Raw genomic sequence first — 56,510 nt, forward strand, 5'->3', positions numbered from 1 at the left:
CGTCGATCTGGTGGTGATTGCGCAAGCGGATTTCCGCCGCATCCTGCAAGAGAACTTCGAGCTCTCGCTGCGCATCATGGGCAGCCTGGCCAAGCGTCTGCGCGACGCCGACCGCAAGATCGAAAGTCTGGCTTTGATGGACGTCTACGGCCGCGTGGCACGCCTGCTGCTGGACATGGCCGAAAAGGTGGGCGAAGAGACCATCGTGCGTAAGAAGATCTCCAAGCAGGACATCGCCAAGATGATCGGCGCATCGCGCGAAATGGTCTCCCGTGTCATGAAGGATCTGCAGACTCGTGGCCTCATCAACGAGACCGACTCCGGCGTGGTGCTCTACGAGCAGATCCACTCTGTCTGAGCTCTCTGCATATCGGTGCGCGGGCCGCGAGAGTTCTCTCTGCGGCCCTTTGTTTTTCAATGGGTTCACGCCCTGACGCCTTCTGCCCGGTGTTCGCCCGGTGGTCCGGTCGGCTGAGTGGCATGGCGCTATAATCCGCCAACTTTCCGCCGCCCCGTCGCCCATGCTTTTCAGATTTGCCAACTCGCAGGCTTCGGTCCCCCTTCCCGAGAAGATCGGTGCCTTGCTGCGCGAGGCCCGCTGGCTCGTGCTCGCCGTTGTCGGGGCTTACGTGGCCATGATCCTGTTCGGGTACGACAAGGGCGATCCGGGCTGGTCGAATGCCGTCGGGCCTGGTGTCATCCACAACCCCGGCGGTCGTTTCGGTGCCTGGCTGGCAGATCTCCTCCTGTTGTTGCTGGGCAGCTCGGCCTGGTGGGTGGTGCTGTTCCTGTTCTGGGGCCTGTTCTTCGGTGGTCGTCTACGCAGTGAGCTGGCGGGGGATCGACGTTCCTTCCTGATCGTGATCGCTGGATTCGCTGTCGTGCTGTTGTCGAGCTGCGGCATTGAAGCCCTGCGCTTCCATTCCAGCAAAGCGATGTTGCCCGATCTGCCGGGTGGCGTTATCGGTGTCGAAATCAGTCGCCTCTCGATGCAATACCTTGGTTTCACGGGCAGCACGATGATTCTGCTGAGCCTGTTTGCCGGTGGCTTGTCGGTTTTCGGTGGTTTTTCCTGGTTGTCGGCGCTAGAGAAGCTGGGGCTTGCGCTGGAGACGTCCGCGTTGTGGGTCCGTGCCCAGTACCAGGCCTGGCAGGATCGTCGCGCGGGTCAGGAAGTCGCGGAAGTGCGCGAAGAGAAGGTGCAGAAGGCGCGCAAGAAGCGCGAAGAGAAGCCCAAGGTCAATATCCACATCGAGCCGGTGATCATCGAGCCCGCCAAGGGCAAGGACAAGCCTGAAAAACTGGTGCAGCAATCCCTGTTCGGCGAGCTGCCGGTGGGTGGCTTGCCGACGCTGTCTTTGCTCGACCCGGCCTCCAGCGATGTGGAGCCGCCTTCGGTCGAATCCCTTGAATACACTTCGCGTCTCATCGAAACCAAGCTTGCCGACTTTGGTGTCGAAGTGAAGGTGCTGGCCGCCTATCCGGGCCCGGTCATCACGCGCTTCGAGATCGAGCCCGCCACGGGCGTGAAGGGCAGCCAGATCGTCAACCTTGTCAAGGATCTGGCGCGTGCGTTGTCCGTGATGAGCATCCGCGTGGTTGAAACCATCCCCGGCAAGGCCTGCATGGGTATGGAGATTCCCAACCCCAAACGGCAGACCGTGCGCCTGTCCGAGATCGTCGGCTCGCGCGTCTATGCGGATAATCCTTCGCCGCTGACCGTGGCACTGGGCAAGGATATCGGTGGCAATCCCATGGTGGCCGACCTTGCCAAGATGCCTCACCTGCTGGTCGCCGGTACGACGGGTTCGGGCAAGTCGGTGGGCATCAACGCGATGATCCTGTCGCTGCTCTACAAGTCCGAACCCGACAAGGTGCGGCTGATCCTCATCGACCCGAAAATGCTGGAGCTGTCGATCTACGAGGGCATTCCGCACCTGTTGGCACCCGTCGTGACCGACATGCGCCACGCCGGCCATGCGCTCAACTGGTGTGTGGGCGAGATGGAGCGTCGTTACAAGCTGATGTCGGCCATGGGCGTGCGTAACCTCGCGGGCTACAACAAGCAGATTGTGGAAGCGCAGAAGGCCGGCAAGCCGCTGGCGAATCCTTTCTCGCTGACGCCAGAGAATCCCGAGCCGTTGAACCAGATGCCGATGATCGTCGTTGTCATCGACGAGCTGGCGGATCTCATGATGGTGGTCGGCAAGAAAATCGAAGAGCTTATCGCCCGCCTTGCCCAGAAAGCACGTGCCGCCGGCATACATCTCGTGCTCGCCACGCAGCGCCCTTCGGTCGACGTGATCACGGGTCTCATCAAGGCCAATATCCCGACGCGCATGGCCTTCCAGGTTTCGAGCAAGATCGACTCGCGCACCATCCTTGACCAGATGGGGGCGGAGTCCCTGTTGGGCATGGGCGACATGCTCTACCTCGCACCGGGCACCGGCATGCCGACACGCGTGCACGGCGCCTTTGTCGATGACAAGGAAGTGCACAAGGTCGTCGAGTATCTCAAGACTACCGGCCAGCCGGACTACATCGAAGGCATTCTCAGTGGTGCGGAAGAGGGCGGCGGCGAAATGTCTATGGAGACGGCGGGTGGTGAAGCCGGTGATGGCGAATCCGACCCGCTTTACGACCAGGCCGTCGAAATTGTCGTCAAGACGCGGCGGCCTTCGATATCGCTGGTCCAGCGTCATCTGCGCATCGGTTACAACCGCGCTGCGCGATTGATTGAACAGATGGAAAAGTCCGGTGTCGTATCGGCCATGAGCGCCAACGGCAACCGCGAAGTGATCGCGCCTGCGCCGCGCGAGGAATGAACCCCGGAATGACGATGAAAAAAACGCTTGTTGCCGCACTCTGCATGTTCGCAGCCACGCATGCCCTTGCAGGTGGTATCGAACAACTCCACCAGTTCCTCAACGGCACCAGGACAGCCCGGGCGACCTTCACGCAGAACGTCATCAGCAAGAGCGGCAAGGCTGGCCAGAAGGCCAGCGGCAGCATGTTGTTCCAGCGCCCCGGCAAGTTCCGCTGGACCTACGAGAAGCCCTACAGCCAGCTCATCGTGGGTGATGGCAGCAAGCTGTGGACCTGGGACAAGGATCTCAACCAGGTTGTCGTGAAGCCCATGGGGAGCGCGCTCGGCGCCAGCCCGGCCGCGCTGCTGGCAGGGGACGACGACCTCGACAAGAACTTCACACTGAAAGACGCTGGCGAACAGGATGGCCTCGCCTGGCTGGACGCTACGCCAAAGACCACGGAAGCCGGCTTCGAGCGCGTGCGCATCGGCTTCAAGGGCGGCCTGCCGCAAGCCATGGAAGTGCGCGACAACTTCGGCCAGACGACCATGCTGACGTTCGCATCTTTCGAGCGAAATCCCTCGCTGGGTGCGGACAACTTCCGCTTCACGCCGCCCAAGGGGGCGGACGTGGTGGGTGAGTGAGTCCCCTGTTTATGGCGCGCTTTGCGTCGCAAGCGACGCTCTGTGGATTCCCGCGTCCGCGGGAATGACAGACATGCGCCGTGGCGACGCTCCCGTCATTCCCGCGGACGCGGGAATCCACAGGCGAGCCGCAGGCGAGTGATCGTCAATGCGACAACCAGCCGTCTACATCCTCTCCAGCGGCAAAGAAGGGACTCTGTACATCGGCGTGACCAGTGATCTCGTCAAACGAGTCTGGGAGCACAAGCAGGACGTGGTCGAAGGTTTTACAAAGCGATACCGGGTGCATCAGCTTGTTTACTTTGAGCAGTACGCTGACATGCTGTCCGCCATCACGCGCGAAAAGCAGCTCAAGAAATGGAACCGACTCTGGAAATTGCAACTCATTGCCGAGCACAATCCAGCATGGCGGGACTTGTGGCCCGATATCTGCGGCTGATTGCGTCGCAAGCGACGCGCTGTGGATTCCCGCCTGCGCGGGAATGACGTCTTAACAACCGGTTTCCCCTTTTCATGGACGACCTCTTCGCCGATCAGCAGCCCGCCGGCAATGTCCCACTTGCCGAGCAGTTGCGTCCCAAAACGCTCAGCGAGGTTGTCGGCCAGTCGCACCTGCTCGGGGTGGGCAAGCCGCTGCGTCTCGCCATCGAGTCGGGCAAGCCGCACTCGATGATCCTGTGGGGGCCGCCCGGGGTGGGCAAGACCACCCTGGCGCGGCTCATGGCGACGCATTTCGACGCCGAGTTCCTGGCTTTGTCCGCCGTGTTTTCCGGCGTCAAGGACATTCGCGAGGCCATGACGCAGGCCGAGGCGAGCAAGGCGCGTAGCGGACGGCACACCATCCTGTTTGTCGATGAAGTGCATCGCTTCAACAAGGCGCAGCAGGATGCCTTCCTGCCTTATGTTGAATCCGGGCTCGTCACTTTCATTGGCGCGACGACCGAGAATCCCTCGTTCGAGGTGAACTCCGCGCTGCTGTCACGCGCCTCGGTATATGTGCTCGACAGTCTCAAGCCGGCCGAAATGCAGCAGCTGTTCAGCCGCGCACTCAGCGAAGCGCTGAATGGGTTGCGCTTCACGGATGAAGCGCGTGATCGCCTGATCGGTTGGGCCGATGGCGATGCACGGCGCTTCCTCAACGTGCTTGAAACCCTGCGTACCGCTGCGGGCGCGGCCAAGGTCAGCGAACTGGACGGCGCATTCGTCGAGAGCACGCTGGCGCAGAACCTGCGGCGCTTCGACAAGGGTGGCGAGGCTTTCTACGACCAGATCTCTGCGCTCCACAAATCGGTGCGCGGCTCCAATCCTGATGCCGCGCTGTACTGGTTCGTACGCATGCTCGACGGCGGCGCTGATCCGCTCTACCTGGGTCGTCGCATCGTGCGCATGGCCAGTGAAGACATCGGCCTTGCCGATCCGCGCGCGTTGCGCATCGCGCTGGATGCCTGCGAGACCTATGAGCGCCTGGGCTCACCCGAAGGCGAGCTGACGCTGGCGCAGGCGGTGATCTACCTTGCCTGTGCAGCCAAGTCGAACGCTGCCTACATGGCGTACAACGAAGCGCGCCGCTTCGTGCAGCAGGACGGCAGCCGCCCGGTGCCCTTGCACTTGCGCAACGCGCCGACAAAGCTCATGAAGGAATTAGGCTACGGCAAGCAATATCGCTACGCGCACGACGAACCCGGTGCGTATGCGGCGGGGGAAGATTACTTTCCGGAAGGGATGCCCGCAGTCGATTGGTATTCACCAACCGACCGCGGACTGGAGGCGAAGATCGCCGAGAAACTCGCTTACCTGAGGAGGCTCGATCGACACGCGAGAGGTGAAGATCAATGAGCGAGCGGGTGCGCAGATCGGAACTGCGCGTACACGTGTAGCACGTGTTCTGCTTTGGCAAGCTGGCCATCGCGAATCGCGGTCTGGACCATCTCGGCCAGGCATAGGTCCATCTGACCTACACCATCTTCGGTTTGCACGAGGCTGCATGCGACTGTCGCAGCGACTTCGTGCGGCAAATGTTCGTGCAGGGCGAACAGCTCGACCTCTTCTTCCGTGAGATCGCAGTAATCCAGACAGTCGCGAAGAGAGAGCATCTGGGGCCTCCTTCCTGCATCAAATGTCGTCTTTTGTTAACTCAAGCTAGGCAGCCAGCGGGTGGAACGCCAGTAGCGCTTTGCAATGACGCGAGAGGCTGCCGATAGCTCCGCCCCAAAACCCTGATTTTTGAGACAATCCACCGCTCGAATGACATCAGAACGCGCCCAGCACGCACAAAAGCCATGCTAGACATTCAGCTACTCCGCACCCAGCTCGACACCGTTGCCCAGGCGCTCGCGACACGCAAGTTCCAGCTCGACACCGCCGCTTTCCAGGCGTTTGAAGACGAACGCAAGACCCTGCAGGTGCGTACGCAAGAGTTACAAGCGAAGCGCAACAGCCTCTCCAAGCAGATCGGCATGCTCAAGGGCAAGGGCGAAGACGCCTCGGCTGTCATGGCCGAAGTGGCGGGGCTTGGCGACGAGCTGAAAGCGGGAGAAGAAGCCCTTGCCGCGCTGCAGGGCAAACTCAACGACTTCCTGCAACGCATTCCCAACCTGCCACACGCCTCCGTGCCCGTCGGGACCGACGAAACCGGCAACGTGGAGGTGCGCAAGTGGGGCGCGATTCCCCAATTCGCGTTTGAAGTGAAAGACCATGTCGACGTCGGCACGCCGCTGGGTCTGGATTTCGACACGGGAGCCAAGCTATCCGGCGCGCGCTTCACCTTCATGAAGGGTGGCATCGCCAGGCTGCACCGTGCGCTCGCCCAGTTCATGCTCGACGTGCAGACCACTGAGCACGGCTACACCGAGTGCTATACGCCGTACATGGTCAATGCAGAATCCCTGCTTGGCACCGGCCAGTTGCCCAAGTTCGAAGCCGACCTGTTTGCGGCGAAGAAGGGCGGGCAGGAGGGCGAGGGCGAAGCGCTGTACCTGATCCCGACTTCCGAAGTCACGTTGACCAACACCGTGCGCGGCGAAATCGTCGCCGCCGCCGACCTCCCCATCAAGCTCACCGGCCACACGCCGTGCTTCCGCTCAGAGGCAGGCAGCTACGGTCGCGACACCCGCGGCATGATCCGCCAGCACCAGTTCGACAAGGTCGAAATGGTCCAGATTGTTCATCCCGAGAAGTCTTACGAAGCGCTGGAAGAGATGGTCGGCCACGCCGAGGCCATTCTGCAGAAGCTCGGATTGCCGTACCGCGTCATGGCGCTGTGCACCGGCGACATGGGTTTCGGCGCGACCAGGACCTTCGACCTTGAAGTGTGGCTGCCTGCGCAGAACGCCTACCGCGAGATTTCGTCCGTCTCCAACTGCGAGGCCTTCCAGGCCCGCCGCATGCAGGCTCGCTTCAAGAACGAGCAGGGCAAGAACGAGTTTGTGCACACCCTCAACGGCTCTGGTCTCGCTGTGGGTCGCACACTCGTCGCTGTCCTGGAGAACTACCAGCAGGCTGACGGCTCGGTGGTGATCCCCGAGGCGCTGCGTTCGTACATGGGCGGCCTCGAAAAACTCATCCCCTGAGCTAGTCAGACTGAAAGAGTGCCGCTATAATGCGCGGCTTCGCGGAGAGGTGGCAGAGTGGTCGAATGTACCTGACTCGAAATCAGGCGTAGGTGCAAGCCTACCGTGGGTTCGAATCCCACCCTCTCCGCCAAGATCACCTGAATGCCCCGCAAGGGGCATTTTTGTTTCTGGCCTTCAGGCTTTCTGCGAAAGGCTCCCCTCGCCCGCCGGCGGGAGAGGGGTTGGGGGAGAGGGCGGCTTTGCACTCTCCAGCATCGGAAAGCCGCCCGCATGAACGATCAGGAACTCCTCCGCTACTCCCGCCACATCCTGCTGCCCGAGCTTGACGTTGCAGGCCAGGAGGCCATCCGCAAGGCCCGTGTGCTCATCGTCGGAGCTGGCGGTCTGGGCTCCCCGGCTGCCATGTACCTCGCCTCTGCAGGTGTCGGCACGCTGATCCTCGCTGACGGCGACACGGTCGACCTCACCAACCTGCAGCGCCAGATCCTGCATCGTAATGACGCCGTCGGCCGCTTCAAGGCCGAATCGGGCCGTGACATGCTCGCCGCGCTCAATCCTGATGTCGTCACGATTGCCTTGCCACAACGTCTCGAAGGCACACTGCTGGATGCGCACATTGCCGAGGCCGACGTGGTGCTCGATTGCTGCGACAACTTCGCCACGCGGCACGCGATCAACCGCGCCTGCGTCAGGTACGCCAAACCCCTCGTTTCCGGCGCTGCAGTGCGCTTTGACGGTCAGCTCAGCACTTTCGACCTGCGCAACCGTGCAAATCCCTGTTATCACTGTCTGTTCCCGGATGGCGAAGACGTCGAAGAGACGCGTTGCGCGGTCATGGGCATCTTCGCGCCGCTGACGGGCATCGTCGGCAGCATGCAGGCGGCTGAGGCGCTCAAGCTCATAGCGGGCTGCGGCGAGTCCATGGTGGGTCGCCTGCTGGTCATTGACGCACTCGACATGAGCCTGCGTACGCTGCGTTACGGCAAGGATGCAGGCTGCCCGATTTGCTCGGGCTCCGCGGAATAGATCCGGCTTCTGGCAGCGTTCAGGAGCTCATCGACGGGAGTTCACGCACCGGATGATCTCCGCATTGCTCGGCAGATTCAGACAGTCGCGTTTGTCGCCTGGGGCACGTTGCGCTGGAGCCGCTGGCGCCGGTTGTGGCGCGGGAGCGGGAGGTGTCGGTGCTGCGGCCGGAGTGGGTGCCGGTGCTGCGACGGGCTTGGGCGCTTCGATGCGGGCTGGCGCTGGCTGTACGGGTGCTGGTTGCGGCACGGGTTGAACCGCCGCTGGCGCGGGTGGGGGCGGCTCAGCGACCGGCTTGGGCAGCGGGGCATCAACTGAGGGGGCTGTTGGCGCTCGTACGGGGTCAGGGATCCGCGTCTGCTGGGTAGCAGGTTGCGCACCGGACGGCGCCGGCGCTGTGGGCGGTTTGCGGAGGGGCTCTTCGACGACAGCAGGCTGCGGTCTGGTCGATGTCGCCGGGGCGGCAGTCGGACGCGGGCGCTGGATGAAGTCGTAGATGTAGTCCAGTGCCTGGCGGTACTCGGTGGTGTCGATCGCGTTGCTGAGAAGCGTGAAGCCGAGGGCGGCCTCGGGAGAGATGCGCACCATGCCGCGCGTCTGGTAGCGGAATTCGCCGGGGGCTCCTCGTAGCTCGGCAGCCGTGAGGACCGACAAGGAGCCGTAGCTGCCATGCACGCGGATCGGTGATAGCGTCACCTTGCGTTCGATGGATTGGCGCAGCGAGGGTTCGGCGTTGCGCGTCACGGTAGCCGCGATTTTATCGGGCGTGTTGAAACGGGCTTGCGTGAGCGGGTCTGCGAGGAAGTAGAGGGTGAGGCTGAGCGCTTGCCCTTGCTTGGGTCGCACGCGTACGTCAGCGAAGCGGTCGGTGGCTTCGGTGAGTACTTCGGGGCGCCACTCGTTCGTTTCCGGCAGCGTGTAGCGATCACTGGGACCCAGCACGATTTCGCGGAGGTTTGCCGACGTCTGCGCCTGCGCCGGCATCAACGTAGCCAGCAGGTACAGCAGGGTGGCGATGACGGATGTGTGTTTTTTTATCATTGGAAAGGCTCTTGTCTCCGCGGGGTGTCTCCGGGAACCGCGGACGGGCTGTGCCGGGGCGCCAGTCAACCACTGATAGCCCCCGACCGCAAGCCCTCGGGTCTGTTTCAGGCTTTGCTCAGGTGGGCCAGCACGCGCAGGTCATCACCGACCTTGCGGAAGTCATCAAAGACCCATTGCGATGCGTCGGCCAGACGCTCCAGGCCGGGCAAGTCGAGCATGCCGCGCGCGTCGCTGCCAAGGACTTTGGGTGCGAGGTAGAGCAGAAGTTCATCCACGCATCCGGCAGCAAGCAGAGCGCCATTGAGACGGCTACCCGCTTCGACGAGGACTTCGTTGTAGCCTCGCTGGCCGAGGGCTTCCATCAATGCATCGGGGGCAACGTGGCCGTCCCGGGCGGGTAGGGCGAGGATTTCAGCGCCTTTGGCTAGCAGTTCAGCATGACGGCCCGGGTCAGCAATACATGTAACGATCAGGGTGTTGCCATCCCGCAGGATGGCAGCCGTCGAAGGTGTACGAAGCTGGCTATCGACGACGATCCTGGCGGGCTGTCGGGGTGTTTGTACGGCGCGCACATTGAGCTGGGGGTCGTCTGCCAGTACGGTGCCGATGCCTGTGAGCACAGCGCAGCTGCGTGCGCGCCAATGGTGGCCGTCGGCACGTGCGGCATCTCCGGTAATCCACTGGCTCTCGCCATTGGCCATTGCCGTGCGGCCATCCAGGCTGGCGGCGATCTTGAGGCGTAGCAGGGGAGTGCCCAGGGTCATCCGTTTGACGAAGCCGCGATTGAGCGCGAGGGCTTCGTCGGCCAGCACATTCGGGGTAACGTGAATGCCTTCTGCGGCGATACGTGCGAGTCCCTGACCGGCTACCAGTGGATTTGGATCCTGCATGGCCGAGACGACGTGGCCAACGCGGGCGCGGATCAGGGCGTCGCAGCAGGGCGGTGTGCGGCCGTAGTGGGCGCAGGGCTCCAGCGTGACGTAGACCGTGGCGCCTTCGACCGAATGACCGCGTCGCGCAGCGTCTTCAAGTGCCTGGATTTCTGCGTGGTTCTGACCGGCGGGTTGCGTGAAGCCTTCACCGATGACCTTGCCTTCCGGGCTGACAATGACGCAGCCAACGCGGGGATTGGGCGTGGTTGTGTAGAGACCACGTTCAGCCAACTGCAGAGCACGGTGCATGAATTCCGGGTTGATCATGGCTTGGTGGTGCGGTCTGTCATGCGTGATCGAGTGCGTGATCGATTTGGTCTCACCCGGCCCTGACGGGCCACCCTCTCCCGCAGGCGGGCGAGGGAACGGCTGGGTTCAGGCCTTGCGCGTGCGCGGCTTGCTGGCAGCCTTGTGTGCAGGCTCCAGCTCGCGCAGCACTTCGGCGAATTCTTCGGTGTCTTCGAAGTTGCGATAGACCGAGGCGAAGCGGATGTAGGCGATCTTGTCGAGGCGCTTGAGTTCGCGCATGACCAGTTCGCCAACCTTGTCTGAAGGGATTTCGCGCTCGCCCAGTGAGAGCAGACGGCTTTCGATGCGTTCGATGGCGTTGTCGACGCTTTCGGCGGTGACAGGGCGCTTGCGCAGTGCGAGTTTCATGCTGCCGAGCACCTTGTCGCGCTCGTATTCGCTGCGGCTGCCGTTTTTCTTGACGATCTGGGGGAGCTTGAGCTCGATGCGCTCGTAGGTGGTGAAACGCTTGTCGCACTCACCGCAGCGACGACGGCGACGGATGAGGTCGCCTTCGTCGTTTTCGCGCGTGTCGGTGACTTGCGTGGAGGGGGCGTTACAGAAGGGGCATTTCATGGCGTGGCCGCCATGAAAGTGAGGAGTGAGGAGTGAGGAGTGAGGAGCAACGGCCCGGCCTCGCCGCTGCGCGGCATCGGATCGGGCTGGGGGGTACATACCGTGATGGTTTTACTCCTCACTCCTGACTCCTTTATCCTCACTCTACGGAGCTCAAGCTCCGTAGACCGGGAACTTCTTGCACAGTGCGCTGACTTCTTCGCGTACCTTGGCGAGCACGGCTTCATCTTCTGGCGCGTCGAGTACGTCAGCGATGAGGTGGGCCACTCGCTCAGCTTCAATCTCGGTGAAGCCACGTGTGGTCATCGCGGGGCTGCCGATGCGGATGCCAGAGGTCACGAAGGGCTTTTCCGGATCTTTCGGAATCGCGTTCTTGTTCACCGTGATGTGTGCCTTGCCCAGCGCGGCTTCGGCAGCCTTGCCGGTGATGTTCTTGGGACGCAGGTCGAGCAGGAACAGGTGGCTTTCAGTGCGGCTGGAAACGATGCGCAGGCCGCGTTGCTCGGACAGCACGCGGGCCATGACGCGAGCGTTGGCCACCACTTGCTCCTGGTACTTGCGGAACTCGGGCGTGGCCGCTTCCTTGAAGGCCACGGCCTTGGCTGCGATCACGTGCATCAGCGGGCCGCCTTGCAGGCCGGGGAAGATGGCCGAGTTGATGGCCTTCTCGTGCTCGGCACGCATCAGGATGACGCCGCCACGCGGGCCGCGCAGGGTCTTGTGTGTCGTGGAGGTCACCACATCAGCGTGCGGTACGGGGTTCGGATAGATGCCAGCGGCGATGAGGCCGGCGTAGTGAGCCATGTCCACCCAGAAAATCGCGCCGACTTCCTTGGCGATCTTTGCGAAGCGCTCGAAATCGATGCGCAGGGCGTAGGCCGAGGCACCGGCGACGATGATGCGCGGCTTGTGCTCACGAGCCAGGGCTTCCATGGCGTCGTAGTCGATCTCTTCCTTCTCGTTGAGACCGTAGGAGACGACGTTGAACCACTTGCCCGACAGGTTGAGGGGCATGCCGTGGGTGAGGTGACCACCTTCGGCGAGGCTCATGCCCATGATGGTGTCGCCGGGCTTGGCGAAGGCCATCAGCACAGCCTGGTTGGCTTGCGAGCCGGAGTTGGGCTGCACGTTGGCGCAATCGGCACCGAACAGCTTCTTCAGACGGTCGATGGCGATCTGTTCCACCACGTCCACGTGCTCGCAGCCGCCGTAGTAACGCTTGCCGGGGTAACCCTCGGCGTACTTGTTGGTCAGTTGCGAGCCCTGGGCTTCCATGACGGCGCAGCTGACGTAGTTTTCAGAGGCGATCAGCTCGATGTGGTCTTCCTGACGCTTGTTTTCGGCCGACACGGCGGCAAACAGTTCGGAATCAACCTTGGAGAGGACGTTTTGCTTGGAGAACATGGGTTTCTTTGCAGTGCACGAATAAAGGCGAATGATAGCAAGACGGGCTGCTTTGGGCCATTTGGCGGGCTCTGGCAGGCTGCTTGGTCGGAATGTAGCGGCAGTGTGGCGTGTTGTCTTGTGTGAAGAAAAGCGAATTGTTTTCATGACTTGCATGAATCCTGTTCATGCGTAGCCGGACTCAGACGGGCAGCTCGTCCAGACTGTTGCCAAGGTGGGCGGTGTCGTTCCAGCTGAGCATCTGCCAGCGTCCGGCTTCGTGGGCAATCCAGTTCAGTGCCGCATTACCCAGTTCGAAGTTACGTGGCAGGTCAAGCGCCATGCCGGTAACGTGGCGGCGGGCTGCATCCAGCACACCGCCATGCATGACCAGCAGGATTTGCTGGCCGGCATGGCGTTGGGCCAGGGTCTCCAGCGTGGCGGCGACGCGGGCGTAACACTGGCGCAGGCTTTCGCCCTCGGGCGGGACGAAATCCGGCTCGCGGCGCGTGACACGCGCCTGCATCTCGGGGAACAGCTGCTCCGCTTCCTGGCGTGTGTGGCCCTGAAAGATCCCGAAATTCCGCTCGCGCAGTGTGCTGTCGGGAATCACTTTTTGCCCGCGCGGTGCCGCTACGGCCGCTGCCGTGTGCAGGGCGCGTTGCAGGTCGGAACTGTAGATGGCGTGGAACGGAGTGTTCGTGAGCACCGCGGCAAGGGCGCGTGCCTGGCTGCGCCCGGTGGCGTTGAGGGGGATGTCCTCGTGGCCTTGCAGACGGCGCTCGACGTTCCAGTCGGTTTCACCGTGCCGGACGAGGCACATGCGGGTGTGAAGGGGAGACATGTGGAAAATACGGAGCAGGGCGAGCGGCGGAAAGGGCCAAAGTATATGTCGCCGGTCAGCAGAGGCTGTCGGGAATTTCCGCAGCCGGGTTAATGCCAGTATCCTTGGCGCCCTGAATCGTGGCCCGGAACCGCGATCTGTTAAACATGTGCGGGCACCTGCGCAGCCCGCCTGGAGACAACATGCAGGCTTTACTGAAGTGCTCGCGGGGCATCGATGCCCTCAATGAGTGGGTCGGACGACACATTGTCTGGCTGATCCTGATCATGGTGCTGATCAGCGCCGGCAACGCCATCGTGCGCAAGGTCTTCAATTCCAGCTCGAACAGCCTGCTGGAAATCCAGTGGTATCTGTTTTCCGCCGTGTTCCTGCTCGGTGCGGGGCACGCCCTGTTGCGCAACGCCCATGTGCGCATCGACGTGATTACCGGGCGTTTCAGCCAGCGCGTGCAAGCCTGGATCGACCTGTTAGGCACAGTGTTCTTCCTGCTGCCCGTAGTGGGCGTGATCTGTTGGCTGTCCTGGCCCTGGTTTGTCGATTCATGGCAGAGCGGTGAAGTGTCGGCCAGCGAAGGTGGTCTCGTCCTGTGGCCCGCGCGCCTGCTCATGCCGGTTGGCTTTGCGCTGCTGCTGTTGCAGGGGCTTTCCGAACTCGTCAAACGCGCGGCGTTCCTGATGGGCCTAGTCAGCTTGCCCGTCGCCGCAAATGAAGGCCCGAGTGACGAAGAAGCGCTCGCTGAAGACATCCGTCGCGCACGTGGTCTGTCGCAAGATGAAGCGGAGACCGGCAAATGATCGAGTTCCTCATCCACAACATGGCGCCGTTGATGTTCGGCGCAATGGTTCTGCTGCTGTTGCTGGGATATCCTGTCGCGTTTTCGCTGGCCGCATGCGGCGTGATCTTCGGCGTCATCGGCATCGAGCTGGGCATGCTGCCTGCCAGCCTGTTCCAGGCCATGCCTTCGCGCATCTGGGGGGTGATGAGCAATGACACCATGCTTGCCATTCCATTCTTCACCTTCATGGGGTTGATTCTCGAGCGCAGCGGCATGGCCGAGGATCTGCTCGACACCATCGGACAGCTGTTCGGGCCGGTGCGAGGCGGGCTGGCCTTCGCCGTCATCTTCGTGGGTGCCATGCTGGCAGCCACAACTGGCGTGGTGGCTGCGTCGGTCATCTCGATGGGCCTTATTTCGCTGCCCATCATGCTGCGTTATGGCTACGACCGGCGCCTCGCCAGCGGCGTCATTGCCGCCTCGGGCACGCTGGCGCAGATCATTCCCCCCTCGCTGGTGCTGATCGTCATGGCCGACCAGCTCGGCAAGTCGGTCGGCGACATGTACAAGGGCGCCTTCATTCCCGGATTCGTGCTGACCGGTCTCTACGTGCTGTACGTCATCGGCGTGGCGCTGTTCCGCCCGCAATGGGTGCCCGCCCTGCCGGCAGAGGCGCGCACCATCCGCGAGGCAGACGGCCGCAGCGGTCTGCGATCGCTGGGCGTACTGGTGCTGGTGGCGTCGACGCTGGCCGTCGGTTTCATGTTCACCGGCGGGCCCGAAGCGATCATGTCCTTCATGCGCAATGACGTCGTCGAGCATGTCGCAACCGATGAAGGCATCGTCATCGGCATGTGTGCCTGGGCGCTCGTGGCCTACGTCGTGGCGCGCGCCAACCGCAGCCTCAAGCTGGGCCTGCTATCGAACATGGCCGAGCGCTTCACCTTCGTGCTGATCCCGCCGCTGGCGCTGATCTTCCTGGTGCTGGGCACCATCTTCCTCGGCGTGGCCACGCCCACCGAAGGTGGCGCAATGGGCGCACTCGGCGCGCTCGTCATGGCGGTGGCGCGCAGGCGTCTCAATGTCGGCTTGTTGCGCCAGGCCATGGAGTCCACTGCACGGCTCTCGACCTTCGTATTGTTCATCCTGATCGGCGCGCGCGTGTTCAGCCTCACGTTCTATGGCATCGATGGTCACATCTGGGTCGAACATCTGCTGTCAGACATGCCCGGCGGCCAGCTCGGCTTCCTGGTCTTCGTGAACGTGCTGATCTTCGTGCTGGCGTTCTTCCTCGACTTCTTTGAACTCGCGTTCATCATCGTGCCGCTGCTCGCGCCCGTCGCGCAGAAACTGGGCATCGACCTGATCTGGTTCGGCGTGCTGCTGGGCATCAACATGCAGACCAGCTTCATGCACCCGCCGTTCGGCTTTGCCCTGTTCTACCTGCGCTCTGTCGCACCCAAGGCCATCAAGACGACCGACATCTACTGGGGGGCCGTGCCCTTCGTGGGTATCCAGATCATCATGGTGGCGCTGGTGATTGCCTTCCCGCAGCTGGTGACCTTCGGGCTGGACAAGGCGCAGGACGTCGATCTCGACAAGGTCGAGATAAACATCCCCGGTGACGAGGCGCCAGCAATGGAAGCCCCAGTGATCACTGGTGATGAGCCGAGCTCACCGGCCGGGGCGTCGGAGCCCGCAGCGGAAGATGCTGGAAATGACGACCTGATGAAGCAATTGGGCGGGAAGTAAAGCGCGTCGTCAGGACAACAAAAAACCGGCCATTGGCCGGTTTTTTTTGGGTGCGGGAACTCAGGCCACGGTGACCGGAATCTTGCCGATGCGGGCCTGCCACTCCTTCGGCCCGGTGTTGTGCACCGAAATGCCGGTCGAATCGACAGCGACAGTGACCGGCATGTCCTGCACTTCGAACTCGTAGATGGCTTCCATACCCAGGTCGGCGAACCCGACGACGCGGGCTGCCTTGATTGCCTTGGAAACGAGGTATGCAGCGCCGCCCACGGCCATGAGGTACACCGACTTGTGCTTCTTGATGGCCTCGATGGCTGCCGGGCCGCGCTCTGACTTGCCGATCATGCCCAGCAAACCGGTTTCAGCGAGGACCTGTTCGGTGAACTTGTCCATGCGCGTCGCCGTCGTCGGGCCTGCCGGGCCAACCACTTCGTCGCGCACCGGGTCGACCGGGCCGACGTAATAGATGAAGCGGCCACGGAAATCGACCGGCAGCGCTTCGCCCTTGTTGAGCATGTCGGTCATGCGTTTGTGCGCAGCGTCGCGGCCGGTGAGCATCTTGCCGTTGAGCAGCAGCACGTCACCCGGCTTCCAGGAAGCGACTTCTTCGCGCGTCACGGTGTCGAGGTTCACACGGCGACCCTTCGAGGTGTCGTAAGTCAGCTTCGGCCAGTCTTCCAGCGAAGGTGGGTCGAGGTAGACCGGGCCGGAACCGTCGAGCACGAAGTGCGCGTGGCGCGTGGCCGCACAGTTCGGGATCATCGCCACGGGCAGATTGGCCGCGTGTGTCGGGTAGTCGAGCACCTTCACATCGAGCACGGTCGTGAGGCCGCCGAGGCCTTGTGCGCCGATGCCCAGCGCGTTCACCTTCTCGTAGATTTCCAGGCGCAGCTCTTCGGCACGCGTTTTGGGGCCTCGCTTGATGAGATCGAGGATGTCGATCGGCTCCATCAGCGCTTCCTTGGCCAGCAGCATGGCCTTCTCGGCCGTGCCGCCAATGCCGATGCCCAGCATGCCCGGCGGACACCAGCCCGCGCCCATGGTCGGTACGGTCTTGACGACCCAATCGACGATCGAGTCCGAAGGGTTGAGCATGACGAACTTCGACTTGGCTTCCGAGCCGCCGCCCTTGGCCGCGACAATCACCTCTACCTCATCGCCCGGCACAATGCTCACGTTGATCACCGCAGGCGTGTTGTCCTTGGTGTTGGTGCGCTTGCCGGCCGGATCGGCGAGCACCGAGGCGCGCAGCTTGTTGTCCGGGTAGTTATAAGCCTGACGCACGCCTTCATTCACCGCATCTTCCAGCGAGCCCGTGAAGCCCTCCCAGCGCACATTCATCCCCACCTTCAGGAAGACGGTGACGATGCCCGTGTCCTGACACAGCGGGCGATGGCCTTCAGCCGCCATGCGCGAGTTGATGAGGATCTGCGCCATCGCGTCTTTGGCGGCAGGGCTCTCTTCCATCTCGTAGGCGCGGGCGAGGTTGGTGATGTAGTCCACCGGGTGGTAGTAGCTGATGTACTGCAGCGCGCCGGCAACGCTTTCGATGAGGTCGGCTTGCTTGATGGTGCTCATGGCTTGCTCCGGAATTACGGGGGGAATTGTTTGCCGTCATTCCCGCGAAGGCGGGAATGACGAAAGTGTCAGTGCTCCTGCTTGAGCGGCTGATGATGCGACATCAGACGGTCGCAATAAGCGATGGCCATCGCCGAGAGCAGGAAAGCGATATGGATGCCCGTCTGCGCAAGCAGCATCTTTTCACTGTAGTTCTCGGCGTTGATGAATGTCTTGAGAAGATGGATGGACGAAATGCCGATGATGGCTGTCGCCAGTTTTACCTTCAGCACCGAGGCATTCACGTGCGACAACCACTCCGGCTGGTCCGGATGCCCTTCGAGGTACATGCGCGACACGAAGGTTTCGTAACCACCAACGATCACCATGATCAGCAGGTTCGAGATCATCACCACATCGATCAGGCCCAGTACCACCAGCATGATGGTCGTCTCGGTCAGCTTGCCTGCGTTGCCACCATGGCCCACCGCAGCCACCACGTGTTCGAGTGCCGCCTTGTTGCCCATCGCCGCGCCGATCAGATCGATCAGCTCGACCCAGAAATGGAACACATAGACGCACTGCGCGAGGATCAGGCCGAGGTACAGCGGCAGCTGCAGCCAGCGGCTCATGAAGATGAGGTTGGGCAAGGGGCGCAGGGGCTTGTTGGGGTTGTTCATGGCGATTCTGAGGGGTTGGTGCAGCGCGCAAGTATAGCTGCCGGCGGCGGTGGTCGGGCTGAACTGCAGAGCCCAGAAAGCAAAACGCCCACCGCGGACGGTGGGCGTTTTGTAAAGCAGAAACGGATCAGACCGAACGGCGGCGAGCCATCAGGCCGATCATGCCGAGACCGGCGAGCAGCATGGCGTAGGTGCTGGCTTCGGGGACCGGAGTAATCAGGCCCGTAGCTGCATCCAGCCCAACAGAGTTGGACTCTTGTGCGGAAGCCCAGTTGGTCGTGTTGGCGATCGCGGCCTTCAGATCGGCTACTGACGCGTAGGTGCCGGTCGGGTTGAATTCAGCCCAACGACAAGCAGCGGCTGTGGTGCAGGCCGTAGCTGTCGACAACACGGCCGTCACTTCCGTCGACAAAGTGCTTACACCGCGAATGTTGGTGAGTGTGATGCCCGAGATACTTGCGGGGTCATCTGAGGAAGCGTAAGGAGTCGCGCGATTGCTGATAGCGGCCAAGGTGTTGGCTGCAGAAGGAACGGTGTTAAACGTGGACGACGTCGCCAGATAAGCATAAAGCGTGTCGCCGCTCGAGCTCACGTTAAAAGCAGTAGCGGCTCCGCCCGTACCCGCGCCCAGGTTCACAACAGAACCCGTGCTCGCAACCTGTGCAGTCGACGAGCCATTATTTGTAACAGTGATGATGGTGCCTGCATCAACTTGGCTCGTGGCAGTCCACGACCAGAAAGTCTCTGGCGTAGTAACGAACGTGCCGTTGGTCTGGATGCTGGTGTCCGTGAAATAGATCGTCGTACCGAGCGCGATATCTGCGAAGGTAGCGAACGACCAACCGCCCACGGTGGTGTTGGTGCTCAGGCCGGTGAAGGCGATATCGCCTTGAACCAGGGCATGCGCGCCGCCAATCGATGCAGCAGCCAGCGCAACCGCTGCAGCCATCTTCTTCATATGAATCATGTCAACCTCTCCACAAAAGTGTTTTATTGGTAGCAATGCGTCTACAACCCGAGCATCGCCCCCGCAGCGTACCCCAATGACCTGACGGCTGCCAGAGGGGAGGTCGTATCCGGATTGCTGAAATTTGCCTTGCTTATCAATGTTCTGATTTGCAAAACGGGTTTCGTGGTCCGGGCGCCTGGAATTTTGGCACCGGTTCCAAGTAAGCAATCGGCATGCCGGCCTACTAAATCACTGATTTTTATGCTGTGATGAATTTCACGAATTTCACTTTTGTCAAATTCGCCGACAAATATCCGGGGAAAAGCGTGGCCGGCAGTCTTCCGGCATCCGTATGCCCTTGATCGGAAGGCGAAAATGCTGCGGTGCCGCGTACGCCAGAAGTCCTCAGCGCGGGTGGATGAGGGCCTTGCCTGCTTCGACTTCGAAGCGGGCGAGTGTTTCGATCCCTGAGTCCGCCCTGGTGGGGTCGACAACGGCGCGCAGGGTGGTTGTGAGCCTGTCGGGCTCAAGTTCGACAACGCCATAGCCACGTTTGAAGCCATCGCCGAAGACGAAGTGCGGGTTTTGTTTGATGTGGTTGGGGATGTTGTCGCCACCGTTGCTGTTCGAGCTGATGCTGGTGCCGGTGAATTCGACGCCGATGCTGGGGCTATCGGGCTTGTTGTAGTCGGCTTTGATGTGGCCGACCCAGTTGGCGTGCACGTCGCCGCCGAGCAGGACCGGGTTGGGGCTCCTGTTCTGGATGAGGGCGTTGATGAGCCGCTGGCGCGTGGCAGGGTAGCCGTCCCAGGTGTCGTTGCTGACGCCGGGGTTCTTCGTGCTGCCATAAAGGGTCTGGCCGAAGCGGGTGGTCTGCACGATCAGCGTCCAGCGTGGTTTGGTGCCGGCGGCCTTGAGGCCGTCGGCGAGCCAGCGCTCCTGTTCCATGCCCAGAAAGGTTCTGGCGGGATCGGCGAGTTCGCTGCAGGCGTCGCGGCGGATGGTGTGTGCGCCGCGCTTGTCGGGGTCAAGGCAGGCCTGCGGGCTGCGGTACTGGCGACAATCAAGGATGTGGAAATCGGCGAGCGTGCCGAAGCTGCCACGGTCGTAGATGCGCATTTCGGCACCGTCCGCGAGGCCGGTCAGGGCGCGGGTGAGGGTGCGGGCGCGCATGGGCTGGTTTTCATAGAAAGCCTGGTAGGCGGCGGCGCGGCGCGCGGCGAAGTCGGTCTCGGCGACAGGGTTGCTTAGGCCGGCATAGTCGTTGATGACTTCGTGGTCGTCCCAGGTCATCAGCCAGGGGCAGGCGGCATGCGCGCCCTGCAGGTCGGGATCGCTCTTGTAAAGCGCGTAGCGGTCGCGGTAGCTGGCCAGATCGGTGGGCTTGGGCAGGTCGTGCGAGCGGATGTCGTTCTTGCCTCGGCTGTATTCATAGATGTAATCACCGACGAAGAACACCGCATCGACGGCCTCGGCCTGCAGGTGCCGCCAGGCGGCGTAGTAGCCATGCTCCCAGCGCTGGCAGGAGGCGTAGGCGAGGCGCATGCCGGTGACTGCCGCGCCCGGCGCGGGCAGGGTGCGTGTGCGGCCGACGCGGCTGGTGTACTGCCCGCTGCGGAAGCGGTAGAAGTACCAGCGGTCGGGCGCGAGCTCCGGTACTTCGACATGCACGGAATGCCCCAGCTCGGCATGTGCATGCGTGCTGCCTTTCTGCACGATGCGGCGAAACTGCTCGTCGTCGGCGACTTCCCAGCTGACGGGGATGGGCTTGCTGCCCAGTGCGCCGGTTTCATCTGCCATCAGGCGCGTCCAGATCACCACGCTGTCGTGACGCGGCGAGCCACTCGCAACGCCGAGTGAGAAGAGATTGCCGATGGCGTTGCCGGGCAAGGTGAGGCCGAAGGCGCTGCGCGGCAGGGATTGCGCAAGGGCGCTGAAGGCGGCGAGTTTGAGGAGGTCGCGACGGTTCACAATTGGGTGCTGGGTAGAGGGCAGGCTTGCAGTATGAATGGATTCGCATGGGGCTGAGCCAGGGTGTGCGCCGAGCTTTCAAACCCCTCCCCTCCCTCCCCTTGTCAGGGGAGGGAGACCGCGCTGGCCTGAACGGGTGCCTCCCCTGACAAGGGGAGGTTGGGAGGGGTTTGACGTTGTCCCCTACAATGCCGCCTCCCGAATTTGATGATTCCCCCAGTGTCCCTGCTCGAACTTGTCCTCGCCAAAGACCGACCCGCATTGCGGCGCCAGCTGCGTGCCTTGCCGCAGCGCGCCGATACGCTGACGGCCTTGCCTGAGGCATTGCGGGCGAAATTCGAGGCGAGTATCGCTGCCCGCGCACTGCGGCGGGAGCGCTTGCCCAGGCCGGTGTTTGCCGATGACCTGCCGGTCAACCAGCGGCGCGCCGAGATTGCGGAGCTGATCGCGGCGAACCAGGTGGTGATCGTCTGCGGCGAGACGGGCTCGGGCAAGACGACGCAGCTGCCCAAGATCTGCCTGGCGCTGGGGCGTGGCGAGGCGGGGCTGATCGGGCACACGCAGCCACGTCGCATTGCGGCGCGGGCGACGGCCGAGCGCATCGCCGAGGAGCTGCAGAGCGAACCGGGCACCCTGGTGGGCTACAAGATCCGCTTCACCGATCACACCAAGCCCGAGAGCTACGTGAAGCTGATGACCGACGGCATCCTGCTGGCGGAGACGCAGGGTGATCCATTGTTGAGCGCCTACGACACGATCATCATCGACGAGGCACACGAGCGCAGCCTCAACATCGACTTCCTGCTCGGCTACCTGCGCACGCTGTTGCCGAAGCGGCGCGACCTCAAGGTGATCGTGACCTCGGCGACGCTGGATGCAGAGCGCTTCGCCAATCACTTCGCCATCGATGGCAAAGCGGCGCCGGTGATCGAGGTGTCGGGGCGCCTGTATCCCATCGAGGTGCGTTACCGACCGATTGAGGCGGAGTCCGTCGTTCCCGCGAAGGCGGGAACCCAGCGACTCTCTGGATCGTCGCAAACGTCACTGGATTCCCGCCTTCGCGGGAATGACGGCAAAAAGGCAGACCGGGATCTGTACGAAGCCATCGTCGACGCGGTCGACGAGTTGCAGCGCATCGGGCTCGGCGACGTGCTGGTGTTCCTGCCGGGCGAGCGCGAGATCCGCGAAGCGGCGGAAGCCTTGCGCAAGCACCATGCGCCGGGCACCGAGATCCTGACGCTGTTCGCGCGCCAGTCGGCGGCCGAGCAGCAGCGCGTGTTCGGTCGATCTTCGGGGCGGCGCGTGGTGTTGTCGACCAATGTGGCCGAGACCTCACTGACGGTGCCGGGCATCCGCTATGTGGTCGACACGGGCTTGGCGCGACTCAACCGTTATTCGATCCGCAACAAGGTGGAGCTGCTGCAGATCGAGAAGATCGCGCAGAGCGCGGCGAAACAGCGGGCAGGGCGTTGCGGGCGTGTGCAGGACGGTGTGTGCATTCGCCTTTACGCCGAAGAAGACTTCGCACGACGCCCCGGGCATACCGATCCGGAAATCCTGCGCTCGTCACTGGCCGGCGTGATCCTGCGCATGAAGTCGTTGAAGCTGGGTGCGGTGGAGGACTTCCCCTTCATCGATGCGCCGCCTGCGCGGGCGATCGCGGATGGGTATCAGTTGTTGCTTGAGCTGGGCGCAGTGGATGAGGTGGCGTCCCCTCTCCCGAAATCGGGAGAGGGTGGCCCGAAGGGCCGGGAGAGGGAGGCAACGTTGGCTGCTGTCGGCGCCGCTTTGGAAAAAGCCCTCTCCCCCAACCCCTCTCCCGCAAGCGGGAGAGGGGAGCGCAGTGCGGACTCGCGTCCGGAAAATCGGCTGGAACTCACCGCCATCGGCCGCGAACTCGCCAAGTTGCCGCTGGACCCCAAGATCGGCCGTATGCTCATCGCGGCGCGCGACCGCCACTGTCTGCGCGAAGTGCTGGTGATTGCCTCGGCCCTGTCGGTGCAGGACCCGCGTGAGCGGCCGCCCGAGCAGACCGGCACGGCGGATCAGGCGCATGCGCGCTTCCGCAGCGCGCCGGACGACAGGAACGAACCGCGCTCGGAGTTCATGTGGTTCGTTAACCTCTGGCGGCAGTTTGATGAAGTGTGGAAGCACGAGTCGTCGAGCAAGCAGAAGGCCTGGTGCAAGCAGCACTTCCTGTCATGGTTGCGCATGCGTGAATGGCGCGATGTGCATGGACAGTTGCATGCGCTGTGCGCGGAGCATGGTTGGGTCAGGCGAGAGAGCCCCGATACCGTCATTCCCGCGGAAGCGGGAATCCAGCGACGTTCAGATGGCGGGTCAAAGACACTGGATTCCCGCCTTCGCGGGAATGACGGAGAGTCATACGAGTCCATCCACAAGGCCTTGCTGACCGGCCTGCTGGGCCACATCGGCCTCAAGCAGGAAGAGACGGTGGGGCAGAACGCCGGGGCGTATCTGGGCGCACGCGCCATCCGATTCTGGCCGCATCCGGGGTCATTCCTCGCGAAGAAGGCCGGCAAGTGGATCATGGCGGCCGAGCTCATCGACACCTCGCGGCTTTACGCGCGCTGCATTGCGAGAATCGAGCCGGAATGGATCGAGGAAGTCGGCGCGCATCTGATCAAGCGCCAGACCTATGAGCCGCACTGGGAGAAGCGCCACGGCGCCGTGCGCGCTTACGAGCGCGGGGTGTTGCACGGCATCACGCTTTACGCCAGGCGCCCGGTGGCGTTCTCGCACATTGACCCGGTGGCCTGTCGCGAGGTGTTCATTCGCGAAGCCCTTGTCGAAGGCGATCTGGACGAAGGGCAGGCCAGGGCCATGCCGTTCTTCCAGCACAACCAGCGCCTCATTGCGGACATAGAGCGGCTCGAGCAGAAGATGCGCCGGCCCGATCTGCTGGTCGACAAGGCGCTCATCGAGGCCTTCTACGACGCGCAGATTCCGGCCGACGTGTGCGACGTGCGCAGCTTCGAGGCCTGGCGCAAGCAGGCGGAACGCAAGAACCCGCGCTGTCTGCACCTTGAACGCGAGCAGCTCATGCGTCACGAGGCGGCCGGCATCAACAGCGAAAACTTCCCCGGCACCATGCCCGTGCTGGGGCAGAAGCTCAAGCTGAGCTACGTGCACGAACCGCGTGACCCTGAAGACGGTGTGACGCTGACCGTGCCGCTGGCCATGCTCAACCAGGTGCCGGCGAACCGTTGCGAATGGCTGGTGCCCGGCATGCTCGAAGAGAAGGTGACGGCGCTGCTCAAGACCGTGCCGCAGAAGCATCGCCATCGCCTGCAACCGATTGGCGAGAGCACGCTGGATTTTCTGGCGGCAGTGGAAGAAGGCAAGTACGACCGCGAGCAGCCGCTTCTGCGGGCACTGCAGGGCTTTGTGGAAGACCGCGTGTCGTTGCAACTGCCGCTGGAGAGCTTCCGCAGCGAGAACCTCAACCCGCATTGCTTCATGAACTTTCGCGTCATCGACGAACACGGCCGCGTGCTGGGCCAGTCGCGCAACCTGATGGAGCTGCGCACGCGGCTCAAGGATCAGGTGGCAGCGGCGTTTCGCGCGGGGCTGGTGGAAGGCTCGATGGGCGCGCAGTTGGCGGGCTTGAAGGTGCAGGGGAAGGAAAGTGCTGAAGAGCCAGCCCTCTCCCGGCCCTCCGGGCCACCCTCTCCCGCAGGCGGGAGAGGGGAGAAAAACACACCTCTCCCGCCTGCGGGAGAGGGGCAGGGGGAGAGGGCCGCTGTGGCGCTCAGCAACCTCACCACCTGGAGCTTCGGCGTCCTGCCCGAACTGCTGGAAGTGAAGATAGCCGGTCGCACCGTGATCGGTTTTCCGGCGCTGCATGATGACGGCGATTCGGTCAGCATCCGCCCCTTCGACACCGAAGAAGAGGCGGCCAAGGCGCACTTCAAGGGCCTGGGCCGATTGTTCGCGCTGACGCTCAAGGACCAGGTAAAGGCCATCGAAAAGCTGCCGGGGCTGCGCGAGTTGTCGCTGCAGTTCATGCCTTTTGGCAGCGAAGCGGATCTGAAAGCGCTGCTGGTGCAGGCCACGCTGGCACGCACCTGCCTGTTGTCGCCATTGCCCACCGACGCGGACAGCTTCACGAAGCGTGCGCAGGAGGCCAAGCCGCGCATTACGCTGGTGGCGCAGGAGCTGATGCGTCTGGTCAGCAGCCTGGTCACAGAGCACGCTGCCATCACGAAGAAACTGGTGGGCCTGAAGAACGCCGGCGATCTGCCCTCGGACATCCAGGCGCAACTGACGCGATTGATGCCCAAGGACTTCCTCGTGTCCCAGCCCTATGAGCGGCTGACGCATTTCGCGCGTTACCTCAAGGCGGCAGCGATGCGCGTCGACAAGTGGCGCAACAATCCGGCGCGCGATGCCGAGTTGCTGGCTGATTGGCGTTCGCTGGCGCAGCCCTTCGAGCGAGAACTGCTCGCGCAGCGCAAGGCGGGCGTCATCGATGCGCAGATGGAAGAGTTCCGCTGGCTGCTCGAAGAGCTGCGCGTGAGCCTCTTCGCGCAGGAGCTCAAGACGCCGACACCGGTGAGCGTAAAACGCTTGCAGAAGATCTGGGACGCTCGGCCGCGATAAGGTGGGCTCGGTGGGCCAGCCCGTTGGTTCCGGCTTGAACGCCGTAGGCACACCGTGCCCACCCTGCAAACAGGTCATCCCCCGGCGCAAGCGCGCGCAGGGCGGCTGAATCTGCCGCGCCTATGGCGGCAAGATTTGCCGCTCCACGTTCGGGTGCTTTTTGCAAGGAAAAAAATTCTTTCATAACAATGGCTTGTGCCTGAATTTTTGCGTCTGTTGGACATGGCAAAGGAATTGCTATGACTGGACGTAGATAGCAGGGTCTGTTGGCATTCATCCGACGGTTGCGCGGACACTGAATTCGACACAGAACAAGGCGCGGCGACGCCGACAGGGTGGTTCCATGGCAAGGAGCCGCAACGAAGTGCTGTGACGAATTCAGTACCCGCCCGATGGGTTGAATCGCAGGGCTCGCCGTACTGCGTTGCGCTCCTTGTGTGGGGGCGCCCCCCCGCACTGCGTCGCGCGCCTTGTCCGGCAAGCCCTGCGATTCAACGCAATCCGCCGGATGAGTGTCAACAAACCCTTGGAGTGCCCGTCATGAGTCTGCTCAGTATCAGTCTTACTGCCTTGAGTGCCGCCCAGGCAGGGCTGACTACGACCGGGCACAACATCTCGAATGCCAACGTCGATGGCTACAGTCGCCAACGCGTGGCGCAGTCGGCGATGGATCCGTTGTTCTCGGGCTCGGGCTTTTACGGCCAAGGCACGCGCATCGATACGATCCAGCGCGTCTACAGCGGCTTCCTGCAAAGCCAGGTGCTGGCTGCAAGTTCGGCACGTACCGAGTTTGACACCTACGCCACCGAGATCAAGCAGATCGACAACCTGCTGGCTAACGAAAGCGCCGGTCTGTCGCCCGCGATTCAGGGCTTCTTCAAGGGCATTCAGGAGCTGTCGACCAATCCCTCCAGCATTCCGTCGCGCCAGGCTTTGATGTCGGCCGCCTCGACGCTGGTTGAGCGATTCCACGCACTGGATCAGCGTCTGGGTGAGATCCGCACCGGGGTGGAGTCCCAGATGGCCGAATCGGCCACGACCATCAATGCGTTGGCCAAGCAGGTTGCTGATCTCAACCAGCGTATCCGCGAGACTGAAGTAGCTGGCGCAGAAGTCGCAGCGAACGATCTGCACGACCTGCGCGACCGCCTGATAAAGCAGATCAACGACGAAGTCCGCGTGACGTCGACGACCCAGTCCGACGGTTCGATCAACCTGTACTTCGGCAACGGACAGCCGCTTGTGGTGGGCAAGGACGCGACGGCCCTGTCCGTCGGGCCGTCGCCCAACAACCCCGAAGATCAGGCCGTCTATATGACTCTGGGTGGCGTGAACATCCGCGTGCCTGACAGCCTCATCAATGGTGGGCGCATGGGCGGGCTATTGCGCTTTCGTGACGAGGCCCTGCTGCAAGCCGAGACGGCGCTGGGGCGCCTTGCCGTGGGCATCAGCAAGAACGTCAATGACATTCACGCCCAGGGGGTCGATCTCGATGGCCAGCTCGGTGGGCGCTTCTTTTCGAATCTCACGCCGGTGATCAAGCAGTCGGGCGGCACGGGTACGGCAACAGTGTCGGGGACGTACTACACCGCCACGTCGCGTGGGATCGAGGACCTGAAGGCTGAGGACTACACGCTGACTTATGCCACGGCGACGGGCTACACGATGCGCAGACAGTCTGACAACACCATCGTCTATCAAGGTGCTACGCCCCCCGATGGCACGACGACTGATGCGACCGACACCGACAAGACTTTGCGTTACGGCTTCTCGCTGAGCATCACTGGCACGCCGGTGGACGGTGACCGCTGGGTGGTCAAACCCACGCGCGATGCAGCGGCGGAGATTTCGCTGGCGATTCAGGATGTGCGAAAGATTGCGGCAGGTCTGCCGTTTGCGATGGCGGCCGAGACGGGCAACAGCGGCACGGCCAAGATCGGTGGCGGCACCATCGTGGCGACCGTGGGCGCATCGAGCGGTGCAGGTACAGGCATCGACACTGTCGGCGCGGACGGCATTCCGGACTTCAACGCGATTACGCTGACCTTCAATTCGGCGACCAACACCTTTTCCGCAGTTGACTCCACCGGTACGGCAATCACCCTGCGTGTGCGCAGTGGAGCCAGTACGAGTGACCCCAAGGATGCCGGCTTCCCCGGCGGCACAACGGCGGCAGACAACACTTACAACCCGGCATTGGACGGTGCAGGCAAGACTTTCGAGTTCGGCTCGCCAGCCATCTCTTTCACGATCACCGGAACACCGGGCAACGGTGACAGTTTCCGCATCACCGCCAACAGCACGGGCATCTCGGACAATCGCAATGCGCTGGCGCTGGCTGGCTTGCAGAACGTGAAGACCATGCTGAGTGGTGGTGCCAGTTACGAATATGCCTACTCGCAGCTGGTCAGCGATGTGGGCACCAAGTCGCGCGATGCCGAGATTGGCGTCGATGCGCAGACGGCGTTGCTGGAGCAGGCCCAGGCCGCGCAACAAAGCCTGTCGGGGGTGAATCTGGATGAAGAGGCCGCCAACCTCTTGCGCTATCAGCAGGCCTATCAGGCTGCCGCACGCGCGATGAACATCGCCAGCAAGCTCTTTGATGAGATCCTTAACCTGGCTTGAGGTTGATCATGCGCATCAGTACATCCCAGATCTATGACATCAACGTTTCCAACATCAACAAGCAGCAGCTCGATGTCGTGCAGTTGCAGCGCCAGCTCTCGACAGGCAAGCGGGTGGTCAACCCCAGCGATGACCCTGTTGCCGCAGCGCGCGCGCTGGAGGTGTCGCAGGCTTCCGCACAGACGGCCATGCATCTGGATGCGCAGGGTTCGGCCAACGACCTGTTGTCCATGCTGGACAGCAAACTGGCCTCGCTGAGCGAGTTGTTCACCTATGTGCGCGAACGGGCAATTCAGGGCGGCACGTCCACGATCAATCAGGACGACCGAAACGCCATCGCAGCGGATATGGAGGCACAGTTCAACAACCTGCTGTCGATTGCGAATACGACGGACGCCAATGGCGAGTACCTGTTCTCCGGCTTCAAGGGGGACGTGCAGGCTTTTACCGGCGACCTCTCCGGTGTGACCTACCAGGGCGACCAGGGGCAACGCAGTGTGCGCGTCTCGAACTCGCGCAACATCCCCGTCAGCCTCAATGGCGAGGAGGTGCTGATGCGGATCCAGACCACCGGCAGCAGCTTCAACCCGCAGGCATCGCTGGGTAACAGCGGTACGGCTACGATTGCCAGCAACGGAGTTGTCGGTACTTATGCCGGCGGTCAGTACGGCATCCGCTTCACATCGGCAACGACGTACAACATCTATGACCGTGCGGCAGATCCAGCCATGACCGGGACACCCATGGTGGCCGGTGCTGCATATACGGCGGGCAGCGCGATCAACCTGCCACCGGCTCCGGCCGCTGCCGAAATCCAGATCACCATCAACGGGACGCCCGCAACCGGCGACAGCTTCCTCATGAACCCGGGGAGCGGGACCACGGATGCGTTCTCCATCCTGTCCGACTTCATCAGCAATCTGCGTACGGGTGGCACCGGGCCGGCGTACTTCGCGTCCATCCAGGACACCATGTCGCTGGCCGACAATGCGATGGAGAACCTGCTGCGTCTGCGCGCGCAGGTCGGCTCCGAACAGATCGAGCTCGATTCGCTGGGCAATGTCGCGCAGGATCTGCAGGTGCAATACGCCGACCGCACCGACCGTCTGGTCGGACTGGACTATGCCAGCGCGATTTCGGACTTCCAGCTGCAGCAGACCTATCTCGAAGCGTCGCGCACGACCTTCGTCAAGAGTACCAACATGAACCTGTTCAGCTTCCTGACCTGAGGGCGCGATCATGAAGAAACTGCTCTGCCTGATGTTCATGGTGTCCCTCGCAGGCTGCAATTCGCTGGGTCTGGACAAGATCGGTTTCAGCAAGGCCGAGAAGGGCACCCTCCTGCCCGGCGGCGCGTTCAAGCTCTCGCCGCGCTACGCCGTGGCCTACATGGACATCATCATGGTCGCCGGCCTCGTCGGCCTGATGTACCAGGTTGTCGATCCGCAGGCGCCAGCCTGGGAGATCCTGGAGACACGTCTGCCAGACCGCCGCGTGATCTACAGCTTGCGGATGCAGCGTGTGCACAACGGTGGCGAAGGGGAGGCCCGCATGGTGCTGCAGCGACGCGCGACCGAACTGGCCCGCGAATCCGGCATGGCTGGCTACGAGATCATCAGTTACACCGAGTCGATGGACTCACGGCTGTTCCTGCCGCATCGACTGGCCGACGCCGAGGTGCGGATGATTGCGCCGCCTGTAGCGAAGCTGTAACACTCCCTGCGGGCTGTGATCACCTGAGTGCCGTGAACGCAGGGATGGCGCAGCTGGCATGGTGCGCTGCGTGACAAACGTCACCCGTTCCGGAGTTTGTGTCTTGCAAGACACAGTTCTGTGCGCTGAAATGCACGCATCACATGATTCATTGCAGTCCCCGCATATCCAAAGGGAGTCCAGCATGTTCGAACGTCGTCAGCGCGCCATCTCTGCCATGCACTTCAATCAGGTCACCCGTAATCTGGGTGCGAACGAGGCCCTGCCTGCGCTGCCCGGTCTGGCGGCCCAATTGATGGCCTTCCAGAGTGATGTGGCACGCAATAGCCGTGTGCAGATGGACGTCAGCGACGAGCTGGATCTTTCGGCTGACCAGGACGAGCTCGGCGGCGACTGATCGCGACACTTGTCTCGCGGGAGGCTGCTCCGCGAAACAAGCACCCAGGGCGCAATCCGGCGTGTCGCGGCTGTGAGCACGCGCGCCTCCCTGATCCAGACTGTGCGCCAAAGCGCATCCGGACTCGAAAGGCGGGCTGAAATCCGTTAAAATTCAGCCCTTTCCGGCGGTGGGCCTGTCTGCCTCCGTCCAGCCTCTCCAAGAGTCCATCTCCAATGTCCGACATCCTCAAGCTTCGTGGCGCGCCGGCCTTTTCGGCTTCGCGCCTTTCCCGCTTTTCCGAATCCCTGAAGTCTGCCGCCAGCAAGGTGCGTGGCGTCGTTGCCGAACACTGGTATTTCGTTGAGATCAGCGCCGCGCTGACGGCTCGGGAGCAGGAGCGCCTGGTCGACCTGCTGGATGCGCGCCCGGCCAGCGCCGCGTTGCCAGCCGGTGTGGGGCTGCTGGTGACGCCTCGCCTGGGCACCATTTCGCCCTGGTCGTCGAAGGCTACCGACATTGCCCGCAACTGCGGTTTCGACAAGGTGGTGCGCGTCGAGCGCGGCACACTGTTTACGCTGGACATCAAGTCGCTCGACGAAGCCACGCGAGACGCGGTGCTGCCGCTGCTGCATGACCGCATGACTGAATCGGTGCTGCCCACCGTTGAGGCCGCTGCCGAACTGTTTGCCCATTACGCGCCGCAGCCGCTGACTTCCGTCGATGTGATCAGCGGTGGTCGTGCCGCACTGGTCAAGGCCAACGCCGAACTCGGCCTGGCCCTGTCGGATGACGAGATCGATTACCTCGTCGAAAACTTCGTGCGCGTCGGCCGCAACCCGACCGATGTGGAACTCATGATGTTCGCCCAGGCGAACTCCGAGCACTGCCGTCACAAGATCTTCAACGCCGACTGGATCATCGACGGCCGCGCCGAAGCGAAGAGCCTGTTTGGCATGATCAAGGACACGCACAAAGCCACGCCGCAAGGCACCGTCGTGGCGTACTCCGACAATGCAGCCATCATCAACGGCTTCGAGGTGGATCGCTTCTACCCCGAGGCCGATGGCAAATGGAGCTTCAAGCGCGAAGAGACGCACCTGCTGGCCAAGGTGGAAACGCATAACCACCCGACGGCAATCTCGCCGTTTCCCGGCGCCTCGACCGGCGCGGGCGGCGAGATTCGTGACGAAGGCGCGACGGGTCGGGGCTCGCGTCCGAAAGCCGGCCTCGCAGGCTTCTCGGTCTCCAACCTGAACATCCCCGGCGCTGTGCAGCCCTGGGAGAAGCACTCAGGTGGGTTCTATGGCAAGCCGGAACGCATCGCCTCGGCGCTGGACATCATGATCGACGGCCCGCTGGGTGCAGCGGCCTTCAACAACGAGTTCGGTCGTCCCAACCTCGCTGGCTACTTCCGCACCTTCGAGCAGGAAGTGCAAGGCGAAGTGCGCGGCTACCACAAGCCCATCATGATCGCGGGCGGCGTAGGCAACATCCAGGCAAAGCAGTCAGAGAAGGTTATCTTCAAGCCGGGCACCTTGCTGATCCAGCTGGGTGGCCCCGGCATGCTGATCGGTCTGGGTGGTGGCGCGGCTTCGTCCATGACGACGGGCACCAACACGGCGGATCTGGACTTCGCCTCCGTGCAGCGCGGCAACCCGGAAATCCAGCGCCGCGCGCAGGAAGTCATCGATGCCTGCTGGCAGCAGGGTGACAAGAATCCCATCCTCGCCATCCACGACGTGGGCGCAGGCGGCATCTCGAATGCCTTCCCTGAGCTGGCCGATGTCGCCAAGCTCGGCGCGCATTTCGAGCTGCGCGAAGTGAAGATCGAAGAGCCCGGCATGAGCCCGCGCGAGATCTGGTCGAACGAGGCGCAGGAGCGTTATGTGTTGGCCATTGCGCCGGAAAGCCTGCCGATGTTCCAGGCTTTCTGCGAACGCGAGCGCTGCCCGTTTGCCGTGGTGGGTCGTGCCACCGCAGAAGAGCAGCTGGTCGTCTCCGACCGCCACTTCGGCAACAAGCCCGTCGACATGGAAATGCAAGTGCTGCTCGGCAAGCCGCCGAAGATGACGCGCAACGTCGCAACGCGCCAGATCTTCCTGCCGCCGTTCGATGTGTCGGCAATGGACGTCAAGGAAGCCGCCTTGCGCGTGCTGCGCATGCCGGCTGTGGCATCGAAATCCTTCCTCATCACCATCGGCGACCGCTCGGTGGGCGGCCTCACGGCGCGCGACCAGATGGTTGGCCCCTGGCAGGTGCCGGTGGCTGATGTGGCCGTGACCGCGATGAGCTTCCATGGCTACGCTGGTGAAGCCATGGCCATGGGCGAGCGCACACCGCTGGCCTGTGTGAGCCCGGCTGCGTCGGGTCGCATGGCCGTGGGCGAAGCCATCACCAACCTGATGGCGGCTGATGTGGCTGACCTGCAGCAGGTGAAACTGTCTGCCAACTGGATGGCGGCCTGCGGCCACCGTGGCGAAGACGCGAAGCTCTTCGAGACCGTCAAGGCAGTGTCCGACTTCTGTATCGGTGCGCAGCTCGCAGTGCCGGTCGGCAAGGATTCCTTGTCGATGAAAACGGCGTGGAAAGAGGGTGAGGAGGACAAGTCGGTCATCTCGCCGCTGTCGATGGTTGCCACGGCCTTTGCGCCTGTTGCCGACGTGCGCAAGACGCTGACGCCGCAACTGAAGATCGAAGAGGGCGTCGAGACCGAACTGGTGCTGATCGACCTTGGCTTCCAGAAGCATCGCCTCGGCGGCTCGGTGCTGGCTCAGGCTTACAACTCGGTGGCCGAACATGCGCCCGATATCGATGCCACGACGCTGAAGAACTTCGTGACGGGCCTCAACGCGCTCAAGCGCGATAGCCTGGTGCTGGCCTACCACGACCGCTCTGACGGCGGCCTGTTCGCCACGCTGGCCGAGATGGCCTTTGCATCGCGTACCGGTATTTCGGTCGAGCTGGACTCCGTCGCCTACGACGACATGACCAGCGACGTCGACGGCAGCGAGAAGCGCCCCGATCTGCTCAAGGGCCGCTTTAACGACCGCGTATTCGGCGCGCTGTTCGCCGAGGAGCTGGGCGCCGTGATCCAGATCCGCCGCGCCGATCGCGAAAAGGTGCAGCAAGTGCTGCGCGAGGCAGGCCTCGGCGCCGCCACGCACTTCATCGGCTTCCCCAACGACCGCAACGCACTGCGCATTCGCCGCAACGCCAAGACCGTGTTCGAAGGCGACGTGAATGAGCTGCTGCAGGTGTGGAGCGAAGTGAGTCACCACATTGCTGGCTTGCGTGACGACGCCGAGTCGGTGAAGCAGGAATTTGCTGCGCTGGCCGACAAGACCGATCCGGGTTTCTCGGTGTCGCTGAGCTTTGATGCGGCTGAAGACATCGCTGCTCCGTTGATCGCTTCTGGCAAGCGCCCCAAGGTGGTCATCCTGCGCGAGCAGGGTGTGAACTCGCAGAACGAGATGGCGTCCGCTTTTGAAGCAGCAGGCTTTGATGCCTATGACGTGCACATGTCCGATCTGATGTCGGGCCGCGTGAAGCTCGATGATTTCGTGGGCCTCGCAGCCTGTGGTGGCTTTTCCTACGGCGACGTCCTTGGCGCGGGGCAGGGTTGGGCCAAATCCATCCTGTTCAACGACAAGCTGCGCGAACAGTTCGCGACTTTCTTCGCGCGCAAAGACACCTTCGCGCTGGGCGTCTGCAACGGTTGCCAGATGATGAGCAATCTGGCCGAGATCATCCCCGGCGCTGAAGCCTGGCCGCGCTTCCACCGCAACAGGAGCGAGCAGTTCGAAGCACGTGTGGCAATGGTCGAAGTGCTGCCATCGCCGTCGATCTTCCTGCAAGGCATGGCCGGCAGCCGCATGCCCATCGTGGTGAGCCACGGCGAGGGCAGGGCCGTCTTCCAGAGCGATGCGGCGCGCAGCGCTGCGCTGGTGTCGGCACGCTTCATCGACAACAAGGGCGCCGTCGCGACAAGCTATCCGGCCAACCCCAACGGCTCGCCCGATGGCATCACCGCACTGACCACGCCAGATGGCCGCTTCACCATCATGATGCCGCACCCCGAGCGTTGCCGTCGCACGATACAGATGAGCTGGGCGCCGGAATTCCTCGGCGAGGATTCGCCCTGGATGCGCATGTTCCGCAATGCTCGCAAGTGGGTTGGGTGAGTCATTGATCAACCAACAAAAAGCCCGCCTTGAAGGCGGGCTTTTTGTTGGTTGGCGTGGCGCTTAGCGCTTGCACTCTTCGGTCTTATAGATCGTCACACGCTGCGTCGGATTGCTGAGCATGGTGGGCTCATAACGACAGTAGCCAGCGCCCACATCGTGTCGAACGGTGAGTTGATAGTCTTCGCCGGCTTTCGGAATGAATGCGAAGCTGCCCTTGCAGGTATAGCGCCAGTCGCCGATGGCTTCATAGCTGTCAAATACAACGGTAAGTGGCTTGCCTGCGCGCACGGTTGCCTCGGCCGAGGCCATCCCCGCAGGCCCTGTGCCCGGAATACCCAGCTTGCGATCAATGTACTTCGGTTTGCCCACAATGAAGTTCTTGCTGGATGTGACAACTCCAGCGCCGGGCGCTGACCAGTCGGTGCAGTTGCGCTCCGGGATCAACGTCAGGTCGCCGTTGGTGCTGAAGCGAACGCGGGCCGTCTCACCGTCACTCGGCTCTACATAGTCCCGCGATCGGGCGCTCATTTCGGCGCATCCGCTCAGGACGGCCACCACAAGAAGACTGATTGCGATGGTTGTTTTACTCATTGAAATGCTCCCTTTCGTGTGTAGTCGCCCGGCATTATCTGTGCATCGTTCCGGGGGGCACATGCCCTATCGGGCAGGTGGATACTTGATCGCATTCATTGCGATCTTGTTGCGCACAGCTTGATCAACATCAATCTCGAGCACCATGGCAAGACGCATCAGGTAGAGCAGGACGTCTGCAATCTCCTGCCGGACGTGCTCCGCCTCCGGTGTTGTCATCACGGCAGCGGCTTGCTCATCGGTTTTCCACTGGAATATCTCGGCCAGCTCTCCCACTTCGCCTGTCAGCGCCAGTATCAGGCTGCGCGGAGTGTGGAAACGATGCCAGTCCCGCTCATCGGCAAAGGTGTGCAGGGCAGCTTCCAGCGCCCGGGTGTCGATCAGTTGGCTCATTTGATGGTCAGAAACGGGGTATGTACTCAGGTCTGTTCTGGCTTGCAGGGTTTCTGCGGGGTCGGCAGATTATGCGCGGCGCATCGTGCGCCTCATTCCGGAGCCAGCCATGAAAAGTTCTATCGTCGCAATCGCTGCAACCTGCTCGGCGCTTGCCTTCAGCCCCGCGTGGGCGGCCAAGTCATGTGACGAACTGAAGTCCGAGATCGAAGCCAAACTGCAGGGGCACGGCGTCAAATCCTACACGCTGGATGTTGTGGTCAGCGATGCGTCGGGTGACGGCAAGGTTGTCGGCACCTGCGAGACCGGCAAGAAGAAGATCCTCTACAAGAAGGGCTGAGACACCGCACCATTACAGGCCCCGGTGCCAGCCGGGGCCGTTTCGGCAGGCTCACTCCCTGCCGAGAAAGTCCTTTTTGCCCAGTTCCACCCCATTGCTGCGCGCAATTGCGTAAGCCGTGGTGATGTGGAAGTACAGATTGGGCATGACGAATCCCAGCAGGTAACCCTGTCCCTTGAAGTGCAGATCGCCACTGCGCATCTGCAGGGTGATGTCACGATCCTCGCTGCCGTCTATCTGCTCCGGTGTAAAACTGGCGAGGTAATCCAGCGTCTTGCCAACTCGCTGCTGCAATTCGGCGAACGTAGTCTCGGTGTCTTCCCACTTCGGCGGCTCCTGGCCGGCGAGTCGCGCTGCGCCGCCTTTCACCGTGTCCGAAGCGATCTGGATCTGGCGGGTCAGCGGAAGCATGTCGGGGAACAGGCGCGCGGACAGGAACACCGCCGGATCAATCTTGCGGGCCTCTGCATGGGCTGCGATCTTGTCGAGAATGGCCGACAGGTTGCGGAGGGCGCGTTGCGCCGGCGGGATGAAGGCTTGATACATAGAGATGCTCATACGCTACTCCTCGTGTTGAGTGGGTGTTCTGCGTGGGTGACGACGAAAACCAGTAAATCGGCAGTCTCGTCGCCGATGTTTTCAAGTGCGTGACCTTGCCCGCTGGCCGTCTGCAACAGGTCGCCGGCATGCATGTCAGAAATGCTGCCGTTGTCATTGACGCGTACCGCGCCTTTGAGCAGCAGGTAGTACTCGGTTTCGAGACGATGATGATGCAAACCGACCGAGGCGCCTGGTGCGACGTGCATCCAGGTCAGCAGCCGCAGGTTGGGATGGGTGTTGCGCTCGATCAGATACCGCAGGCTCACCTCACCTTGCCCGTCGTGAATGCCGGTCTTGTGCTCAACATGCATGTCGTTGTGGCGAAAGATCATGGTCGGGAACGATATCTCTTGTTCAGAAGGGGCAGGGACAGCTGATGTGAATTGGCTCTCCGCTGACGGGGTGCGGGAAACGTAGCTCACACGCATGAAGCATCAGACGTGGTGCTTGCTGCCGCGCGGGGGCGTCAGCATATAGCGCATCACCGAGGATGGCATGACCGATTGCCTGCAGGTGGACGCGTAGCTGATGAGAGCGGCCCGTGATCGGGATCAGTCGCAAGCGGCTTGTATCAGGCGATGGTCGCGCCAAGGTACTGAAGTGGGTCAGAGAAGGCTTGCCCCGTTGATGGTCCACCATCTGGCGTGGCCGGTTGGGCCAGTCCGTGATCAGCGGCATGTCGATGCTGCCGTCGGTGGGGTCAGGCAGGCCCGACACGAGCGCTTCATAGGCCTTGCTGACCTGTCGGGAGGCAAAGGCCATGCTTAGCGTGCGTTGTGCATCGACGCCGCGCGCGAAAACGAGAATCCCCGAAGTTTCCATGTCCAGTCGATGGACGATCATGGCATCCGGGAAACGCCCCAGAAGACGAGTCGCCATGCAGTCCTGCTTCTCTTCTCCGCGCCCCGGCACAGACAGCAAGCCAGAGGGCTTGTTGACGACCACGCAGGTATCGTCCTCGTAAAGCACATCCAGCGGAAGTTGCGGTGGTCTGTAACGCTCAGTCACGCTGTGTGTCATCCCGTCGATCCAAACCTTCTGCTGTCGGCTGCTGTCCGGCTGAAGCCGGACCTACATCTGCACCATGTTGTAGGTGCGACCTCAGTCGCACAACCCCAGCGGCCAATGCTCCACCGAAGCCGCCTTGCCCGCAGGGTTGATGTCGATCTCTCATCCGCCACCTGCTGTCCGGCTGAAGCCGGACCTACACCGGCACCGAGTTGTAGGTGCGACTTCAGTCGCACAACCCCAGCGACCAATGTTCCACCGAAGCCGCCTTGTCCGCAGGGTTGATTTCGATCTCTCATCCGCCACCTGCTGTCCGGCTGAAGCCGGACCTACACAGGCACCATGTTGTAGGTGCGACTTCAGTCGCACAAACCCAGCGACCAATGTTCCACCGAAGTCGCCTTGCCCGCAGGGTTGATTTCGATCTCTCATCCGCCACCTTCTATCCGGCTGAAGCCGGACCTACATCGGCACCGTCTTGTAGGTGCGACTTCAGTCGCACAAACCCCAGCTCAAAACAACGAACGTGCGCCATCGAACCGCTTTGCAAAATACACATTGTCCAGCCGTTCAACCCGCACGCTGCCCCGGCTGCTGGGGGCGTGGATGAAACGTCCTTCCCCGATATAGATGCCCATATGAGAGTAGGGCTTTCCGTTGGTGTTGAAGAACACCAGATCGGCTGGTCGCAGGTTTTGCGAATCGACGACCTGAGTGATCGCCGCAATCTGCGACGCATTGTGTGGCAGCCGTTTGCCGGAGACCTGTTCCACGACATAGCTGACCATGCCGCTGCAATCGAGTCCCGCCTCGGGGTTACGGCCACCGAATTTGTAACCTGTGTCCAACAAACTCAGTGAGAAGAGCAGGATCTCGCTCGCCTGATGCTCTGCATCAAGGCGGAACGCGGCTGTCGAGGGCGCGCGCTCAAGGGGCGCCTGTTTCCGGGGGGCTGCGCTTTGCGGTGTTGTTGTATGCTGTACGGGAGGTGCCGACGAACAGGCCGCCAGGCCTGCAAGCACACACGGCAGCCAGGCGCGACGCATCAGACCTCCAGCCAGAAGGTGACTGGCCCGTCATTGACCAGTCTGACCTTCATGTCGGCGCCGAAGACGCCAGTGGCTACATTGTCATGCTTGTTGCGCGCCAGGCCGGTAAAAGCGTCGAACAAAGCGCGTGCTTCATCCGGAGCAGCTGCGGTACTGAAGCTCGGGCGGGTGCCGCGTTGCGTATCGGCCGCCAGCGTGAATTGCGACACCAGAAGCAAGCCACCCCGAACATCGCGCAGGCTGCAGTTCATACGGCCCGCATCGTCGTAGAAAATCCGATAACCGAGAATCCGTTCCAGCAGACGCTCAGCGCGTTGCGCATCGTCACCTTTCTGAATGCCGACGAAAGCCAGTACGCCCTGACCGATCTGACCAACGATCTGATCGTCGACGCGGACTGCGGCTTCAGAGACGCGTTGGATCAGTGCAATCACGAAGCGTCGTCGATGCGCTTGAGACCCTGACGGAAGCGCTCGGCATTGCGTCGGTAACCCTCTGCATTGGCGAGCAGATTGGCGACCTCGGCGTCCGACAATTCACGAATCACCCGCCCCGGCGTGCCCACCACCAGCGAGCGGTCGGGAATCACCTTGTTTTCCGGAATCAGGCAGTTGGCGCCAATCAGACAGTTCTTGCCCACAACAGCCCCATTGAGCACCACGGCATTGATGCCGATCAGCGAGCCATCGCCAATCGTGCAGCCGTGCAGCACTGCCATGTGGCCCACCGTCACGTTCTGGCCCAGCGTCAGCGGCACACCGTCATCCGTGTGCAGGATCGAACCGTCCTGGATGTTGCTGCCGTCGCCAACGACGATGGGGTCGTTGTCACCCCGCAGGACCGCGTCGAACCAGACGCTGACGCCCTTGCCCAGCGTCACTGTTCCCAGCACCGTGGCGCTCTCTGCCACCCAGCAGTCTTCCGCCAGCTGGGGCACGCGTTCATTCAGTCGATAGATGGCCATTGCAGGTATTCCGTCAGATGCAGCGCAGAAATCGTGCGTTGCAATAAAGCCGAAATCATAGCAGGCAGCCCACGCCGGGTTGCAGGGGCGGCAAGCAATCGGCTGCCTGGGTTTGGGGTTTGGAGAAGGGCGGTTTGCGACGTCTGGTTGTGCGGTTGAAACCGCAGCTACACGGTGGTGGGGCTGGGTTCAGGCGGAGGGAGAGTGGGCGTAGGTCCGGCTTCAGCCGGACTCATGGCGGCAATTGGAGCGTGGGTTGTGCGGTTGAAACCGCACCTACGGGGTGGTGGGGCTGCGTTCAGGCGGAGGGAGAGTGGTCGTAGGTCCGGCTTCAGCCGGACGCATGACGGCAATTGGGGCGTGGGTTGTGCGGTTGAAACCGCACCTACAGGGCGGTGGGGCTGGGGTCAGGCGGAGGGAGAGTGGTCGTAGGTCCGGCTTCAGCCGGACGCATGACGGCAATTGGGGCGTGGGTTGTGTGGTTGAAACCGCACCTACGGGGCGGTGGGGCTGGGTTCAGGCGGAGGGAGAGTGGTCGTAGGTCCGGCTTCAGCCGGACGCATGGCGGCAATTGGGGCGTGGGTTGTGCGGTTGAAACCGCACCTACACGGTGGTGGGGCTGGGTTCAGGCGGAGGGAGAGTTGTAGTAGGTCCGGCTTCAGCCGAACGCATGGCGGCAATTGGGGCGTGGGTTGTGCGGTTGAAACCGCACCTACGGCGACTCGTGCGCGCCTGCAGGGCTGGTTTTAACCGGTCACCAAGGTGGCTATCGGGCGGTGAGGCGATTACGAGGCGTCTTCTTCCTGCCCCAGCGCAATATCAACCTGCATCTCGGCCGAGATGGCTTCCAGGTCTTTCTGTAGATCGCCGATGCCCAGTTCCGTTGGGGCCAGTAGCAGGGCCGTCGCATGAAACAGCGTTTCCCCAGACATTGGTGCGGCGGACGTGCGCGTCTCCAGCGATTCCACATTCACTGCGTGGCGCGCCAGCACCTGGGTGACTTCGCGCACGATGCCGATGCGGTCATGACCGACCAGATCGAGCCTGAGGCTGCGGCGGATACTGTCAGGCGCGCCCGGTGTTGCCACTTCGACAACGACCCGCAGTGGTTCGAAAATGCGAAGCGCCGCCAGCAACGCGTCGGCCCTCTCCGCAGGCACGTCAACGCGTACCAGCCCCGCAAACTTCCCGGCCAGATGGGTCATTGACGCCTCCAGCCAGTTACCTTGATGCGCCGAAATGACCGCAGCAAGGCTTTCAACAAGGCCGGGGCGGTCATTACCGATGGCTGTGAGGACGAGATGTTGGCTCATGAATTTCGAGTACGACTTCAAGAATCAGGGCCCCGAAGATTACCGGAGCGTGAATGGCGACGGTTGACGTCTTGCGGACGACGAGTGACGAAAAACGGCAGGCTTCCCGCGTCAATTCACCGGATGGCGACAGGTGTTGTTGGCTCGCAATCTACTTAAGGCATTGTTTGTAAATGGTTTAAATCTGATTTCAGAGGCTGGGCTGGCATCTGGCATGCCGCTCGCTACAAGGAATACGCACGGATTCCTATCCGTCCATTCACAGGAGAATCAAACATGAAGCAAGTGCAAAAGGGCTTTACCCTGATCGAACTGATGATCGTTGTGGCGATCATCGGCATCCTGGCCGCTATCGCGCTGCCGCAGTACCAGACTTACATTGCTCGTTCCCAAGTTTCGCGTGTCATGGGTGAAACTTCGGCCGTCAAGACGGCTCTCGAGGATTGCATCGCTGGTGGTCGTCTTACCCTTGCAATTGGTGGTGCTGCAACGACTTGTGACCCGCAAGTTACTGCTTCTACTCTGATGACGGCTGCTAGCACTTGGGGTGCTCCGGCAGTTGCTGGTGCTGGCTATCCTGCTATTACTAACCCGATGGCTGCCGGTGCAGACGTCACAATTGTGGCGACGTTTGGGAATGGCGCTGCGTCGATCCTCTCTGGCACTCCCTACACCTTGACTTGGACACGCGCTGATGCGACGGGCGCTTGGACCTGTTCTACCAGTGCAGCTATGCCGGCTAAATTCAAGCCCAACGGTTGCATCTAAATTAGTAGTTGGAAGTTTCAAGGCTGTACGGTTTAGAGCCGCACGGGCCTTGATCAGAAAAGGGCACCAAGGGTGCCCTTTTCTATAACCTCAGTGTGCTGACCTTGAGTGCGGAGGAGTCATGTCTTCTGAATATTTTCGTTCAAGCAAAGGCTTCACTCTTATCGAGTTGATGATAGTGGTCGCGATCATCGGCATACTGGCCGCACTTAGCACCAATACGTATCGCAGTTACACCGCCCGTTCCCAAGTGGCTCGTGTTATGAGCGAGACAGCTACGCTTAAGACTGCGCTAGAGCAGTGTGTTACTAGTGGCAAGTTGACTCTGGGTGTCGCAATCACTGATTGTGATCCGCAGTACACCGGCTCGAATCTTATGCAGGATGCGCCGTTCGCAGGGTCCGGATTGCCTGTCGCAGGCGTCGGTTACCCAGACATCCAGAATCTCGCTACGGCTCCTGGAACACCGCTGCGGATCGTCGCAACCTTTGGCAATCGCGCGTCATCTCTGGTGCTTGGGCAGACGCTGACCTGGGAGCGTGATGCGACGTCCGGAAGCTGGTCTTGCGCTACGACGGTCGCGCAAGTCTACAAACCCACTGGCTGCAGTTGAGCCTAGCGATGCAGATGCCACTCCGCGCATCTGTTCGGACTCTCGCCCTTGAGCGCCGAGAATCAATGCGCTACCTTTCTGCACGGGCAAGTGCTTGTTTCAACGTCACGCGTTCGCTACCCAGCAATACCGTTGATCTAAGGTTCCGCCGCCAGTGCACTTGACGCCGTATTTCGCAAACGGCACCCTGCGCCCCTCACTGGAGGAGGCGTGTCGCTGTGCAAAGTTCTTCACCGCTGGTTTGGCTAATCTGCTTGTTGTGGCTGGTGTTGCAATGTGCATCGATTCTGGCTTCGCACCGTTATCCCCAGACGGTCTTCTATAACGAGTTCGCTGCGGCGTGTGCCGTGATGGCTGTCGGCGCCATGCTGGCCTGGGTTGGGCCTGTACGTTGGCGGTTGTCGCCGATGACCGCGATGCTGGCTGTTCTGGCCGGTGTTGTCGCTGCGTGGGCGATGGCAGGGGCTGGTGGCGCGGCGACGTCTGTGCTGCTGTATCTCCTCGTGCCGATTGTTCTTGCAGTGCTTGTTGCGGCAGCGCTGAATGTCATGTCGCGCGAGCAACTGGTGCAGTGGTGTGCTTGGGGCATGCTCGTTTGTGCTTGTTTGCAATGTCTGGCGGGCGCTCTGCAGCTGAGTGGGTACTCGTACCCCGGCGTGATCATGGCCAAGCTGATGAACTCGGCTTTCGGCAACATTGCTCAGCAGAACCATTACGCCAACCTTTTGTGGCTGGGCCTGGTCTCGCTGACCTATCTGTGGGTGCGTGGTGTTTTCCCGGCGTTGCCGGCCTTGGTGTCGGCTGTTGCGATCAATGTGTTTGCGGCGCTGTCCGTGTCGCGCTCTGTGTGGTTGTACACCGCGCTGGTGCCGGTGCTGGGCGCTCTCTATGTTCGCCATATGCCGTCTGCCGAGCGCCGCAAGGTCTGGTCGGGTTTGGCGGTGCTGACCTTGCTGAGTGTGGCGACCCAGATCTGGCTGGCTTATGGCAATGCGCAGGCCGCGCTGGGTGTGACGTCGGCAATCGACCGGGTGGGGGAGAGCGGTTCCAACGGCCAGCGGATGTTCGACTGGATCGTTGCTGCGCGCACGGCGCTCGAACATCCATTCACCGGTGTTGGACCAGGCATGTTTGCCTGGCAGACCGCGCTGGCGAGCATTGGCCTGCCGCCTGAAAACTGGGTGCGTATCGGCGAGAACGCCCACAACACGGTGCTGCACTTCGCGGCTGAATTGGGGTTGGTATTCATCTTCGTCGCCGGCTTGCTGGTGCTGGCCTGGCTGTGGCGGCGCTGGCGCGAGACGCCGACGCTGGAGAGCTGGTGGGGCCTGGGCATTCTGGCGGTGCTGGCGTCGCACAGTTTCGTGGAGTACCCGTTGTGGTACGTCTATTTCCTGGTGCCGCTGGGGTGCGCCATCGGGGTGATCGATGCGGGTGACGAGCGGTTACCGAGCTTGCGATTCAACGCCTTGTGGCTGATCGTGCCGCTGGCTTTGGGTGCCGTGGTGCTGGGTTCGACCTGGGGTGACTATCGTCGGCTGGAGCAGGCCTACAAGACGCTCAATGCCGACACCTCGCCAGACTTGGCGACGGCTGCGCGGCTGGATGCTGTCGGCGCGTCGATTGGCGCGCATTCCCTGCTCGCGCCGCAGGCAGCGGTGCTGCGTTTGCGGGCCTGGCGGACCTCGGACGCCGACCGGTTGCCTGCCATCGTGGAAGTCTGCGACCGCATGCTGCCGCACAAGGTCCAGTACAACACGCTCACGGCCTGCATGGCGGCTTACACGATGGCTGATCGCAAGGCGGAAGCGGATCGCATCAACGAGATTGCCTGCGGAGCCTTTGCGCCGATCCACAGCAAGCCCTTCGTGGAATACGCGCAGAAGCTGTATCTGCGCAAGGACTGGGCCTTGCCGGACAAGGGGCGTTGCCTGTAATGCCGAACGGGTTGTTGATGCGGGCGTAGGGCCGGGTGTAGGTCCGGCTTCAGCCGGGGTTTTTGGGGAATCGGGGCATGGGTGTGCGACTGAAGTCGCACCTACGAAGAGGGTTGTAGGTCCGGCTTCAGCCGGACGCCTGGTGGGAATTGAGGCGGTGGTTGTGCGACTGAAGTCGCACCTACGGGGTTGGTGGGTCCGGCTTTAGCCGGACATCGGGGGCAGGAGCGAGGCTGTGATTTGTGCGACTGAAGTCGCACCTACGGGGTGGGAGGGGGCGATGAGTTATGCGCAGCTCCGCAGGGGGCGGGTTTCGGAGGCGTCCCGGGCTTATCTCGTCACCGCTGTCACCGCCGGGCGTGTGCCACGGTTCGAATCCTTGCTCGCGGCGCGGGCTGTTGTGCGTGTGATGCGTGGGCTTCATGACGAGGGTTGGGTCGAGTCGCGGGCTTGGGTGGTGATGCCGGATCATCTGCATTGGTTGTTTGTGCTGGGTGAAGAGGCTTCACTGGCAGGGGTCATGCAGCGATTGAAGGGTTCGAGTGCCAGGGCCGTGAATCTGCTTGAGGGACGTACAGGGGCGCTGTGGCAGAGTGCCTATCACGATCATGCGGTGCGGGCGGAGGAGGATTTGCGGGCCATTGCGCGCTACGTGGTAGCGAATCCGTTGCGTGCTGGTCTGGTGACGGATATCGGTTTGTATCCGCATTGGGATGCGGTTTGGCTGGATCCGCTTGTGGGGTGAAGGGGGGAGGTCCGGCTTCAGCCGGACGCCTGGCGGGGATCGGGGCGGGGGGCGGTCTTTGTGCGACTGAAGTCGCACCTACGGCGTGGTGGGTCCGGCTTCAGCCGGACAGAGGTCGCACCTACGGGTTGATAGACCTGGCTTCAGCCAGACGTCTGGCGGGGGTCGGGGCGTGGGGCGTGCGACTGAAGTCGCACCTACGGGGCGGGGGGCGGTCTTTGTGCGACTGAAGTCGCACCTACGGCGTGGTGGGTCCGGCTTCAGCCGGACAGAGGTTGAACCTATGGGTTGATAGACTTTGCTTCAGCTGAACGTCTGGCGGGAATTGGGGCGAGGGGGCGTGCGACTGAAGTCGCACCTACGGGGCGGGGGGCGGTCTTTGTGCGACTGAAGTCGCACCTGCGGGGTGGTGGGTCCGGCTTCAGCCGGACGATGGGGGCGGAGGGCTGCCGCGCCGACAGCAGGGCGTGGGGTGGGTATACTTCGCGCCACTTCATCGGCCTGCCTATCAATGTCCCCGGTTCGCTCGGTTCAATATCGCTCTCCTCTTGCCTACCTGCGTGCTGCCATCAGCCGCCGGCTGCTGCGTTTCGTTCTTGCCGGGCGTGATGCGCAAACTTTGCCCATGCATGTCGTGGTGCCGGGCGACGAGGTGTCGGACGAGATGCTGCTGGCGGGTATCCACGAAGGCGCTTTGCTGGAGCCGCTCTTCAAGCATTTCCTGCAGCCCTTCCATGCACGGTTCGCTACGGGCGTGGCACTGGATGTCGGTGCCAACATCGGCAATCACTCGTTGTACTTCTCGCGCTTCTTCCCGCGCGTGCTGTCGGTGGAGCCCAACCCGGTCACCTTGAACGTGCTGCGGGCCAACGCGGCACTGAGCGGCGCTGATGTGACGGTGTTGCCCATGGGTTTCGGCAATGCCAACGGTAGTTTGCAGTTCTGGTCGAACCGCGCTGGCAATCTCGGCGCTTCGGGCTTTGCCTTTGCCGACGGGCCGACGGGCGAGCGCAATGGTCAATCCATTGAATGCCCTATCCGGCGTGGAGACGAGGTGCTGGCCGAACTGTCGGCAGGCCCCGTCGCACTGATCAAGCTGGACGTCGAAGGTGCTGAACTCTCGGCCTTGCAAGGTCTGGGTGAGTGCCTGCGGCGCGATCAGCCACTGGTGATCTTCGAATGCCTGAAAGCGGCCGGCGAAGGTGGTGGTGATGCGATCTTCGCGTACCTGCGTGAGCGGGGGTACGACCGCTTCTTCGTCGTCGAAAGCTCGGTCAGCGCAGCGCGTCGTCCTGTCGGTGGCTGGCTGCGGCGCTTGCTGCAGGGCGAGCGGGTTGCGCTGCGTGCGGTCGACAAGCCCGTCGAAGGCGAGCCCTGGCTGATGGTGCTGGCGCTGCCAGTCGGCGCTGTGCAGCCGGTGGGCGCAGCCTGATGCGCATTCTGCTGGTCATCCCGACCGTGTTCGGAGGCGGGGCCGAGCAGGTGGCTGCTGTGCTGTCGCGCGCCTGGAGTGACGGGCACGAAGTGAGTGTGATTGCCTGGCAGGCGGCGGGTGAGTCGCTGGACTTCGGCGTGCCCGTGCAATTCACCGGCCTGGGCGTGCAGAGCGGGCTGTGGCGCAAGCTGCGCAATGTGTGGCGGCGTGTGCAATGCCTGCGCCAGGCGCGCAAGGCGCAGCGTGCCGACGTGGTGATGGCCTTCATGGACGAAGCCGGCTTCCCCGCGATATTCGCCGGCTTGCTCGATGGGCAGCTGTCGCGCCTCATCGTCAGCATCCACCACAATCCGCGCTGGCTGCCTGCATGGCGTCGAGCACTGCTGGCCTTGCTTTACCGCTTGCCAGGGCGTGTGGTGGCGGTGTCCGCAGGGGTGCGTGACGAGTTGGTGGCCGGGCTGCACTTGCCGGCGGCACGTGTCACCAACATTCCCAATCCCCTCTCGTCTGCGTCGGTAGATGATCCCGTGTCACAGTCCCTCGCTGCGCGCCTGCGCCCTGGCTACCTGTTGGCGGTTGGCCGACTCGATTTGCACACAAAGGGTCTCGATCTGTTGCTCGATGCCTGGGCCGGATTGCCTGCCGGGCGGCCGCGGCTGGTCATCGTGGGGGAAGGTGGTGGGCGTGCCTGGCTGGAGGCCGAGATTGCTCGGCGCAACGTGCAGGGCGAAGTCCTGTTGCCGGGTTGGGTGCGAGATCCGTCGCCGTTCTACGCCAATGCACTGGCGCTGGTGTCGGCTTCGCGTTTCGAAGGCTGGTCCAACGTGTTGATGGAGGCGATGGGGCAGGCCTGCCCGGTTGTCGCGACGCGTTGCCCGCATGGCCCGGCGGAGATCCTCGGCGAAGGGTTTGCCGACTGGCTGGTGCCGAGTGAAGATGTGATGGCGTTGCGCGCGGCCATGCTGCGCATGCTTGCCATGCCCGAGTCCGCGCGCGCCGCGCTGGGTGAGGCGATGCGCCTGCGCGTCCAGCAGTTTGATGTGAGCGTCATCGCACCGCGCTGGTTGGCCCTCGCCGGGCAGATGCAAGGAGCTTCGGCATGAGTTTGCGCGCCTCGGTGAGCTACCTTTTTGTACGCGCTGCGGCCGGCATGCTCGGCATGCTGGCGTTGTCGCTGTTCGTGCGGGGGCTGGGTCCCGAACGGTACGGGCACTTCGCACTGGGCATTGCCGCAGCTGCGCTGGCTTCAAACCTTTTGATCATCCCCCTCAACAGCACACTGGCGCGGCTGTATGGCGAGGCAGAGCTGCGGCGCCCCTTGCTGGCCACAACGGCCGGCATCGTATGGCTGGCCGGCGCTTTCTGCCTGCTGCTGGCGCTGGTGGTCGAATTGCTGGGCCTGAGCTGGTTGCCGAAGTGGGTGCTGCCTGCTGCAGCGGTGTTCGCTGCGTCGCAAGGGGCCGTCGACTACGCGGCGCAGACTGCCACCTCGGCGCTGCAGCCCGCGCGCTACGGCAAGCTGCTGCTATGGCGTGCAGTGGGGATTTGCGGGCTGGGCATCACCGCGTTGCATGCTGGCGGTGGCGTGCTGGGTGTGCTGATGGGCATGGCGCTGGCGAGCATGCTGGGTGTGCTGCTGAGCAACAGCGTCAGCAGTCTCGATGCCGCGGAATTCGACCCCAAGCTGCTGCCGCGCATTTCGGCATTCGCCCTGCCTCTGGTGGGCAGCTGTGCGCTGACCTACCTCTTGCAGTGGGGCGATCGCTACGTGCTGGCCCACAACGTCGAGATGGCCGATGTCGGGCGCTACAGCGCGTTGGCCGACCTCACCACACAAGCCTTGATGTTGCTGAGCAGTGGCCTGAGCTCGGCCTGGTATCCCCGCGTTGTGCAGGCCTGGGGCGCGGGTGATCGTGATGAGGCTGAGCGGCTGATGTCGCGTTATGCCTTGATGGGGCTGGCTTTCCTGCTGCCGGCCGGATTGGGGTTGGCGTGTACCCTGCAGGGGATTGCGGCGGTGCTCTTCGGTGGCGAATACGTGGGCTTGCCGGCGGCATTGCCGGTGATGCTGGTGTTGGCGGCTTGTCTGTCCGTCAGCAAGAACTTTTTCTTTGACGTGCGCATCCTGCTGGCCGAGCGTGTCTGGAGGCAGGCTGTCGGCATCGCGCTGTCAGCAGGTGTGGCCTTGCTGGTCATGTTCGGTACGGTTGGTCGCCTGGGGGTGTTGGCGGCGGCCTTGGGGCTGCTGTCCGGACAGCTGACGGGCATCCTGTACAGCATCGTCGCCGGGCGGGGGGTATTGCGTTTGCGCATTGATCTGCGTGCCGCGTGCATTGTCGTCGCGGGCTGCGCCGCGATGGTGGCTGTGCTGTTGTACTGGCCTGCGGGCGGCGGAGTGGTCTCGCTGGCCTTGCGCATTATGGCGGGCGCATTGACCTACGGCCTGGTGCTGCTGGCTTGCGATCTGGACGGCATACGCGGTCGCTTGCTGGCGGTCTGGCGGGGGGCGCGATGAAGGTCGTGTTGTTCGCCAATACCGACTGGTTCCTCTTCAACTTCAAGCTGGCTTTGGCCAAGGCGCTGCGCGAGCGGGGAGACGAAGTGATCCTGCTCAGCCCGCCGGGGGAGTACGGTTCGCGCCTGCGGGAGCTGGGCTTCCGCTGGGAGCCGTTGCCGGTGTCGCGCAGCGGTGTGAATCCTGTGGCAGAGCTGCGTGCCGTGGCCCGCATCCACCAGCTCTATCGCGCCGTGAAGCCCGATCTTGTGCACCACTTCACCATCAAGTGCGTGATCTATGGATCCTTCGCGGCACGCTTGGCGGGTGTGCCGCGCATCGTCAACTCGGTGACAGGGCTGGGCTTTGCGCTGCTGGCGGATACGTTCAAGGCGCGTTGCATTCGCCCCCTGGTGCTGGGGCTTTACAGACTTGCCTTGCGTGAGACAGATGTGGTCTTCCAGAACTTCGACAACCGTCGCACGCTGGAGTCTCATGGTGTGCTGGCCAATAGCCGTGTGCATGTTGTGGCCGGGGATGGCATCGATACCGGGGTGTTCGTGCCGACAGGTGAGTCAGGCAAGGAGTTGCGCGTGTTGATGATGGCGCGCCTGCTGCACTCCAAGGGGATTGCGGAATTCGTCGCCGCAGCGCGGCGGCTGAAGACTGAACTGCCAGGGGTGCGCTTCGCGCTGGCCGGCTCGCCTGATGCGGGCAACCCGGAGAGCGTGACGGACGCTGAACTCGCCGCCTGGAAGGCCGAAGGCGTCGTCGACTTCCTCGGTCACCGCAGCGATGCGCTGGCGCTGAACCAGGCGTGCAGCGTCGCCGTGCTTGCCAGCACTCAGGGCGAAGGCATTCCGCGCGCGCTGCTGGAAGCGGCGGCCTGTGGCAAACCGCTCGTGGCGACGGACGTACCGGGGTGCCGGGAGCTGGTGGTGGATGGCGAGACGGGCTTCCTGGTGCCACCTGGCGACGCCGTGGCATTGGCCGAGGCTTTGCTGAAGCTGCTGCGTGACGCGTCCTTGCGCGAGCGGATGGGGCGGGCGGCACGGCAGCATGTTGAAGAGGATTTTTCGGATCAGCGCGTGAATGCACGCATGTTCGAGATCTACGGGGCCGCGCATTGATGGCACAGGCAAGCTATCTGCTGCTCGCATTCCTGCTCACTGCCGTTGCGTGCTGGGGCTTTGCAGAGCTCGCACGCATCGCGCCACAGCTGCGCCTGCTCGATCTGCCCGACGAGCGCAAACAGCACGCGGCTGCCGTACCCGTGGTGGGTGGGCTGGGCATTTTCGTCGGGCTCCTGCTGGCCGCCTTGTTGTGCGGGCAGGCCTGGCCGCTCGAGGTGCTGTTGCCGTCGCTGAGCCTGTTCCTCGTGGGTCTCGTCGACGACCTGCGTGGCATGCGTGCCCTCGTCAAGTTGCTGGCCCAGGTGCTGTGTGCCTGGTGGCTGGTCGAGCTGACGGGCGCCAGCCTGTACGCCCTGCCGATGCCCTTTGCTTACGGTCACTGGGTGCTCGGACCGCTGGCGACGCCATTGACGGTGCTGCTGGTGGTGGCGCTGCTCAATGCGATCAACATGATCGACGGGCTCGACGGCCTTGCCGGTGGCTGCCTTGCCATCGCAGCGCTGGGCATTGCTTACGCTGCGTGGGTGGTGGGGCGTGCTGATCTCGGCGTCTCGGCACTGGCCCTGTGTGCGGCGCTGGCGGGCTTCCTGCTGTGGAATGCGCGCCTGCCCTGGCAGCAGCGTGCACGCCTGTTCCTCGGCGATGCCGGTGCGCTGGGTGTCGGGCTTGTCCTGTGCTGGTTGATGTTCCGCCTCTCGCTGACGCCGGGTGGCACGCGTGTGCCGGTGACGGTAGCGCTGGCACCCTTGGCCGTGCCCTTGATCGACATGGTGGTGGTGGCGTTCTGGAGACTGGCAGAAGGGCGCAATCCCATGCAGGCGGACCGTGGTCATTCGCACCACCTTCTGCTCGGCCTGGGCCTGTCGGCTGTTGGTGCGGTACGCCTCATCTGGATCGCTTCGGCCCTTGTCACGGTGCTCACCTGCGTGGCCTGGCGCGCCGGGGTGGCGGAAGGGCGCCTGTTGGGCGTGCTGCTGCTGGCCGCCGTGTTGCACATGGTCTGGTTCCGTCGCAGCTGGCTGGCTTTGCGACGTAGCAAGGAGAATGTGTGAGGGTGACGCAGTGAAAGTACTGTTCCTCGCCAGCGGCCTCGGACTCGGCGGTGCCGAGACGGCGCTCGAACGCCTCGTCCCTGCGCTGCAGGCGCGTGGTGCGCACTGCGTTGTGGCGTCGCTGCGCGAACGTGGTGTGGTGGGTGAGCGCATGGCGCAGGCCGGCCATGCGGTGCACGCGCTGGGGATGCGTCCGCCGCTGCCGTCGTTGCGTGGCCTGTTGCGGTTACGACGGCTGGTGCGCGAGGTCCAGCCTGACGTCATTCAAGGCTGGATGTATCACGGCAACATCGCCGCACACGCCGCAGCCTGGTTTGCGCCGCAAGCCAGCGTGCTGGGGGCGATCCATCAGACGCTGGGCCGTCCCGAGCTGGACCCATGGACCACGCGGGCCGTCATCGGGCTGGATGCACGCCTGTCGCGCCGCATGGCCCGCGTCATCTATGTGGCAGAAAGCGCTGTGAGGCAGCACGTGGCGCGTGGCTACGCTGCGGACAAGGCCTGCGTGCTGCCCAACGGCTTTGATCTCGCGCGCTTCACGCCTGACGCTTCCGTGCGACGGCAGCAGCGGACCGCCCTCGGCTTTGGTGACGGAGACCTGGTGTTCGGTTGTGTCGGGCGCTATCACCCGGTCAAGAATCAGGCAGCTTTCCTGCGCGCGGCGGCCATCGTAGCGTCGCGACTGCCGCAGGCGCAGTTCGTGATGGTTGGCGATGGTTTGTCGCCGGGCAATGCCGGGCTGGATCCGCTGGTCGCTCACCCGGCTCTGCATGGACGGGTACAACTGCTGGGCGCGCGCGACGATATCCCGGCGCTGATGACGGCGCTCGATGCCCTGGTGCTGAGCTCCCTGTCCGAAGGGCTGCCCAATGTCGTGGCCGAGGCCATGAGCTGCAGCGTGCCTTGCGTCGTGACCGACGTGGGCGATGCGGCGTGGATGGTGGGGGAGACGGGCTGGATCGTGGCGCCCGGTGATGTCGAGCGTCTGGCTGCCGGTATGACTGCTGCGGCAACTGCGCCGGAATCGGAGCGGATTGCGCGCGGTGAGGCAGCCCGTGCGCGGGTTGCCTCGACCCTGTCGATCGATGTCGTGGCGGACGAATACCTGCGGTTGTACCGCGGTCTCCGCCAAAGCTGATCAGGTCTGCTTCATCAGCTTGTCGAAGTTGTCGGCGTGTTCTGCGTGGTGTTCTTCGAGCATCTGGCGGAACTGATTGACCATGTTGTCGATATCAGCCTTGCTGTTGTCTTTCATGGCCTGGCCCGAGGCGCGATCAATCGCCGTGCACCAGGCCGAAAAGCGGGACAGGGCGAACATGAAGGAACCATTGACCAGCATGATGTTGGTCTTGCCATCGCATTGCTTGTTGGCGAGGTGGATGTAGTCGTTGGCCCGGTCGTAGAAGGCGGGATCGACGGGAATCTGGGACATTCTGTTTTCTCCTGTGGTTTGTCTCCGGCGCGGATTGTAGCCGCCCGGGCATTCCGGTCAGCGGGCAGTGCAGCACGCCGCCAGTTATAATCCGCCTTTCACCGTTCCCGCAGTTTTCGCGCAATTTCCCATGTCCTCACTGAATACGCTCACCGCTCTCTCTCCGCTCGATGGTCGCTACGCCGGCAAGGTCGAATCCCTGCGTCCCCATTTCTCCGAGTTCGGACTCATCCGCAACCGGGTACGCGTCGAGGTTGAGTGGTTGAAGGCGCTTGCTGCGTCGAGCGACATCCCCGAAGTGAAGCCCTTTTCGGCCGTCACTATTGCCGAACTGGACGCCGTGGTTGCGAATTTCTCGGTGGCCGATGGCGATGCAATCAAGGCCATCGAAGCGACCACCAACCACGATGTGAAGGCCATGGAGTACTGGCTCAAGGAGCGCTTCGCGAACAACGCCGAAGTCGCCGCTGCGTCCGAATTCATCCACTTCGCCTGCACTTCGGAAGACATCAACAACACCTCGCACGCCCTGATGCTGCAGGAAGCCCGTGACCAGGCGCTGTTGCCGACCATCGACAAGGTCATTACCCGTTTCGTCGAACTTGCGCACGACCTCGCCGAAGTGCCCATGCTGAGCCGCACCCACGGCCAGCCGGCCAGCCCGACCACGGTCGGCAAGGAGATGGCCAACATCGCCTATCGCCTGCGCCGTGCGCGCAAGGCCATCGCCGGTGTCGAGATGACGGCCAAGTTCAACGGTGCCGTCGGCAACTACAACGCGCACCTCTCGGCTTACCCGGAACTCGACTGGGCTGCCTTCAACCAGCGCTTCATCGAATCACTGGGCCTGACCTTCAATCCCTACACCATCCAGATCGAGCCGCATGACAGCATGGCCGAGCTGTTCGATGCGCTCGCCCGCCTCGATACCATGCTCATCGATGCCTGTCGCGATATCTGGATGTACATCTCGCTGGGCTTCTTCAAGCAGAAGCTCAAGGCAGGCGAAGTCGGCAGCTCGACGATGCCGCACAAGGTGAACCCGATCGACTTCGAAAACGCAGAAGGCAACTTCGGTGTCGCCAACAGCGTGCTGCGTCACTTCAGCGAGAAGCTGCCGATCTCGCGCATGCAGCGTGACCTCACCGACTCGACGGTCCTGCGCAATATGGGCGTTGGCTTCGGCCACGCTTTGCTGGGCCTGGACTCCTGTCTGCGTGGTCTCGGCAAGCTCGAATGCAACCCGGCTGCGCTGGCAGCAGACCTGAACGATGCCTGGGAAGTGCTCGCCGAGCCGATCCAGACAGTCATGCGTCGCTACGGCATCCCCAAGCCTTACGAGCAGCTCAAGGAGCTGACGCGCGGCACAGGCATCACCAAGGAAGCGCTGCAGGCCTTCATCGCCAGGCTCGCCATTCCCGAAGCGGAAAAATCGCGTCTGCTGGCCATGACGCCCGCCAGCTACATTGGCGAAGCGGCCAAGCTGGCCAAGAAGATCTGACGCGGACTGACGCCACGCATGATGGACACGCGGCCCATCGGCGTATTCGACTCCGGTGTCGGCGGCTTGTCCGTGCTGCATGAGATCCGTCGCCGCTTGCCCCATGAGTCGCTGATCTACTTTGCTGACTCCGGTTTTGCGCCCTATGGCTCGCGCTCGCCGGAAGACATCCGCGAGCGCTCCCGCGTCATCACCGATTACCTGGCTTCACGCGATTGCAAGGCCATCGTCGTGGCCTGTAACACCGCCACCGCTGCGGCGGCGACCATGCTGCGCGAACGCCACCCGGGCCTTCCCGTGATTGGCATGGAGCCAGCCGTCAAACCCGCCACCGCCGCGACACGCAGTGGCGTGGTCGGCGTGCTGGCGACCGTGGGCACGCTGGCAAGCTCACGCTTCGCGGCTTTGCTCGACACCTTTGGCCAGGAGGTCACGGTGCTGACCCAGCCTTGCCCGGGACTCATGGAGTGCGTGGAGCGCGGCGAGCTTGATACGCCCGCGACGCTGGCCCTTTTGCGCAGCTACATGCAGCCGCTGCTTGATGATGGTGCCGACGTGCTGGTGCTGGGTTGCACGCACTATGTCTTCCTGCGCGAACAGGTGCAGGGCATTGCCGGGCCGGAAGTACGGCTCATCGACACCGGCGCTGCCGTCGCGGCGCAGCTGGAACGCAAACTGATCGAATTCGGTTCGCGAAGCGCGGAGGAGGGCGGCCGCCCTCCCGAGTTCATTGTCACGGGCGATGCCAGCCGCATGAACCGTACCCTGCAGAGCCTTTGGAGCGCAGACGCCCGCTTCTCGGCGTTTGCGTGAATCCTCAATGAATCACCTGTCGGAGAACTGATCGATGAACCAGATCTGGTTGTGCCTGCTGATCACCTGTTTCATGCCCTACCTTTTCGCGGCTGCAGCCAAAGCCAGTGGCGCCAGCGGCGGCCGCCGCTATGACAACAGCGATCCACGCACATGGCTGGCGGGTCTCTCGGGCTGGCCGGCGCGCGCGCAGGCGGCTCAGGCCAACAGCTGGGAGGCGCTCGCCATCTTCATTGCGGGTCTGGTCGCGGCCTTGCACGGTGGCGTGCCCGAGGCGGATATCGTGTTCTGGAGCTGGTGGTTCGTGGTCGCTCGGGTGATTTACGGAGCGCTCTACATTGCCAACCTGGCCACAGCGCGCAGTGTCGTGTGGCTTCTCGCGGTCTATGCCCCGCTGCACCTGATAGCAAGGGTGCTTTAGGTCAAGGTGAAGGCCGTTCCGGCCGATAGATTGGTGTGAGTTTCGTCACGCTGCCTTGGGGTGGCGCAGGCGTTTGAATCGGGCAAGACCGTTAAACTTGCGAAATTTGCAAGCCACGCCCGATCCCGTTTCAATCTTTGAAGGCAACCAATGGCCATCAGTATCGATACCTGCGCGGCAATGCACATCGGAGACCGCTCCGAGCAACAAGACCGTGTAGGCATGTTCCCCCATCCCAGCCGCCCCGGATGCATGATCGCGGTGCTGGCCGATGGCATGGGGGGGCACTCCGGGGGCGCCATCGCCGCCGAGCAGGTCGTTCTCAAGGCCAAACAGAATTTTTCGGCCTATGCGCCGTCCAGCGAGTCGCCCGTCGAATTCCTCAGGGAGGTCATCGACGACGCGCATGCCGTCATCAAGCTCACGCGCTTTACCAGTGAGGCCGATCCGCACAGCACCGCCGTTGTCATGATGCTGCGCCCCGGCCATGCCGACTGGGCACACTGTGGCGACTCTCGCCTCTATCACTTCCGTAACGGGGCGCTGGTCGCCCGCACGCCGGATCATTCCCTGGTCGAAGAGCTACTGCGTGCCGGCCGTATTACGCCTGAACAAGCCGAGGTGCACCCCCAGCGCAACCTGCTGCTGTCCTGCCTCGGTGCCGAGGCGCCGCCCAAGATCGAGGTCGGCGGCACAACCGCTCTGCAGGCGGGGGACGCGTTCATCCTGTGTTCCGATGGCCTCTGGGCTTACTTCAGCGACGAGGAAATGGGCCGCATCCTCTTTGAAAACGACGCCCGCACTGCTGCGCGCCAGCTGCTCGATCTCGCCCGTGCACGGGCTGAAGGTGGCGGAGACAACCTCTCGATGGCCATCGTCAAGGTTGTTCCCGTCTGAAAGCCTTTACGATTCAATGCCTTGGATTGCGCCCGAAAATATTTGCCGAAATCGCTAAAGTTTCTGGCAGCACCGACGTAAAGATTCTTGTGGATTGACTTCCACGCATCGACTCTCTCCTTGAAACCGCCTCGCAAGAGGCGGTTCTTTTCTTGATTTTCAGCGTTTTGAGCGCTACGACAAGAAGTCCCGGGGTCGATGACGCATTCACTACAAGAGGTGTTTCAGATGGGTCGTTCGCACACACATTCACTCGAAGCACAAAGCCAGCTGACCCGGCTGCTGGCCCTCAATGCGTTGTTCGACGCTGCTCGCGCGGGTAATGAAGGCGCTTTTGCTGCCGCGCGTGTCCAGGCTACCGTCTCCGCAATCAACAAGGCTGATCTGGTCGACCCGGCCAGCGACGCCGACCTGCAGCGCTGCTACAGCGCCTTGCTCGACGCCTCGGAACCGCCCGCACACCTGAGCTGATCGCGCGCACATGAAAACCTGACGGCTTGCTTCGGCAGGCCGTTTTCATTTGTGGTCTCGCGTCTCCGGCAGACCTGCTGATCGCGTTACAAGGCTGTCACAAAGCGTGTCCCGCGTAATGCCAGTCCGAATAGGCTGGCCTTTCCGCATTTTTTCCCCACGGTCGAACTTGCCGCCCCGGCAAATAATGCCCTTCACTCCACAGGTGGATTTTCC

The 56,510-nt window shown here is 62.6% G+C and carries 51 protein-coding genes and 1 tRNA gene (1 of these 52 only partly in view); 32 read left to right on the forward strand and 20 right to left on the reverse strand.

Annotation, left to right across the window (positions count from 1 at the left end; all coding sequences use genetic code 11):
* The 5 genes from ABEA02_RS02770 to ABEA02_RS02790 all read left to right on the forward strand — a co-directional run.
* Positions 1-358, forward strand: partial view of a Crp/Fnr family transcriptional regulator gene (locus ABEA02_RS02770; protein ID WP_345531294.1) — the 3' portion only. Its footprint begins 314 nt before the window's first position; the window shows 358 of its 672 coding nt (coding positions 315-672); its start codon lies beyond the left edge, outside the window; its stop codon occupies positions 356-358.
* 163 nt (positions 359-521) lie between these two features.
* Positions 522-2,825: a DNA translocase FtsK gene (locus tag ABEA02_RS02775; protein ID WP_345531295.1), complete on the forward strand. Its 2,304-nt coding sequence runs from the start codon at positions 522-524 to the stop codon at positions 2,823-2,825.
* A 14-nt stretch (positions 2,826-2,839) separates the two neighbouring features.
* Positions 2,840-3,451: an outer membrane lipoprotein chaperone LolA gene (lolA, locus tag ABEA02_RS02780; RefSeq protein WP_345531296.1), complete on the forward strand. Its 612-nt coding sequence runs from the start codon at positions 2,840-2,842 to the stop codon at positions 3,449-3,451.
* Between the two features lie 148 nt (positions 3,452-3,599).
* Positions 3,600-3,890, forward strand: a complete 291-nt coding sequence (locus tag ABEA02_RS02785) for a GIY-YIG nuclease family protein (protein WP_345531297.1) — start codon at positions 3,600-3,602, stop codon at positions 3,888-3,890.
* Positions 3,891-3,964: 74 nt separating this feature from the next.
* Positions 3,965-5,287: a replication-associated recombination protein A gene (locus ABEA02_RS02790; RefSeq protein ID WP_345531298.1), complete on the forward strand. Its 1,323-nt coding sequence runs from the start codon at positions 3,965-3,967 to the stop codon at positions 5,285-5,287.
* Here the strand turns inward: ABEA02_RS02790 and ABEA02_RS02795 are convergent.
* On the reverse strand, positions 5,281-5,544 hold the full coding sequence (locus ABEA02_RS02795; RefSeq protein ID WP_345531299.1) for a hypothetical protein: 264 nt from the start codon (positions 5,542-5,544) through the stop codon (positions 5,281-5,283). The two genes, ABEA02_RS02790 and ABEA02_RS02795, sit on opposite strands and share 7 nt — an antisense overlap.
* Before the next feature lie 186 nt (positions 5,545-5,730).
* On the opposite strand from ABEA02_RS02795, the gene serS reads away from it, so the two are divergent.
* The 3 genes from serS to ABEA02_RS02810 all read left to right on the forward strand — a co-directional run bounded on the left by serS (position 5,731) and on the right by ABEA02_RS02810 (position 8,049).
* Positions 5,731-7,020, forward strand: a complete 1,290-nt coding sequence (gene serS / locus ABEA02_RS02800) for a serine--tRNA ligase (protein WP_345531300.1) — start codon at positions 5,731-5,733, stop codon at positions 7,018-7,020.
* A gap of 43 nt (positions 7,021-7,063) precedes the next feature.
* Positions 7,064-7,153 (forward strand) — tRNA-Ser (locus ABEA02_RS02805).
* Between the two features lie 140 nt (positions 7,154-7,293).
* Complete coding sequence (locus ABEA02_RS02810) at positions 7,294-8,049, forward strand: HesA/MoeB/ThiF family protein (RefSeq protein WP_345531301.1); 756 nt, start codon at positions 7,294-7,296, stop codon at positions 8,047-8,049.
* A 27-nt stretch (positions 8,050-8,076) separates the two neighbouring features.
* Here ABEA02_RS02810 and ABEA02_RS02815 read toward each other — a convergent pair whose 3' ends face one another.
* From ABEA02_RS02815 to ABEA02_RS02835, 5 genes are all read right to left on the reverse strand, one after another.
* Entirely contained in the window at positions 8,077-9,090 is a 1,014-nt protein-coding gene (locus ABEA02_RS02815) for a hypothetical protein (RefSeq protein ID WP_345531302.1), read from the reverse strand.
* A 107-nt stretch (positions 9,091-9,197) separates the two neighbouring features.
* On the reverse strand, positions 9,198-10,292 hold the full coding sequence (ribD, locus tag ABEA02_RS02820; protein WP_345531303.1) for a bifunctional diaminohydroxyphosphoribosylaminopyrimidine deaminase/5-amino-6-(5-phosphoribosylamino)uracil reductase RibD: 1,095 nt from the start codon (positions 10,290-10,292) through the stop codon (positions 9,198-9,200).
* 108 nt (positions 10,293-10,400) lie between these two features.
* A complete protein-coding gene (gene nrdR, locus ABEA02_RS02825) occupies positions 10,401-10,889 on the reverse strand; it encodes a transcriptional regulator NrdR (RefSeq protein WP_345531304.1) in 489 nt (162 codons plus the stop codon).
* Positions 10,890-11,042: 153 nt separating this feature from the next.
* Positions 11,043-12,293, reverse strand: a complete 1,251-nt coding sequence (gene glyA, locus ABEA02_RS02830; RefSeq protein WP_345531305.1) for a serine hydroxymethyltransferase — start codon at positions 12,291-12,293, stop codon at positions 11,043-11,045.
* Positions 12,294-12,474: 181 nt separating this feature from the next.
* On the reverse strand, positions 12,475-13,116 hold the full coding sequence (locus ABEA02_RS02835; protein WP_345531306.1) for a histidine phosphatase family protein: 642 nt from the start codon (positions 13,114-13,116) through the stop codon (positions 12,475-12,477).
* 182 nt (positions 13,117-13,298) lie between these two features.
* On the opposite strand from ABEA02_RS02835, the gene ABEA02_RS02840 reads away from it, so the two are divergent.
* Together ABEA02_RS02840 and ABEA02_RS02845 are read left to right on the forward strand one after the other, a co-directional pair.
* A complete protein-coding gene (locus tag ABEA02_RS02840; RefSeq protein ID WP_345531307.1) occupies positions 13,299-13,910 on the forward strand; it encodes a TRAP transporter small permease subunit in 612 nt (203 codons plus the stop codon).
* The gene (locus tag ABEA02_RS02845) at positions 13,907-15,643 is read left to right on the forward strand and encodes a TRAP transporter large permease (RefSeq protein WP_345531308.1); all 1,737 of its coding nucleotides are present in this window, start codon (positions 13,907-13,909) and stop codon (positions 15,641-15,643) included. The genes ABEA02_RS02840 and ABEA02_RS02845 overlap by 4 nt, the downstream gene beginning before the upstream one ends.
* Positions 15,644-15,703: 60 nt before the next feature.
* Here the strand turns inward: ABEA02_RS02845 and ABEA02_RS02850 are convergent, their stop codons facing one another.
* The 4 genes from ABEA02_RS02850 to ABEA02_RS02865 all read right to left on the reverse strand — a co-directional run bounded on the left by ABEA02_RS02850 (position 15,704) and on the right by ABEA02_RS02865 (position 20,800).
* Entirely contained in the window at positions 15,704-17,221 is a 1,518-nt protein-coding gene (locus tag ABEA02_RS02850) for a fumarate hydratase (RefSeq protein WP_345531309.1), read from the reverse strand.
* Positions 17,222-17,289: 68 nt separating this feature from the next.
* Positions 17,290-17,880, reverse strand: coding sequence for a TIGR00645 family protein (locus ABEA02_RS02855; protein ID WP_345531310.1), 591 nt, complete (start codon positions 17,878-17,880; stop codon positions 17,290-17,292).
* Between the two features lie 127 nt (positions 17,881-18,007).
* Positions 18,008-18,847 carry a PEP-CTERM sorting domain-containing protein gene (locus tag ABEA02_RS02860; RefSeq protein WP_345531311.1) on the reverse strand — a complete coding sequence of 280 codons (840 nt, stop codon included), beginning with the start codon at positions 18,845-18,847 and terminating at the stop codon, positions 18,008-18,010.
* A 387-nt stretch (positions 18,848-19,234) separates the two neighbouring features.
* Positions 19,235-20,800: an alkaline phosphatase D family protein gene (locus ABEA02_RS02865; protein WP_345531312.1), complete on the reverse strand. Its 1,566-nt coding sequence runs from the start codon at positions 20,798-20,800 to the stop codon at positions 19,235-19,237.
* Positions 20,801-21,019: 219 nt separating this feature from the next.
* Here ABEA02_RS02865 and ABEA02_RS02870 point away from each other — a divergent pair, with 219 nt between their 5' ends.
* From ABEA02_RS02870 to purL, 6 genes are all read left to right on the forward strand, one after another.
* Entirely contained in the window at positions 21,020-25,423 is a 4,404-nt protein-coding gene (locus ABEA02_RS02870; RefSeq protein WP_425584652.1) for a DUF3418 domain-containing protein, read from the forward strand.
* A 540-nt stretch (positions 25,424-25,963) separates the two neighbouring features.
* Positions 25,964-28,048 (forward strand): flagellar hook-associated protein FlgK, encoded by a 2,085-nt coding sequence (flgK, locus tag ABEA02_RS02875; RefSeq protein WP_345531314.1) that lies wholly within the window; start codon positions 25,964-25,966, stop codon positions 28,046-28,048.
* An 8-nt stretch (positions 28,049-28,056) separates the two neighbouring features.
* Entirely contained in the window at positions 28,057-29,277 is a 1,221-nt protein-coding gene (flgL, locus tag ABEA02_RS02880) for a flagellar hook-associated protein FlgL (RefSeq protein ID WP_345531315.1), read from the forward strand.
* 10 nt (positions 29,278-29,287) lie between these two features.
* On the forward strand, positions 29,288-29,761 hold the full coding sequence (locus ABEA02_RS02885) for a hypothetical protein (protein WP_345531317.1): 474 nt from the start codon (positions 29,288-29,290) through the stop codon (positions 29,759-29,761).
* Positions 29,762-29,945: 184 nt separating this feature from the next.
* Complete coding sequence (locus ABEA02_RS02890; RefSeq protein ID WP_345531318.1) at positions 29,946-30,158, forward strand: hypothetical protein; 213 nt, start codon at positions 29,946-29,948, stop codon at positions 30,156-30,158.
* 215 nt (positions 30,159-30,373) lie between these two features.
* Positions 30,374-34,321, forward strand: a complete 3,948-nt coding sequence (purL, locus tag ABEA02_RS02895; RefSeq protein WP_345531319.1) for a phosphoribosylformylglycinamidine synthase — start codon at positions 30,374-30,376, stop codon at positions 34,319-34,321.
* A 63-nt stretch (positions 34,322-34,384) separates the two neighbouring features.
* Here purL and ABEA02_RS02900 read toward each other — a convergent pair whose 3' ends face one another.
* Together ABEA02_RS02900 and ABEA02_RS02905 are read right to left on the reverse strand one after the other, a co-directional pair.
* On the reverse strand, positions 34,385-34,852 hold the full coding sequence (locus tag ABEA02_RS02900; RefSeq protein ID WP_345531320.1) for a hypothetical protein: 468 nt from the start codon (positions 34,850-34,852) through the stop codon (positions 34,385-34,387).
* 129 nt (positions 34,853-34,981) lie between these two features.
* Positions 34,982-35,308, reverse strand: a complete 327-nt coding sequence (locus ABEA02_RS02905) for a nucleotide pyrophosphohydrolase (RefSeq protein ID WP_345531321.1) — start codon at positions 35,306-35,308, stop codon at positions 34,982-34,984.
* Between the two features lie 109 nt (positions 35,309-35,417).
* Here ABEA02_RS02905 and ABEA02_RS02910 point away from each other — a divergent pair, with 109 nt between their 5' ends.
* On the forward strand, positions 35,418-35,648 hold the full coding sequence (locus ABEA02_RS02910; protein ID WP_345531322.1) for a DUF1161 domain-containing protein: 231 nt from the start codon (positions 35,418-35,420) through the stop codon (positions 35,646-35,648).
* Positions 35,649-35,699: 51 nt separating this feature from the next.
* Here the strand turns inward: ABEA02_RS02910 and ABEA02_RS02915 are convergent, their stop codons facing one another.
* The 7 genes from ABEA02_RS02915 to ABEA02_RS02945 all read right to left on the reverse strand — a co-directional run bounded on the left by ABEA02_RS02915 (position 35,700) and on the right by ABEA02_RS02945 (position 40,582).
* Positions 35,700-36,206, reverse strand: coding sequence for a DUF1993 domain-containing protein (locus ABEA02_RS02915; RefSeq protein ID WP_345531323.1), 507 nt, complete (start codon positions 36,204-36,206; stop codon positions 35,700-35,702).
* A complete protein-coding gene (locus ABEA02_RS02920) occupies positions 36,203-36,580 on the reverse strand; it encodes a cupin domain-containing protein (protein WP_345531324.1) in 378 nt (125 codons plus the stop codon). The genes ABEA02_RS02915 and ABEA02_RS02920 overlap by 4 nt, the downstream gene beginning before the upstream one ends.
* 22 nt (positions 36,581-36,602) lie before the next feature.
* Complete coding sequence (locus ABEA02_RS02925; RefSeq protein WP_345531325.1) at positions 36,603-37,268, reverse strand: RluA family pseudouridine synthase; 666 nt, start codon at positions 37,266-37,268, stop codon at positions 36,603-36,605.
* A 500-nt stretch (positions 37,269-37,768) separates the two neighbouring features.
* Positions 37,769-38,302, reverse strand: a complete 534-nt coding sequence (locus tag ABEA02_RS02930) for a C40 family peptidase (RefSeq protein ID WP_345531326.1) — start codon at positions 38,300-38,302, stop codon at positions 37,769-37,771.
* A complete protein-coding gene (gene dtd, locus ABEA02_RS02935) occupies positions 38,302-38,739 on the reverse strand; it encodes a D-aminoacyl-tRNA deacylase (RefSeq protein ID WP_345531327.1) in 438 nt (145 codons plus the stop codon). The genes ABEA02_RS02930 and dtd overlap by 1 nt, the downstream gene beginning before the upstream one ends.
* Positions 38,736-39,269, reverse strand: a complete 534-nt coding sequence (locus tag ABEA02_RS02940; RefSeq protein ID WP_345531329.1) for a gamma carbonic anhydrase family protein — start codon at positions 39,267-39,269, stop codon at positions 38,736-38,738. The genes dtd and ABEA02_RS02940 overlap by 4 nt, the downstream gene beginning before the upstream one ends.
* Before the next feature lie 785 nt (positions 39,270-40,054).
* On the reverse strand, positions 40,055-40,582 hold the full coding sequence (locus ABEA02_RS02945) for a glycine cleavage system transcriptional repressor (protein WP_345531330.1): 528 nt from the start codon (positions 40,580-40,582) through the stop codon (positions 40,055-40,057).
* A 276-nt stretch (positions 40,583-40,858) separates the two neighbouring features.
* On the opposite strand from ABEA02_RS02945, the gene ABEA02_RS02950 reads away from it, so the two are divergent.
* The 10 genes from ABEA02_RS02950 to ABEA02_RS02995 all read left to right on the forward strand — a co-directional run bounded on the left by ABEA02_RS02950 (position 40,859) and on the right by ABEA02_RS02995 (position 51,897).
* Positions 40,859-41,350, forward strand: a complete 492-nt coding sequence (locus ABEA02_RS02950; protein WP_345531332.1) for a pilin — start codon at positions 40,859-40,861, stop codon at positions 41,348-41,350.
* A gap of 121 nt (positions 41,351-41,471) precedes the next feature.
* Positions 41,472-41,963 (forward strand): pilin, encoded by a 492-nt coding sequence (locus tag ABEA02_RS02955; protein WP_345531333.1) that lies wholly within the window; start codon positions 41,472-41,474, stop codon positions 41,961-41,963.
* A gap of 218 nt (positions 41,964-42,181) precedes the next feature.
* Positions 42,182-43,900, forward strand: coding sequence for a PglL family O-oligosaccharyltransferase (locus ABEA02_RS02960; protein ID WP_345531334.1), 1,719 nt, complete (start codon positions 42,182-42,184; stop codon positions 43,898-43,900).
* A 280-nt stretch (positions 43,901-44,180) separates the two neighbouring features.
* Positions 44,181-44,645 (forward strand): REP-associated tyrosine transposase, encoded by a 465-nt coding sequence (locus ABEA02_RS02965; RefSeq protein WP_345531335.1) that lies wholly within the window; start codon positions 44,181-44,183, stop codon positions 44,643-44,645.
* 511 nt (positions 44,646-45,156) lie between these two features.
* Positions 45,157-46,077, forward strand: a complete 921-nt coding sequence (locus tag ABEA02_RS02970; protein ID WP_345531336.1) for an FkbM family methyltransferase — start codon at positions 45,157-45,159, stop codon at positions 46,075-46,077.
* Positions 46,077-47,183 carry a glycosyltransferase gene (locus ABEA02_RS02975; RefSeq protein WP_345531337.1) on the forward strand — a complete coding sequence of 369 codons (1,107 nt, stop codon included), beginning with the start codon at positions 46,077-46,079 and terminating at the stop codon, positions 47,181-47,183. Before ABEA02_RS02970 ends, ABEA02_RS02975 begins: the two co-directional genes overlap by 1 nt.
* Positions 47,180-48,595 carry a lipopolysaccharide biosynthesis protein gene (locus ABEA02_RS02980; RefSeq protein WP_345531339.1) on the forward strand — a complete coding sequence of 472 codons (1,416 nt, stop codon included), beginning with the start codon at positions 47,180-47,182 and terminating at the stop codon, positions 48,593-48,595. The genes ABEA02_RS02975 and ABEA02_RS02980 overlap by 4 nt, the downstream gene beginning before the upstream one ends.
* Complete coding sequence (locus ABEA02_RS02985; RefSeq protein ID WP_345531340.1) at positions 48,592-49,704, forward strand: glycosyltransferase family 4 protein; 1,113 nt, start codon at positions 48,592-48,594, stop codon at positions 49,702-49,704. The genes ABEA02_RS02980 and ABEA02_RS02985 overlap by 4 nt, the downstream gene beginning before the upstream one ends.
* Entirely contained in the window at positions 49,704-50,759 is a 1,056-nt protein-coding gene (locus ABEA02_RS02990; protein ID WP_345531341.1) for a glycosyltransferase family 4 protein, read from the forward strand. The genes ABEA02_RS02985 and ABEA02_RS02990 overlap by 1 nt, the downstream gene beginning before the upstream one ends.
* A 10-nt stretch (positions 50,760-50,769) precedes the next feature.
* Positions 50,770-51,897 carry a glycosyltransferase gene (locus tag ABEA02_RS02995; protein WP_345531342.1) on the forward strand — a complete coding sequence of 376 codons (1,128 nt, stop codon included), beginning with the start codon at positions 50,770-50,772 and terminating at the stop codon, positions 51,895-51,897.
* Here ABEA02_RS02995 and ABEA02_RS03000 read toward each other — a convergent pair whose 3' ends face one another.
* Positions 51,898-52,191, reverse strand: a complete 294-nt coding sequence (locus ABEA02_RS03000; RefSeq protein ID WP_345531343.1) for a DUF3144 domain-containing protein — start codon at positions 52,189-52,191, stop codon at positions 51,898-51,900.
* 130 nt (positions 52,192-52,321) lie between these two features.
* Between ABEA02_RS03000 and purB the strand changes: the two genes are divergently transcribed.
* The 5 genes from purB to ABEA02_RS03025 all read left to right on the forward strand — a co-directional run bounded on the left by purB (position 52,322) and on the right by ABEA02_RS03025 (position 56,294).
* Entirely contained in the window at positions 52,322-53,692 is a 1,371-nt protein-coding gene (purB, locus tag ABEA02_RS03005; protein ID WP_345531344.1) for an adenylosuccinate lyase, read from the forward strand.
* An 18-nt stretch (positions 53,693-53,710) separates the two neighbouring features.
* The gene (gene murI / locus ABEA02_RS03010; RefSeq protein ID WP_345531345.1) at positions 53,711-54,505 is read left to right on the forward strand and encodes a glutamate racemase; all 795 of its coding nucleotides are present in this window, start codon (positions 53,711-53,713) and stop codon (positions 54,503-54,505) included.
* A 34-nt stretch (positions 54,506-54,539) separates the two neighbouring features.
* Positions 54,540-54,926 carry an MAPEG family protein gene (locus tag ABEA02_RS03015; RefSeq protein ID WP_345531346.1) on the forward strand — a complete coding sequence of 129 codons (387 nt, stop codon included), beginning with the start codon at positions 54,540-54,542 and terminating at the stop codon, positions 54,924-54,926.
* A gap of 150 nt (positions 54,927-55,076) precedes the next feature.
* Positions 55,077-55,823 carry a PP2C family protein-serine/threonine phosphatase gene (locus ABEA02_RS03020; RefSeq protein ID WP_345531348.1) on the forward strand — a complete coding sequence of 249 codons (747 nt, stop codon included), beginning with the start codon at positions 55,077-55,079 and terminating at the stop codon, positions 55,821-55,823.
* 228 nt (positions 55,824-56,051) lie between these two features.
* A complete protein-coding gene (locus ABEA02_RS03025; protein WP_345531349.1) occupies positions 56,052-56,294 on the forward strand; it encodes a hypothetical protein in 243 nt (80 codons plus the stop codon).
* The last annotated feature ends 216 nt before the right edge of the window (positions 56,295-56,510 follow it).

It is taken from the genome of Viridibacterium curvum, from assembly GCF_039544165.1.
Taxonomy (GTDB): domain Bacteria; phylum Pseudomonadota; class Gammaproteobacteria; order Burkholderiales; family Rhodocyclaceae; genus Viridibacterium; species Viridibacterium curvum.

What these genes read in the sequence shown, in the direction of transcription:
- purB (WP_345531344.1), top strand. Translation starts at nt 52,322, where the DNA reads ATGTCCTCACTGAATACGCTCACCGCTCTCTCTCCGCTCGATGGTCGC.
- ABEA02_RS02970 (WP_345531336.1), top strand. Translation starts at nt 45,157, where the DNA reads ATGTCCCCGGTTCGCTCGGTTCAATATCGCTCTCCTCTTGCCTACCTG.
- ABEA02_RS02775 (WP_345531295.1), top strand. Translation starts at nt 522, where the DNA reads ATGCTTTTCAGATTTGCCAACTCGCAGGCTTCGGTCCCCCTTCCCGAG.
- ABEA02_RS03015 (WP_345531346.1), top strand. Translation starts at nt 54,540, where the DNA reads ATGAACCAGATCTGGTTGTGCCTGCTGATCACCTGTTTCATGCCCTAC.
- ABEA02_RS02850 (WP_345531309.1), bottom strand. Translation starts at nt 17,221, where the DNA reads ATGAGCACCATCAAGCAAGCCGACCTCATCGAAAGCGTTGCCGGCGCG.
- ABEA02_RS02835 (WP_345531306.1), bottom strand. Translation starts at nt 13,116, where the DNA reads ATGTCTCCCCTTCACACCCGCATGTGCCTCGTCCGGCACGGTGAAACC.
- flgL (WP_345531315.1), top strand. Translation starts at nt 28,057, where the DNA reads ATGCGCATCAGTACATCCCAGATCTATGACATCAACGTTTCCAACATC.
- ABEA02_RS02985 (WP_345531340.1), top strand. Translation starts at nt 48,592, where the DNA reads ATGAAGGTCGTGTTGTTCGCCAATACCGACTGGTTCCTCTTCAACTTC.
- ABEA02_RS02815 (WP_345531302.1), bottom strand. Translation starts at nt 9,090, where the DNA reads ATGATAAAAAAACACACATCCGTCATCGCCACCCTGCTGTACCTGCTG.
- purL (WP_345531319.1), top strand. Translation starts at nt 30,374, where the DNA reads ATGTCCGACATCCTCAAGCTTCGTGGCGCGCCGGCCTTTTCGGCTTCG.
- ABEA02_RS02785 (WP_345531297.1), top strand. Translation starts at nt 3,600, where the DNA reads ATGCGACAACCAGCCGTCTACATCCTCTCCAGCGGCAAAGAAGGGACT.
- nrdR (WP_345531304.1), bottom strand. Translation starts at nt 10,889, where the DNA reads ATGAAATGCCCCTTCTGTAACGCCCCCTCCACGCAAGTCACCGACACG.
- ABEA02_RS02980 (WP_345531339.1), top strand. Translation starts at nt 47,180, where the DNA reads ATGAGTTTGCGCGCCTCGGTGAGCTACCTTTTTGTACGCGCTGCGGCC.
- ABEA02_RS02950 (WP_345531332.1), top strand. Translation starts at nt 40,859, where the DNA reads ATGAAGCAAGTGCAAAAGGGCTTTACCCTGATCGAACTGATGATCGTT.
- ABEA02_RS02885 (WP_345531317.1), top strand. Translation starts at nt 29,288, where the DNA reads ATGAAGAAACTGCTCTGCCTGATGTTCATGGTGTCCCTCGCAGGCTGC.
- ABEA02_RS03020 (WP_345531348.1), top strand. Translation starts at nt 55,077, where the DNA reads ATGGCCATCAGTATCGATACCTGCGCGGCAATGCACATCGGAGACCGC.
- lolA (WP_345531296.1), top strand. Translation starts at nt 2,840, where the DNA reads ATGAAAAAAACGCTTGTTGCCGCACTCTGCATGTTCGCAGCCACGCAT.
- ABEA02_RS02990 (WP_345531341.1), top strand. Translation starts at nt 49,704, where the DNA reads ATGGCACAGGCAAGCTATCTGCTGCTCGCATTCCTGCTCACTGCCGTT.
- ABEA02_RS02975 (WP_345531337.1), top strand. Translation starts at nt 46,077, where the DNA reads ATGCGCATTCTGCTGGTCATCCCGACCGTGTTCGGAGGCGGGGCCGAG.
- ABEA02_RS02810 (WP_345531301.1), top strand. Translation starts at nt 7,294, where the DNA reads ATGAACGATCAGGAACTCCTCCGCTACTCCCGCCACATCCTGCTGCCC.
- ABEA02_RS02840 (WP_345531307.1), top strand. Translation starts at nt 13,299, where the DNA reads ATGCAGGCTTTACTGAAGTGCTCGCGGGGCATCGATGCCCTCAATGAG.
- ABEA02_RS02845 (WP_345531308.1), top strand. Translation starts at nt 13,907, where the DNA reads ATGATCGAGTTCCTCATCCACAACATGGCGCCGTTGATGTTCGGCGCA.
- ABEA02_RS02900 (WP_345531320.1), bottom strand. Translation starts at nt 34,852, where the DNA reads ATGAGCGCCCGATCGCGGGACTATGTAGAGCCGAGTGACGGTGAGACG.
- ABEA02_RS02855 (WP_345531310.1), bottom strand. Translation starts at nt 17,880, where the DNA reads ATGAACAACCCCAACAAGCCCCTGCGCCCCTTGCCCAACCTCATCTTC.
- ABEA02_RS02920 (WP_345531324.1), bottom strand. Translation starts at nt 36,580, where the DNA reads ATGATCTTTCGCCACAACGACATGCATGTTGAGCACAAGACCGGCATT.
- ABEA02_RS02795 (WP_345531299.1), bottom strand. Translation starts at nt 5,544, where the DNA reads ATGCTCTCTCTTCGCGACTGTCTGGATTACTGCGATCTCACGGAAGAA.
- ABEA02_RS02890 (WP_345531318.1), top strand. Translation starts at nt 29,946, where the DNA reads ATGTTCGAACGTCGTCAGCGCGCCATCTCTGCCATGCACTTCAATCAG.
- ABEA02_RS03025 (WP_345531349.1), top strand. Translation starts at nt 56,052, where the DNA reads ATGGGTCGTTCGCACACACATTCACTCGAAGCACAAAGCCAGCTGACC.
- ABEA02_RS02860 (WP_345531311.1), bottom strand. Translation starts at nt 18,847, where the DNA reads ATGATTCATATGAAGAAGATGGCTGCAGCGGTTGCGCTGGCTGCTGCA.
- ABEA02_RS02790 (WP_345531298.1), top strand. Translation starts at nt 3,965, where the DNA reads ATGGACGACCTCTTCGCCGATCAGCAGCCCGCCGGCAATGTCCCACTT.
- ABEA02_RS02965 (WP_345531335.1), top strand. Translation starts at nt 44,181, where the DNA reads ATGAGTTATGCGCAGCTCCGCAGGGGGCGGGTTTCGGAGGCGTCCCGG.
- ABEA02_RS02910 (WP_345531322.1), top strand. Translation starts at nt 35,418, where the DNA reads ATGAAAAGTTCTATCGTCGCAATCGCTGCAACCTGCTCGGCGCTTGCC.
- ABEA02_RS03000 (WP_345531343.1), bottom strand. Translation starts at nt 52,191, where the DNA reads ATGTCCCAGATTCCCGTCGATCCCGCCTTCTACGACCGGGCCAACGAC.
- ABEA02_RS02905 (WP_345531321.1), bottom strand. Translation starts at nt 35,308, where the DNA reads ATGAGCCAACTGATCGACACCCGGGCGCTGGAAGCTGCCCTGCACACC.
- glyA (WP_345531305.1), bottom strand. Translation starts at nt 12,293, where the DNA reads ATGTTCTCCAAGCAAAACGTCCTCTCCAAGGTTGATTCCGAACTGTTT.
- ABEA02_RS02955 (WP_345531333.1), top strand. Translation starts at nt 41,472, where the DNA reads ATGTCTTCTGAATATTTTCGTTCAAGCAAAGGCTTCACTCTTATCGAG.
- serS (WP_345531300.1), top strand. Translation starts at nt 5,731, where the DNA reads ATGCTAGACATTCAGCTACTCCGCACCCAGCTCGACACCGTTGCCCAG.
- ABEA02_RS02925 (WP_345531325.1), bottom strand. Translation starts at nt 37,268, where the DNA reads ATGACACACAGCGTGACTGAGCGTTACAGACCACCGCAACTTCCGCTG.
- ABEA02_RS02915 (WP_345531323.1), bottom strand. Translation starts at nt 36,206, where the DNA reads ATGAGCATCTCTATGTATCAAGCCTTCATCCCGCCGGCGCAACGCGCC.
- ribD (WP_345531303.1), bottom strand. Translation starts at nt 10,292, where the DNA reads ATGATCAACCCGGAATTCATGCACCGTGCTCTGCAGTTGGCTGAACGT.
- murI (WP_345531345.1), top strand. Translation starts at nt 53,711, where the DNA reads ATGATGGACACGCGGCCCATCGGCGTATTCGACTCCGGTGTCGGCGGC.
- ABEA02_RS02930 (WP_345531326.1), bottom strand. Translation starts at nt 38,302, where the DNA reads ATGCGTCGCGCCTGGCTGCCGTGTGTGCTTGCAGGCCTGGCGGCCTGT.
- flgK (WP_345531314.1), top strand. Translation starts at nt 25,964, where the DNA reads ATGAGTCTGCTCAGTATCAGTCTTACTGCCTTGAGTGCCGCCCAGGCA.
- ABEA02_RS02945 (WP_345531330.1), bottom strand. Translation starts at nt 40,582, where the DNA reads ATGAGCCAACATCTCGTCCTCACAGCCATCGGTAATGACCGCCCCGGC.
- ABEA02_RS02940 (WP_345531329.1), bottom strand. Translation starts at nt 39,269, where the DNA reads ATGGCCATCTATCGACTGAATGAACGCGTGCCCCAGCTGGCGGAAGAC.